The organism is Photobacterium sp. GSS17, assembly GCF_028621875.1.
GTDB classification, from domain to species: Bacteria; Pseudomonadota; Gammaproteobacteria; order Enterobacterales; family Vibrionaceae; genus Photobacterium; species Photobacterium ganghwense.
The window spans coordinates 403,428-461,098 of the sequence record NZ_CP117518.1; the positions used below are offsets into that span (position 1 = coordinate 403,428).

Consider the following 57,671-nt stretch of genomic DNA (forward strand, 5'->3'; position numbering starts at 1 on the left):
GTCTATCGGTCGAGAATTGATGAAAAGCCCGCGTCTTGCTGCTCGAGCACAAGCTGATTAAATCGTGCTGAAACATGACACAGCCATGAAACTGAAACCCCGGTGAGCTCTGCCGGGGTTATACCGAAATGACCTTGTGCTGAATTGTCTGCCGAACCAGGCTCGATGAGAAAGCAAAGGTCATTTCGGTATATGCGAATGGAAATAATATGGAACAGTCACTTTTACCGAATATATTTGATTACCTTTCCACTGTAGATCCTTTTGACCACCTCACCCCTGCAGCACGTGATGCTCTCGCGGCATCAGTCGATATTCTTTACCTTATGAAAGGCGATGAGCTGGCAGGGCAAAAAATCGTCGGGCAGGGGCTTTTTATTGTCCGTCTTGGGGCCGTAGAGCAATGTAACCCCGATCGGTCACTCAGAGCTCGGCTGGCCGATGGTGATCTCTTTGGTTTTAGCCAGTTACATAAAAGCGAGCACTGTGACTATACCCTGACCGCAATTGAAAATACTTTGCTGTACCGAATTCCAAAGCAAGTCTTGATGCAGCTGATTGAGGAAATACCAGCTGTTCGGGATCATTTTGCTTCGCAGGAATCAGTGCGGTTGGCAACGACCGCCACCATGGCGGAAGCTGCAGATGAAGCGTTGTATCTAAAGCCAGTCAGAGACGTTGCAAACACAAATATGGCCTTGGTTTCGGCGTCTACTTCCATTCATGAGGTGGCGAAAACCATGGTTGAAAAGCACCGTTCAAGTGCCTTAGTGATGGATGGCGATAAGCTGCTGGGTATAGTGACTGATCGGGATATGACCAAGCGAGTCATTGTTGAAAACATTCCTCTAACCTCACCGGTTGCTGTGGTGATGACATGTGATCCACAGGTAATCGATGGGGAATCGTCGATGATTGAAGCCATTGAATCTATGATGCAGCATAATGTTCGCAGCTTACCGGTGATGGATAAAGGGAACGTCATCGGGGTATTGACTGCGACTAGTCTTGTGGAAAAAAGTCAGGTTCAGGCTGTTTTTCTTATTAGCCGTATATACCGTCAGGAAAGCCTGGAAGACCTTAAAGCGTTGATCCCGCAACGACATGCTGTATTTGAAACCCTGGTGGATACGGGTATGCACTCCCGATCAGTACAGCAATTAATGACGTTGGTGGCGGATGCGTTTAATAAGCGGCTGTTGCAATTGGCCGAGCGTGAACTGGGGCATGCACCAATACCCTATGCCTGGTTTGTTGCAGGTTCTCAGGCTCGAAATGAAATCCACAACCTGTCTGATCAGGACAATGGCTTAATTCTTGCAAGACAGCCTGATTCGGAAGAAAAAGAGTATTTTCGTCGTCTGACTGAGTTCGTCTGTTATGGTTTGGCAGAGTGTGGCTATATTCTTTGTCCGGGACATATGATGGCGACCAATCCCAAGTGGTGCGTCTCTCTGGAGCAATGGTTGGAGTATTATCGAGACTGGATCATTCACCCGGATTCTCAGGGGCTGTTAAATATATCGGTATTTCTGGATGTTCGTTTTCTGTTTGGCCAACAGGAACTGGTAGAAGCGCTTCAGCACAAGCTAACAGCTTATATACGGGGGAATCAGCGTTTTTTGGCGATGTTGGTTGCCAACTCTTTGCGGGTACATCCTCCTCTGGGAATGTTTCGACAATTTGTGTTAGCAAAAGATGGCGAAAACCGCAGTGTCTTTAATATAAAGAAGCAGGCTGTAAATTTATTGGTTGAACTGACTCGAATTTATGCGTTGGCTGCGGAGAGTCAGGAAACAGAAATGTCGAAACGTCTTGAGGCAGCAGTTAAAGGGGGAATAATCAGCGCTGCCAGTCAGCAAGAGCTGATTGAGGCGTGTAATTTTATTAACCAAGTTCGTTTTCGCCATCAACGCTTAGCACATGAGCGTGGTGAGCCAGCCAGTAATAATATCGCTCCGTCCCTGCTTACGCAGTTCGAGAGAAACCACCTTAAAGATGCATTCAGAATTATTTCTCGTTATCAGGAAGCGGCACAACAGCGGTTTCATGCGAAAGGAGTGTTACGATGATAAAACGATTATTTCAGTCCTTTCATCCACTGGAGCAGTTGGAGAAGCAACGCATGTTTGAATGGTCGAAAGGAACCGTCCCAGATCACCTGAAGCCTCTGTATCAAACGCCGATCCCTCCCCCTGATATATCGTTTGAAGACCTGGAACTGGTGGTGTTGGATTTCGAAACGTCTGGTCTTGACCCTGATACTGACGCGATTTTGTCCGTAGGGATGGTAGAGATACGTCAGCAAATATTGTCGTTGTCGACAGGCAAACATTACTATTTGCTAGCCGCTGATGCGGTTAAACCGGAATCGGCGGTGATAAACCATATTGTACCGGAAACGTTAGCTGGGGGAATGACCGAGCAAGAATGTGTCAGTACTGTGGTGGCTAACTTAGCGGGTAAAGTGGTTGTTGCACATGGCGCTGCCATAGAGCAAGCCTTCTTACGACGAGCATTTCGATTACCGCAAGACGTGCCGCTTCCCCTTGTCTGGCTTGATACCCTTATGCTGGAAAAGTCACTCTCTGTTAACAGAGGGAAAAACAATCCAGACCTCAGGTTATGCCATATTCGTGAAGAAAAAGGGCTGCCGCCATATTTGGCCCATAATGCTCTGGCTGATGCTGTGGCGACCGGTGAATTATTGCTGGTACTGGTCAGGGAAGTCTTTGCCGGAAAAACCCCAGTGCTGGGGCCTTTGGTACAGCGTTCGCTGAAAGGTTATGCCTGAGCGGGCAGTTTGTCGTGATTGGCTTGTTGCTTGAATATCAGCGCAACGGCTAATGCCTGAACCAGGCATTGTGTGGCCGACAAAGAACGGAATGCATCAACCTGAGCCTCTTTGACCACAAAGCACACATCACTGAAGGAGGCCAATGGACTGATCTGGCTATCTGTCAGAACAATTTGTTGGGCCCCTTTCGTTGCTGCTATGGTGCTGGTGAGTATCGTTTCTTCCGCATAGGGAGAATAGCTAATTGCAATGACGGCATCATTGGCGTCAATCATACTAATCTGCTCTTTGAACATGCCACCGGTCCCGTCGACCAGTGATGCTTTTCGGTCGAGGTGGCGTAATGCGTAAGTGAGATAAGAAGCGATCCCAAACGAACGTCCTAATCCAACAACATAGATATGTTTTGCTTCACTCAGAATATCTACGGCTTTTTGTAGGTCTTTGGGGGGAATGTGGGTTGCGAGTCGTTCCATTGCTAAGGTATTGGCTCGGGTAAACTCATACAGAATATTTTCGGGACGCTCGTTAACCGTTTGATCTCCCTCAAGCTGACGGAAAAGACTGGCTCTTTCTGAGTAGCTTGACGTTTCTTCAATCAGGTTTAGCTGAAAAATTTGTTTTATTTCGTTAAAGCCACTGAAGCCAAATGCATTGGCAAAACGAATTAATGTTGAAGGAGGCACGTTAGCCTCTTTGGCGATAGCCGCTACGGTGTCAAAGGCCACACTATTCGGGTTATCAAGAACAAACCCTGCGACCTCTTGCAGCCGTTTGCTCAAGCTGGGGTAACGCTGCCTGATCGTATTTTGAAGCTGACTGAGGTTTGACACGTTACTCATACATGACTCACTTGAAACTTTTATTTCATTTATTATCGTTAAAGTGAAGGTTGGAAGCAATTGTTTGAAATGAAAATTCCATCAAGGTTCACGATTGTATGAATAATTTAAGTTGTATGTCGCCCAATTATTACAATAAGTCAGTATGTAGACGCAGTGAAGCGTTCAGAGCTCTCAGAAGCAATACCCAGTTGCTTGAGAATAAAAACGTTATTTGAATGACAAATAGCAACGTGTCTTGAACATAGAAACCTTTCTATCAGTATTTATAAGAAGTAAGGAAAAAATGTATCAAGCCGTCTATGGATAATTCCCCGCTTAGGTATGCCGGTGGTGCGGCAGTAAAGGGTTGAATGTTTACATTACTTGCGACCTATATCTGGAAAAATCATTTCATATAAGAATGAAAAGTTAATACAATGAGTCAGGTACGCCTATTGGGGAGCTTTATATGGATGCTGCTAACAGTCTGACTGAACTGCAAGAGCAAATTCGTGAAAAATATGACGATTTAAGTAAGCGGTTACAGCAAGTTGCTGGCTATGTTCTTGATAACACGAACAGTGTAGCCTTTGATACCGTTGCGGTTATTGCACAACATGCTGAAGTACCGCCCTCGACATTAATCCGTTTTGCGAATGCGTTTGGATTTAGCGGATTCAATGAAATGAAACAACTATTTCGCCAAAACTTGCTCGAGGAAACTGCAAATTACACAGATCGTATACGTCTTCTGAAAGAGCTGGATGATGATACCACCCCTCCAGAGCAACCTATTGATATCCTTCAGGCTTTTTCCAGGGCAAATGCTCAGGCGATGCAGCAACTCGCCGCACAGACGGAGCCTAAAAAGCTAGATTTGGCTGTAGATATTCTCAGTCATGCAGAGAATATCTACCTGATTGGTCTGGGCCGCTCGTTCAGTGTGGCTTCTTATTTGACGTATGCGCTGCGTCACCTGAATCGTCGCGCTTTTTTGATTGATGGCCTTGGCGGTATGTTTAAAGAGCAAATCAGCATGATTGGCTCTAATGATGCTGTCATTGCTGTCAGCTTCTCCCCATATGCCAAAGAAACGTTAATGCTTAGCGAGGTGGCGTCACAGCTGGGAACCAAGCAAATCATTATTACTGATAGTCAGATAAGTCCACTGGCCTCATTCAGTGATGTGTGCTTTGTGGTTAAAGAAGCACAGGTTGATGCTTTTCGATCGCAGGCTGCTTCTTTATGTCTGGCGCAAACATTGGCGGTGTCGCTGGCGTTCAGAGATGGGAACAGTGAATAAGTCTACTGACTGAGGTAATGCTTGCTGGTTGAACATTGCCAGGCTTCTGGGGGAGAGACGATCAGGTTTTTCACTCCAGTGGGTGGAATAATAGAAAAAAGCGCCTGACATAGTCAGGCGTTTCTGTATTCGGGTACTTTGCTAAGGCTGATTTAACATTCCCATGCAATGATCCACTCACTCAGAGAAAAACGAAAGGACTTTAAAGATAGAGCCAGCAAGGCCTGAATTGTATAGTCAGGCTTGCCTGAGGTTTGGATATACTGCCGCTTTCGGGGGAACCGGCGGTATCTCCGGATTGAGTCTTCATTGCAGCGTTGAGCGAAACTTAAAAGTTAACCCAAGCTGAGTGATTGTCTGCAGACTCAACACACTTCTCGCATAAGCGTACACCGTTAATGCCGGCATCAATCCCTGGTATCCAGACATTGTCGACTGTGGCCTGATCGTTACGCTCAGTGGCGTTAAACACAAGTGCGAACCGGTGATACAGGTTCGCCCAAGATTCAAAATATCCTTCTGCATGCCCACCACCAATATGGCTGGCCGCAACGCCTTCGTTATCTTGATACAGGTAGCCCATGCCACGATCCAGAATACGTGGTGCCTCTCCCTGAATTTCGTAACGCAACTGGTTAGGGTGCTCATCCCACCACTCAATAGATGCTTTTGAGCCAACAACGCGAATTTTTTGTTGATGCATTGATCCCGCATTAACCGCTGAGGCCCATAGCGTTCCAACTGCGCCGCCTTCAAACTCCATCATGACGTGTGCATTGTCTTCTAATGGTGCGCGAGACGGAATAAAACTTTGACGCATACAAGACAGGCGGTTGACCTGCATGCCGGTGATCATCTCGCAAAGATAAAAAGCATGCGTGCCAATGTCGCCAATCACATAAGTGGGGCCTGAAACTTCAGGGCTAACACGCCATTTAAGGCCCGGCTCTTTTTCTTCATAGGCTTCATTATGAAAACCGTGAGCAAATTGCATATTAACGACGCGAATGTCTCCTAAATCACCCCGGGCAACCATTTCTCTGGCCTGATGGATCATTGGAAATCCGGTGTAACCATACATTACGCCAATGACACGCTGCTTTTCTGCTGCTAATGTTTTTAACTCTTCAGCTTCAGCAGAGGTGAATGTTATAGGCTTTTCACAAACAACATGCAGCCCTGCCTTTAATGCAGCTTTACAGATCTCATAATGAGTAGAGTTCGGTGTTGCGATTGAGACTGCTTGAATACCGTCTTCACGTTGTGCCTCGGCTTCAAACATCGCTTGGTAGTTTGGGTAACAACGCTGTTCCTCAAGGCCAATATTGATCCCAAACTCCTGACAGCGGGCAGGATCTAAATCAAAGGCACCAGCCACTAATTTGAACAAGCCATCACGCTGAGCGGCATTGCGATGAGAATAACCAATCTGGCTGCCTCTGCCACCACCAACCATGCCCCAGCGGATAGGTTGCTCGAATCGACGTTCTTCATTAAACATATTGAAATCTCCGTGACTGTACCGTGTGTTCGAATGTGTTCACAACATTGCTTTTGGCATTTAAAGCTGGTTGTAACGGTATCGATAAGATGGTTGCAATATAGCCTTCCAACCCATCTTTGTGAAATAAATATTTCATCAAATGTGATTTTGGAATGGTTTTGTATTGGAGAGATGGGGAAAAGTTGGCTGGGAAAGGTGACTAAAGTGGATTCTCCCTTACTCGTGAGTTCTTGTTTTGTTGTTTGTTTATCAGTTGGTTATATCTATTTTAGTGTGATCATTAAACGATGCGGAGCCAAGTCACATTTGCGTGGGTGTTTACAGCTAAACAGTAAGGTATTTTTGTGGAATTTATCTTTCACAAAGTGACTTTCTGGTGGTTGCACAGTTTGATGTTCCTGTTGAGGGTTATCCCTCATAGTATCGTTGATTTCAGAACAGATGTTTCGTGTTTTGTGAAGTTAAATTGATTATTGGTTGCTCTATTCGTTTTGTTTTATGTTGATTATGAAATGAATATTTCGTATATTAATTTCAGGTTGTGGCCTGAGACGGTTTGTCTTTGTCGCAGAGTGAATGAAGTGAGTATTCAAACAGCTTACGGTTTGGTAACCACAATGGCTCAAGGTCATGCTGGGCTGCTTGGAAGCTAGAATAGTGAATTAGGAGCGAATAAATGGAAACAGTTCAGAACTTTATCAACGGTCGAATCAGCGAAAGCCATACCCAGCGTTTTTCTCCGGTATTCAATCCTGCGACCGGAGAGCAGACCCGCCAGGTTGTGCTAAGTTCTGCTGAAGAGACAGCGGAAGCCGTTACTGCTGCGGATAAAGCTTTTCTGACTTGGGCAAAAACCTCACCGCTTAAGCGCGCACGTATCATGTTTAAGTTTAAAGCGCTGCTGGAAACGAATATGGACAAGTTGGCTCGCTTGATCTCAAGTGAGCACGGTAAAGTCTATTCTGATGCGGTGGGCGAATTGACTCGTGGCCTGGAAGTTGTTGAGTTTGCTTGTGGTATTCCTCATCTGCAAAAGGGAGAGCATTCTGCCAATGTCGGTACTGGTGTTGATAGTCATTCATTAATGCAACCGCTGGGTGTGTGTGTGGGAATTACCCCCTTTAATTTCCCTGCAATGGTACCGATGTGGATGTTCCCAATTGCGCTGGCAACCGGGAATACCTTCGTTTTGAAACCTTCTGAGAAGGATCCATCTCTGGGTATTGTTCTGGGTGAGTTGCTGAAAGAAGCCGGCCTGCCAGATGGTGTTTTCAATGTGGTAAATGGCGACAAAGAAGCGGTCGATGTGCTTCTGACTGATTCCCGTGTACAGGCCGTCAGTTTTGTTGGCTCTACACCGATTGCGGAATACATCTACTCAACGGCTTCTGCGCACGGAAAACGGTGTCAGGCTCTGGGTGGCGCAAAAAACCACTGTATTCTGATGCCGGATGCAGATTTGGACATGGCTGCTAATGCGATCATGGGTGCAGCCTTCGGTGCGGCAGGTGAGCGTTGTATGGCATTGTCAGTAGCCGTCGCTGTTGGTGATGAAACCGGAGACAAGCTTATTGCGAAACTCCGCAAACATATTGATGCCATGCGTGTTGGGCCGGGAATCGTCGATGGTCCGGAAAATGATATGGGGCCGGTGATTTCAGCTCCGCATAAGGCGAAAATTTGTGATTACATTCAATCGGGTATCGAGCAAGGTGCCACTCTGCTGGTCGATGGTCGCAGCTTGTCTGTTCCCGGGTATGAGAACGGGTATTTTGTGGGGCCGACCCTGTTTGACAATGTTTCCCCAGCGATGACGATCTACAAAGAAGAGATCTTTGGACCAGTGTTGGCTGTTGTACGTGTACCTGACTACCAAACTGCGCTGGAGCTTATCAATCATCACGAATATGGTAATGGCACGGCCATTTTTACACGTGATGGTGAAACCGCACGTCAGTTTAGCGAAGATGTGTGGGCAGGCATGGTAGGTATTAACGTGCCAATTCCTGTACCAATGGCGTTTCATAGTTTTGGTGGCTGGAAACGCTCTGTATTTGGCCCGCTCAATGTTCACGGTAATGACGGTGTACGTTTCTACACGCGCATGAAAACCGTGACCAGTCGCTGGCCAGCAAGTGTTCGTTTGGAGCAGCACACCAGCTCATTTACCATGCCGACCATGGATTGAGCAGAGACAAATTCATCGCGTCTCGCATGGTCCTGTTACCCCAGTCAAATGACTGGGGTTTTTCTATGTGCAAGATAATATGCTGGGTATCCAAGAAAGCTCTTGGTTGCCTGTTTATCAGTTGCGAAGCCTCGGTTGCAACGTTCGAAAACCTAAATCACCTTCACAATGAACGGTTGCTGTAATAGCATGTCCAAGGATAAAAATGCCATTAGTTATCTGATTTATAAGATGAAGTAACAGATTATTCTGGTGGGTATATTATTTTCCAATAGGGAATAAATAAGGAGTGTTATTTCCCAATAAGGAATGGCATGGAATGTTATGACAGACATGAATAAAAAAGTATTAGCCGCCACTGCGGCTGCATTGGCGGTGACGGCTGGTGCAGCGCAGGCAGTAGAGTCAACAGATCCGTTTCTGTGGCTTGAAGATGTTGAAGGCAAGCAGGCACTGGCGTGGGTAAAAGCCCAGAACGACCAGACTATCGACTACCTGAAAAAAGTGCCTTCTTATAATGAGTTTTATCAGGATAGCCTGACGATACTGAATTCTCAGGATCGCCTTGCGTATCCAACCCGCCGCGGAAATTACTATTACAACTTCTGGCAGGATGGTACTCACGTTAAAGGGGTATATCGTCGAACCAGCCCGGAATCCTACCGTAAAGCCGACCCTGAATGGGAAACCGTGATTGATGTCGATGCCCTGGCAAAAGCAGAGAATCAGGATTGGGTCTTCAAAGGACTGGATTGCTACGCACCCGATTATAAACGTTGTATGGTGGCGTTGTCGCGGGGTGGGGCTGATGCAACGGTTCAGCGCGAATTCGACCTTGATACTAAACAATTTGTCACTGGTGGATTTGAACTGCCGGAAGCGAAAAGTGGTGTCACCTGGCTGGATGAAAACCACCTGCTGGTTGGCTCCGATTTTGGGGAAGGTAGCCTGACCGATTCCGGTTATCCTCGAGTACTGAAGCTATGGAAGCGCGATACGCCACTGTCAGAGGCGAAAACACTGTATGAGGGCGAACAATCGTCTGTTTCTGTGGGCGCATACATCCTGCGAGACAAGCATCAACGTATTACGTTAGTGCGTGAAGGACTCACTTTTTACACCAATAAAACCTTCCTGTTGGAGAACGGGACGTTAAAACCCCTATCGTTGCCTGAAGACAGCGATATTGGGGGGTATTTTAATGGTGATCTGTTTATTCATCTAAAAACCGATTTGCAACAACAAGGCCAGGTGCTAAAGCAGGGGAGTATTATTTATGCGCCCGTTGCTGCGTTGGTTAAGGGTAATCCAGTCTTTCAGGTGCTGGCGACGCCAACTGAACACGCCAGCATCGAGTGGCTTAACTTTACCGCCAATCATGTGGTTGTGAGCTGGCTCAAGGACGTTGTCAGTCAGGTGGAAGTGTTCTCGTTGACACCAGAGAAAACCTGGCAATCTAAAGTGATTGAGATTGAAGACAACGGCAGTTTGTCGGTATTCAACACGTCGGCTGAACATGATGACTTTTTTGTCGATTTTTCAGGTTTCCTGACACCGCCGTCTATTTATCAGGTGGATGCGGCGACCCATAAGGTGACGGCGCTGAAATCGACGCCAGCGAAGTTTGATACCCGAGATATGTTGGTGGAGCAGCATTTTGCGACATCGACTGACGGGACGAAAGTGCCGTACTTTGTTGTGCGCAAAAAATCACTGGCTCTCAATGGTAAAAACCCGACCTTGTTGTATGGCTACGGCGGATTTGAAGTTAGTCTGAACCCTTATTACAGCGCACTTACCGGGAAAAACTGGTTGGAAAAAGGCGGTGTGTATGTGCTGGCGAATATCCGTGGGGGCGGTGAGTATGGCCCTGGCTGGCATTTGGCCGCATTAAAACAAAATCGCCATAAAGCTTATGAAGATTTTGAAGCGGTTGCGGAAGATCTGATTGCCCGGAAAATCACCTCTTCAGCGCATTTGGGTATTCAGGGCGGCAGTAATGGTGGTCTTCTGGTTGGTGCTGCTGTGACTCGTCGCCCGGCGCTTTACAACGCGGTGGTATGTCAGGTTCCGTTGCTAGATATGAAACGTTTTAACAAACTGCTGGCTGGTGCAAGTTGGATGGCAGAATACGGGAACCCGGATATTGATAATGAGTGGGAATATATCCGAACATATTCGCCATATCACAATGTGAAGAAAGACGTGTCATACCCGAAAGTCTTCTTTACGACTTCAACCCGTGATGATCGGGTGCATCCGGCGCATGCCCGTAAGATGGTTGCACTGATGCAATCTCAGGGACATGACGTGATCTACTTTGAAAACATGGAAGGCGGTCATGCCGGGGCGTCCAATAATAACAGCCGTGCCGATATGTATGCACAAATCTACAGTTATCTGGCCGATCGTCTGATGTAATGTAGCGCGTGTTTAAAAATCGGGTGCGGCTACCGCAAAAAGAGAATACGCTGAACGGTGATACGTCCAGCATGAGAAGGCCTGTCAATACAGGCCTTTTTTATTGCATTTGACCCGCCAAGAACAGAAGGCCGTTTTACATCGTTCTTGCTGCACCAGAGTGCCAGTTTGATGCCTGACTTGGTTCTGCCGCTATTGGTAACAACCGCGGTTCACTGAGGCTTAGGTGCAGACAAACCACGAATTGGCAGATGCTGTGATATAGGCCTTGTCATACCAGGGAACATTTTCCATTGCCGGTGCACTGCGAATGTCCCCCTTCAGTTTTTGCTGTACCAGCACTTTTATCATCCCGTCTTTTACACTGTAAACCTGACCCCGATAGGTGAAACCGCTCAGTTCAGATGGCTGCTGACTATAGAGGCAGACAGTTGTGCCTACATTGGACGAAATGTACTGACTCTCTTCTCCTGAGGCGTGAGAAGCATTCATTACTCTGGGGGTTTGTTGTAATGGTGTGGCGACTTCGGTACGGGGCACCAGTAAACGGACTGCACTGTATGGTTCATAACCCAGCACCTGGGCTGACTCATACCATTCCTGTGTTGGTGCGGTGGTGTTTTCAATCAGTTTCAGCGTCACGAATGGGCCATCCAGACACAAATCTGCCCATAACTCAGTGCTGGAGATCCGCGCGTAAAAAATGGGTCTTTCATCGTGTGTATTGGGTCTGGCCACGCACCAGGTACCGGTGTCCTGATGAATGAGCTGTCCGTTGTTGACGTCGCACACCCGTTTGGCGAGCGTTTGATATTCAGCGATATCCTTGGCTGCACTGGCTTCACCAGATGAACAGTATCGGTAGGAAAAAGAGTAGGTGTTTTTGGGATAAAACAACCCTTTATCCACCACTGCACCGTTACGTCGGGTGTCTGTCAGGGCAATAAAGCTCTGGGTTGAATCGTAAATACTGTATTCCCCGGTCTTCCTGGCAGTATCTGACATTGTGCTGCAACCTGCCAGCGTAGTGACCAGGAAAATCAGGACGGGTTTCATGGGCATTGGTCGCATATTCAATCTGATATTCACACTTCGAATAACCATAAGTATATAAGCCGGCTTTGGTATAAACGGAAAGTTCGCTGCCAGTAGCAGAGTTGAAACAATCGCGCTTTGTCTCAGGAGACAGTGAGGTTATAGTGTCGGCTTACAGTGCATCCAGATCAGCCAGCAGATGTTCAGCATGGCGCAAAATGGCTTGCCGCTCATCTTCACTGCGATTGTCCCAACTGCGGTAAATCATGCCGACCCTTGGGTTTCGGGTGAGCCTGCTTTGGTGCCGCTCCAGAAAGTGCCAGTATAAACTGTTGAGTGGGCAGGCGTTTTTATCGGTTTTGGTTTTTACATCGTAGTGACAGTTTTTGCAGTGATCGCTCATTTTATTGATGTAATTGCCGCTGGCAGCGTACGGTTTTGTGGCCACAATACCGTTGTCAGCAAATTGCGTCATACCTCGGGTATTTGGCATTTCGACCCATTCAATGGCATCCACATATATGCCCAGATACCAGTTGTCGACCTCATCCGGTTCAATGCCAGCCAGTAGGCAGAAGTTTCCGGTCACCATCAGGCGCTGTATATGATGGGCGTAAGCAAAATCCAGGGATTGTCGGATAGCGGCGCGCAGGCAAGCCATGCGGGTATTACCCGTCCAGAAGAAATCCGGTAGTTTTCGCTGGGCATTCAGGGCATTTTGGGTTTTGTAACCCGGCATATTGCCCCAGTAAATTCCCCGTACAAATTCTCGCCAGCCGAGGATCTGGCGCACAAAGCCCTCTGCCTGAGCGATATCAATGGCGTTATTTGCCTCGAAGGCCTCCAGCGCGGCCCGAATGACCTGCATCGGGTGTAACATTTTGGTATTCATGGCAAAAGAGAGCCGAGAGTGATACAGGCTCCACGCGTGGGGTGACTGTTCTGTCATCGCATCCTGAAAACGGCCGAAAAAGGGCAGCCCGGCCTCACAAAAGTGGGTCAGCAGTTGTTTGGCCTGACGGCGATTTACCGGCCAGAGCAGTGTATCGCCGCAGGTGCCGATTGTTCGCACCTGATGTCGTTGTAGGCGTTCGAGTATCTCCGTGACCGGGTTGTGAAAGACCATCGGGGTCGGTATCGCTTCGATGTCACCGGGTTTCAGGGATTGGCGGTTCTGTTGATCATAATTCCATTTGCCACCAATTGGTCTGTCGCCATCCATCAGAATATTGAAGCGTTTGCGCATCCGACGATAGAAGTGTTCCATCAGAACGGATTTGCCCTGAGGAAAAGCATCAGCAATGTCCGAAAATGGCAGCAGGAAATGCTCTGAGTCGTATTCCCGGCAGGTGATACCCAGTTGACTGAGTTCCCCGGCAAACGTATGTAGCTGATCATAGAGGCGATATTCATCAGGTCGCTGAAATTCAAACGTGGAAATGTTGTGCTGCCTGATGAGTCGCAATAACAGATCCGGCAGATCGTTATCCTCCTTTGTTTCATCCAACGTAAGATGACAAACCTGATGCCCGGCACGTTGTAAGGCTCCGGCAAATGCTTGCATTGCTGCAAAGAATGCACAGACTTTCTGGACATGATGGGTAACATACCCGGTTTCCTGATGCAGCTCGGCAATCAGATAGAGAACCGTCTCGTCTTTGGTCTGGAACCAACTGTGGCGGGCATTGAGCTGATCGCCCAAAATCAGACGAAGTGTTTGGTAATGCGGTGTTGTCATGTCAATCCTTAAGCGGGCGAGCTTTCAGCTATTCAGCCATTCAGTTATCCAGCCTTTGAACCTTTCAGTGAATGGCCCTATAGCGCGGTGAGGCTAAATGACCGGCCAGTCAGCAGCATCAACAGAGTCAATATTGCCATCGTGATTGTTGCCGCCCCACTTACGGATGAAGATCCCGTCGGGATCAAACAACTCGGTTTGTTTTTCAATATTGAAATGGCGGGGTCCCTTAGGATCGGCCCCGACGCCCGCCAGATACTGCCAGTTCCCCCAGTTTGAGGCGATGTCATAATCAAGCAGGTGCTCTTCAAAATAGCCGGCTCCGTAGCGCCAGTCGAGGCTCAGTTCATTCACCAGACAGCTGGCGACTATCTGGCGTCCCCGATTGGACATATAACCGGTTTGTCGGAGTTGATTCATGAGGGCATTCACCAGAGGAAACGGCGTGTTGCCTTCGCACCAGCGACGAAATCTTTCGGGATAAAAAGCGGTTTTCGGGCCATGAGGCTTAATGCCTTTGAACTGGAACAACTTCACGCCATGACAATGGGCGTACCACTGGAAATATTCCCGCCATAATAGCTCAAACAAAATCCACTCGGTTGACATGTTTTTTTCGATGGTTTGTTCATAGTATTTAAGCTGGGCCACAATCTTTTTCGGCGATAAGCAACCCAGAGCCAGCCAGGGCGAGAATTTGGTCGACGAATCCCAGCCGTCCAGGCTGTCGCGGGTCTCTTTGTAAGAGCCTGGCGCCCGTGACAGAAAATATCCTTTCAGGTGAGACAGCCCTTCAGTTTCCCCGCCGCGAAACAGGGATGCCATCCGTCGGTTGATTAAAGGTTTGAGCACATCAAACCGCGCGACCATGCCGGGTTGCGGAGGCAGGTAACTGATGGTATCAACCGGCGGGTTGATCTCGGTGTCGCTCACCAGTTTACGAAACTGTGAAAACGTTGAAGGAAGCTCCGTCACCGGGAAGGGCAGCTCAGTTTTATCAAACAGAGTATGCGTGGCCACTTCGGTGAAACGAATGTAGGGGTAGCGACCTTTGAGGGTTTGCCAGATTCTTCGCTCGTAAACACCGGTATGCTCACTGCGATACACATTACTGATGTTGTATCGGGTGATCAGTGTGGGAAGCACATTCAGTGGGTGCTCAAGTAAAACGTGCAGATGTTGTTTGTGCCGTTCAAGTTGTTGCGACAGATCTTCCAGCGATTGCAACAGGAACTGCGTGCGGTAGTAACCGGGGCGGTGAATGGTGTAAGGGTATTGATTGGCGCGATCAGGCGGCAGGCAATATACACAAATAAGACGATCAACGTCTTCGGCAGCCAGTTTGAGCGCTGCGTTGTCATGCAATCGAAGATCGTTCTGAAACAGAAACAGGCCGACGGTCATTACAAGCCCCAATCAATAATTGTCTTTGATTAACTATAGGTAATCTGTGGGGAAATCAAAAAGTTCAGTCGTCAGCCTGTGATGTCAGAGCCAATAATCGTTACGCGCTGGTGGGCTTTTCTCCCGGAAGGAGTGCTCGTATGACTTTGGCTGGCGAGCCACCGACCAGCGTGTCAGGCGGGACATCGCGTGTGACGGTTGAATTCGCTGCGACAACGGAACGCGCTCCTATGGTCACTCCCTGGCAAATAACCACCTGACCGCCGATCCAGACATCATCTTCCACCGTGATGGGCCGGCTGAAGGTTTCCCATTTTCGGCGGCTGCGGTAATCCAGTGAGTGACTTGGCGTGTAGAACTGGGCGTTGGGGCCAATCAAAACGTTGTCACCGATTCGGATTTCAGCATTATCCAGCATAGTGACGCCCATGTTGAGGAAGGTGTGATGGCCGATGTGAATGGTTTTGCCAAACTCACACAAAAATGGTGGTGTGATAAAGCTGTCTTCGCCAATGCTGCCTAATAACTCGGACAGGTATTCCCTAGGCGCTTCTCCGGGGTACTGATTTATTAGCTGTTTGAGTCGGTAGGCATTGTCCCGAATACTGACAATATCCGGCGAGCTGGGATCAAAGTCTTGTCCGTTGCACATTTTTTCGAATTCTGTCACGGCGAGCCGTCCTCTGTGTTGGAATGACAGGCCATTGTAAGATAAATCGTAAGACAAAGCGTAAGACAAATCGCCTGAAGTGACAGCGAACAATAAATCACACCGGATAAATACCGGTGTGATTTATTTGGGTTTACTTGAGTAGCAGGCTCAATGAAAACTGTCTCAGTGATTTAATTTACCCTGATTCCTGCCACTATTTAACCGTGACAATCTGGAAGGCTTGTATATCACTGATACTGTCCGTTGCTACCAGGCTGATCTGAAAGCGGTCACCGGATTGGGCGGTATGCCCTCGCTGGGCGAGCAGCGTACCGAGACTCGGTAGCTGGATATTACCCTCCGTGACGCCTTGCGCAGGCACTGACTGCCAGAGTGACAGCGAATCAGCCGGTGATAAATCATCTCTTGCGTATACCCATCCCCAGGATGCTCCGGAGACTTGACCTTCAGGATAAATGGCGATCCATTGGGACGGGTGAGTCGTACCGTTTTGCCACTGTAGGGTGATCGGCATGCCCGAATCAAGGTGGTCGGCATCGGCAATGGCTAACTGAGTAGAAGGTGCAGCGTCAGGGATGTTGATAACGTGCTCGATTTCCTCAATAGAAATTGTTTTAACGGCAAACTGTTTCCACCAGCCGTGGATTCTGGCAACCGTGCGAAGTTGAAGACCGTGATGAAGAGGGGCTTCCTGTTTTAATTTCGCCAGTAATTCAGGGGGAACGGTCACTGTCATTCGGGTGTTGTCAGGCTGGCTGGAAAGAGGTTGATTTTGCCAACCAAGAGTACGTGAGCTGGTGGAATCACCGGCAATCACCAGTTGATAGTCAAGTGCCTCGTCCCACAGTGGCCAGTTGCCCAGAGTGAAACTGATTACCAGATTGTCGCCATCGGCGGCCAGAGTGACATCACTGAATGCCGGGTTGAGATCTAAACTGGTGGAGGTCGGTGCTTCAGACGTCGTCTTCAGGCGGTAAGTGGTCTTGTACCACAGATGATCGGAGACAAAATCACGTTCTCCGTATGTCGGTTCGCCCAACTCATTCACCATCAGGCCAGAGTGTGGATCGCCCCAAGTGTAAGTGTTGTCTTCGCCATGTGGGCTGTCGAAGTAGGTTGTCGGGCGGGGCCCGATAACAGATGCGTTTAGGAGTTCAACACCATCGACCGGAGCATGATAGATGAAGTCAATACGATCCCTGTCATCCAGCCCGCGCCCGCATTCAGTTTGGTAAGAAGTTCCCCGAGTCCATGAATCGTCAGCATGAAACGGCCAGGTAATTCCCGGGTGAGTAACCGGGTTAGGGTATAAAACGCGGTATGAATCAACATACCCGGCATTTCGAATTAAACGGTGGGTCAGAAAATCATGAATGGTACCGCGGTGATCAAACATATTGGCGGTGTCGGCCGTCCAGTCTAACCCTGATGCTTCGTTGAAGTCACCACCGATAAATGTGGCCGTCTGCTGGGTCTGATATGGCGTCAGCTGGCTCAGCATGAACTGTGCCTGAGCCGGGCGCTGACTTTGTTGGTTAAGCGCTTCAAGTTCGGAGCTGTCACTGAGAGGTTGGCAGTTATTCCTGGCTTGCCAGGTGACACCATCACCGCCTCGCGCATCGTAGACGTGGTAATGGGTGTAGTCGAGATGGTTAACCCACAGGACCACATCACGGCCATTGATGTCAACAACGACACCGATGCCACCGGTGTTATTGTTCTCAGCCTCTGTGTTTTTTTCTGCATTCAGAACGGATTTAATCGGATAGCGCGACACAATCCCAGTGGTAGTATTGGCATCGTAACCTTGCCAGTAATACATGTTCAGTGCTTCCGCGATCCGGGCGGTAATGCCTGACGCCTCGGATAACAATAAAATATCTGCATTGGCGTGTTTGAACTCTTCAATTGCGCGATGAAAGTCGCTGCCGCCACTTAAATTCTGCGACAGGCTCAGCCAGAGGTTGGCCGAAATAATGGTGACATCAGTTGTGCGGGTTTCCGGTGTTTCCGGTATCTGTGGTTGCTCTGGTTGCTTGGGGATGTCGACTGTTGCATCGTCGTCGTTACAGCCAAACAACAAACCTGATGCAAGCAGGGTAATGGCAGTCCTTTTTAACATGATATTTCCTTAATTGTCTGGGAAAGTCGATGGCCGATATCATGCTTAAAAAATGTGTCTCTTTGATTCGTCTTGACCAAACATTAACTTATGGCGGTGTTTAGAAAATCTTTGTCCACCTTCATCACTTTCTCTACCTCTACCTCCCTCTTTTACTTCCCTATCTTCTTTTTCGTGGTTAACCGATTAAACGTTATGGCAATGAGATTGGGGTGAGAAGGGAAAGATAGCCAGTACGCAAATCAACCACTGCGCACCAATAAATTCACATCTGCATAACAATGCAGACACATTTCATTATCCGTGATTTAACGCTGGTTCTTAAAAACTGTCTTAGATCATTAAGGTGGTTATTAGTGCTGCTGTTTTGCTTTTATGTTGAGTAAATTAACCATGCTACCCATTAAGAGGTGGATTTTTATTTTGTCGGGTTTCCCGCAAATGTGCGCGTATGTAGAGGAATTACTATGCTGGAGTTACTCATTGGTCTTGCCGTGACACTTGTCGTCGGCTACTTCATTATTAAAGGATATAAAGCAGCCGGAGTGCTGCTGACTGCAGGGTTATTACTGCTGCTTCTGACCGGCATTATCGGTCATCAAGTGTTACCCGACAGTATTAAGTCAACCGGCAATTTTGTCACTGACTCAATGGAATATATCAAATTTATGCTGCAAAACCGTGGCGGTGGTCTGGGTATGCAAATCATGCTTTTGTGCGGGTTTGCTTCGTATATGACCCATATCGGCGCTAACAATGTTGTGGTGAAGCAGTTTTCCAAACCCCTTTCTGTCGTTAAATCCCCGTATATTTTATTGGTTGCTGCTTACATTGTTGCTTGTCTGATGTCGTTGGCGGTGAGTTCAGCGACGGGCCTTGGGGTATTGCTGATGGCAACCCTGTTCCCGATGATGACGGCGATGGGTATTTCCCGCCCGGCCGCAGTTGCTGTCTGTGCGTCTCCGGCGGCGATTATTCTCTCCCCGACGTCAGGCGATGTCATTGTTGCCGCTGAAAAATCCGGGCTGCCACTGCATGTATTTGCGGTCGAGACTGTTTTGCCGGTATCTATTTGTGCCATTTTAGTGATGGCTGCTGCCGCTTTTTTCTGGAACAAGTATTTGGATCAGAAAGAAAACATTGCCATGGAAAAAGTTGATCTTTCCGAAATCGACGTGAAAGCACCCGCTTATTACGCTTTTCTGCCTTTTCTACCGATTGTCGGGGTGTTCGTGTTTAACGGCGAAACCATCCCGGGGTTAACGTTGGATATTTATACCATTGTGGTGATGTCAATTGTGGCTGGTGCTGCGGTTGATTTCGCAACCAAAGGGTTCAAGGGCAAGGAAACGCTAGAAGATTTAGAGTCATGTTATCAGGGGATGGCAGATGCCTTTAAAGGGGTTGTCATGCTGCTGGTCGCTGCCGGGGTTTTTGCTCAGGGTCTGATGTCAATTGGCGCGATTGATAACCTGATCGGTTTGGCTGAATCTGCCGGGGCTGGTGGCTTTGCTCTGATGATGTTGCTGACAGGTCTGACGGTTGCTGCAGCGGTTGCCACCGGTTCTGGTAACGCGCCATTTTACGCTTTTGTTGAGCTGGCACCTATGCTGGCCGGTAAGATGGGTATCAGTCCGGCATTCCTGATCATCCCTATGCTGCAGGCGTCTAACCTTGGACGCACCATTTCTCCGGTATCCGGCGTTATTGTGGCGACATCCGGTATGGGGCAGGTGAGTCCGTTTGAAGTCGTGAAACGGACCTCCGTCCCTGTATTTTGCGGTCTGATAACTGTGATCTTAGGCACCGTCGTTCTGGTGCCTATGTACAGCTAATGGCGATTTTTTAAAACCGCATAAAACTGGCACCGCTTTGAGCCGACGGTGCCAGACCCATTTCTGACCAAACCACCATTTAAGCGATAAATCGCCGGCTCAATAAGAAAGTGTGACTTTACCGACAACCGAAGAGAGCCAGGTTGGTTGTCAGTACATGAGGTTTTCAATCGAATGCGAAGGAATGATTCATGGAAATAATGCTGTTTAGCAATGGTAAGGTAGCAGGCAACACGGAGCTACTGGAATACGGGTACGAATGGATTGAGTCGGCGATGGAGCGGACCAAAGCCAAAAAGCTGCTGTTCATACCGTATGCAATGATTCGGAGCAGTTATGATGAGCGAGCCAGTCAGTTGCGCGAAGCGTTTGCCCGTTTTGGATGTGACGTCACCAGCATTGACACTGTGAGTGATCCGGTACGAGCCATCGAAGAGGCAGACGGTTTTCTGGTGAGCGGTGGTAATACCTGGGTACTCAATAAAATGCTGCATGATCTTGGCTTGGTACGCCCCCTGCGAAAAGCAATTCTGATGCACAATAAACTGTATATCGGTTGGAGTGCAGGAACGAATATTGCCGCGCCGACAATTCGAACTACGAATGACATGCCGATTGTCACTGCGGCTATCCTGCCTTCGCTTAACCTGGTTCCTTTCCAGATAAATCCTCACTATATTGAGGCGACAATTGAAGGACACATGGGTGAAACCCGTGATGAGCGAATCGAGGAGTTTCTCGTCGTGAACCCGCACGAAGTGGTTGCAGGTATCCCTGAAGGCACTATGTTGCAGGTCAGCGGTCGTACACTGCGTTACTTCTCGGCGAACGGTAAACCGATGAAGCTGTTCCGTGCCGCGCAAGAACCTTGTTATTACCGGCAAGATGAATCGATCCAGTTTTTGATGGAGCACGGTTGCTGATGCGCTAACTAATCAGGCTTTTTTATCCTGTCAGCGTCACCGCATGTCAATAAACTGGCATCGAGTGATTCTTTGACCGGTCACAGGGCGCTACGTGTCTATCGTAGCGCCTTTTTTGTGAATTGTAGTGCCGCATATCTTTGGGGTATGTGGCTTTGGAAAACATAGCCTGTTAAATATGGCTTTGTGATGTGAAGCTTTTCCTAATCCGTTTTTGTCAATGCCAGCGTTGGCATACTGGGGAAATGTAAAACCACACTGATTTAAGAATGCGCTGGCGAGGTTTCCTTGCCTTGATTCAGCCAGCGAGGGACAAAGGTGTTGATCAGTGTCGCCAGAACTATCAGGCTAATGCCCCATATTTTATGAGCAGCCAGCGACTCATCAAAAAGCCACACCTGCCAGATGACCGCAAAGAGTAGGTTCGTGAAGATGAGCGGTGCTAATTCCGAACCGGTTTTTGCTAAACGGTATGCCTTTGAGCGAAACATTTGGGTTGATACCGTGCTGCAAGCCAAGGTGAGCAGCAGTACCAGTGTGGTTTGTGGTACGTTCAGGTTTGCGAAAGTCAGCGCTTGTGCTGCCGTATCATCAGGAAGAAAACCGTATTGCATCATGTTTAGCGCTGCCACAGGCATCAGGATAACGGCGGCCAGCATAAAGCACCAACCGTTGAATGCCGCAGATGGGAGGTCTGATTTAGCTCCCCGAAACATCGTAACCTGCGAAGCGGCATTAAACAGACCCGCAGCCAGGCCAAAAAGCAGCTCAGGGCGAAGATCAATACCCGTTGGGCTGCCAGCCTGTAACACGACTCCCACAAAGGTTAATCCCAGATTAAAGACCGTCAGCGAATTAAAAGGGGTTTTATCTATCAACTTTTCTAACACCGGAATGAATAAAGGTCCGGTGCTGAACAGCACAATGCTTTCAACCAGTGACAGTTTGCTTAATGAAGTAAGAAAGCAGATTTGACTGCCAACTATACATAATGCCCGAATAATAACAGGTCTCAGAGTTCGACCGGTTGGAAACACCCAGCCGGTGAATGTGAGCATGCCAAGCATGATAGTTGCAGGAAGCAAAAAGCGTAAAAAGGCCAGCATTTCAATGCTCAGAACGTCGCTTAATACTTTGGCTAACATTCCGCTGGCGGATAAGCTAAATGTTGAGACAAGCATAAATAGAACAGGTCTGAGGTCGCTGGGCATAGAAAGGCTCCTAAATTGCGGTAGAAAAAGTATGTTCTGATGGCAATGTACAGAACTAGAGGATGATTGTTTGTTTCCTGACAAGGTTGAGTCTAGGGAGTTTGCTACTGAGAAAAAAGCGAATAATATTAACTAAACTTGTAAGAAAAACTTACCAATGAGAAAGCTCGTACCCCTAAAATCAATTTATGCGTTTGTTGCCGTGGCGGAGACCGGCAGCATGACCGAAGCGGCTGAAGTACTGAATGTCAGCCATTCAGCAGTGAGCCAGGCCATAAAGTCTCTGGAATCACAACTGAATGTGGCTTTATTCCGGCGGGTGGGCAGACGTGTGGAGCTGAATCAGGACGGTCGGCGGTATTACCGTAAAGTCGCGCCTGCCCTGATGCAGATTGTGGAAGCCAGCGAGTCAATTGCGCGTTCGCCGCTCAGCAACCGGTTGACGCTGAACATGGTGAATTCCCTGGCATTGCATTGGTGGATCCCTCGTGTCACTGAATTTCAGGCGTATGCACCGCATATTGATATTCGTATCTCCAACATTGCTCATATCTTTGATTTTGAACAAGAAGGTGTTGACGTGGCGTTGTTGCATGGGAAGGCTGACGAGTGGCCCGATTATTATTGTGAAAAGCTGGGGGATGATGAGCTGATCATGGTGTGTAGCCCTCAGTTACTCGAAAATCTGAATGCGGTTGACGCTGTATCTAGGATTAACGACGGGAAAATTAACAGCGTCAGTACGATGATTGAAGATGAGAGTGGGGTGATAGCGGCCCGTTTGCTGAAAGCGTACCCGGCGATTTTTGTCAGTAATCCCCGCCGCCAAGCCGACTGGCAGGTTTGGTGTGACGAGAAAGGAATGGCGGTTCCTCGGCAACAGAAAAACTTAACGTTTGCAGCTTCTGTGCATGCCGTGCAGGCGGCCATACGGCGGTTGGGAGTGCTAATCAGTCATAAACAGTTTGTGAGGGATGACATTAAGCATGGCATGTTGGTGCAGGTGGGTCAGCCAGTGCTGAATCCTCATCAAGCATTTTACTTTGTCTCTTCACCAGACAAGCTGAAACATGAGAGTGTGATGACGTTGCGGAATTGGCTGAAAACGCAATTTTCTGAACTTTAGACCTTACCGGCACCAAGAGAAAACTGTGCGATGCCAATGTCTACAGCCTGCGATAAGCTGAGGCGGTTGTTCACCAGTTCATATAGCGTCGCTTCACTCAGCAGTAGCACCTGGCTGCCTGTTGGCGCTGGGTCACTATGAATCTGCGGGTGACGAAGATCGGGTGAGACTCGGGACCAAAGGTTGCTATCAACGAGATAGACATAGATGTCTGCTGAATAGTGTTCGCTCAGCTCTCTGGCCAATAAATTTAACCACCAACTTGCCCGACGTAGCCCTGGTTGTCCGCGGAGTGATTCAGGAGGAGTCAGTGTACCGTTTTCAATCGCCGTACGGGTGGCGAGCGCTATGTTCAGCGAGCCCGGATAACTTTGAGTAAACGGATTATTCATCTGCCCGTCGTAGGAGCAAGCCAGAGTCTGGCCTGCTCCTGACAGTAAGGCGATAGTAAGCACTGCGGTCAGTGTTTTCATTGTCGCGCTTCTGTTGCCAATAGAGATGGGTTGGTCATTGAATTTCTCACGGTGTCACAATGTTGAACCAGAAATCGAACTTATCCAACATGCCCACAAAGTCCTGGAATACCTGGCTGTCACCGTCCACTTTAACATCCCCATCTGCGATGGCTTTTTCGAGGGTGATATTGCCTAGCTGAATATCATCCAGGGTCGACTTCGACAGGGTGAGGCTGGCATCGGCTTTATCTGCGACTTTGCTGGTATAGTTCAGCACTGAGTTTTCCATACTGAGTGTATATTTCTCTTTCAAATCGGTGAAATCGATATTGATGGAGAATGTTTTACCGGCGGCTTTTTCCGGATTGATTCGCACAGACAGGTAATCAAACAGCATGGTAGGTGGCATGTTTTTGATAACGTCTGGTGAAGCGGTAACGACCCCACCGGTGCTAGGAACACCGTTGCGAAGCTCAAAGGCCCCTTGTAGGTATTCGGAGCGCCATGGGCCGGATTCAGCCTGATAACCAAGCTGTTCATAGGTGTCAGCCAATAAGGCTTTGCCTTTCTCACTGTCGGGGTTGGCGAACACGACCTGTTTAAGCGCTTCGGCTACCCAGCGGTATTCACCTTTATCAAAGTCACTTTGGGCTTTTTGTAAGACCGCGTCTTCTCCTCCCATGTATTCAACGTATTTTTTGGCCGCATCGGCAGGAGGCAGGTTATTCAAATCAGAGGGATTACCGTTATACCAGCCCATGTACCGTTGATACACGGCGCGACTGTTGTGGCGAAGCGTGCCGTAATAACCCCGGGTACTCCAATTTTTGTCTAATGATTCCGGGAAGGCGATCATTTCCGAAATTTCAGAACCGATATACCCCATGTTCATCAGTCGTACGGTCTGATCATGGGTATATTTGTACATGTCGCGCTGTTTTTTGAAGTAGTTAACAATGTCTTCCTTACCCCACATAGGCCAGTGGTGGCTCTGGAATTTGACTTCAACCTGATCGCCCCACTTTTCGATGGTTTCGTTCAGGAATGAGGACCAAATCAGGGCATCACGAACTTGCGCGCCACGCAGCGTCAGAATGTTATGCATCGTATTAGTGGTATTCTCTGCCATCCAGAGTGCTTTTTTATCTGGGAACCAGGTATTCATTTCGGTGGGAGCTTCAGTTCCCGGGGTGTACTGGAATACCATTTTGATGCCATCAATTGTGCGTTCATCTCCGGTTTTGGTGATGGTATCAGTGGGCTTTATCAGAGTGGCGAGGCCGGTTGAGGTGGTTTGCCCTAGACCGCCGTTGACACCACCGAATTCGTTACGGGGTAACAATGCGCCGTACATGTAAATCGCCCGTCGCCCCATGGCATTACCCGCGATAACGTTCTCTGATACCGCATGTTCAGTGAAATGGTCGGGGGCAAGAATCTGCACTTTACCGGCTGCGACATCTTCTTCGTTCACGATACCCCGCACGCCGCCAAAGTGGTCGATATGACTGTGACTGTAAATGACGGCAACGACCGGACGCTCGCCGAGCTGCTCATTGACGAAATCGAGTGCGGCTTTGGCGGTTTCCTGAGAAATCAGGGGATCAAACACAATCCACCCGGTTTCGCCTTTAATGAAGGTGATGTTTGATAAGTCGTAGCCACGAACCTGATAAATGCCATCGGTGACTTCGAACAGGCCATTCATCATGTTGAGCTGGGCATTACGCCACAAACTGGGGTTGACGCTGTCCGGGGCAGGTTTATCCAGACTGATGTATTTTTTGTAGGCTTCTAAATCCCAGACTACATCACCTTTGTCATTTTTAATTGTGACTGTATCTTGCTTGGCGATTAAGCCTTTTTGGGCATTCTCAAAATCCTTTTTATCACTGAACGGAAGTGACTCAAGTAACGACTGATTAACCTGTTTTGTGGTGTCTGTTGCAGGCTTGGGGTCGGCGGCGTAAAGGCTTGTTGATATAGCCGTTACCAAGGTCGCCACTAGGAATCGTTTCATTATCAAAACTCCTTTAAAAGAGGGAGAGCTTTAACGCTGTTTATTAAACCTAGTCGAAAATTGAAATTGTGTACCCAGAACGTATTATTTGTTTCTGATAAGTGTCTGGAATAATTACGTTGATACTTCGTGCTTCTGCCTGTGTTGTGGCAGGTTTAAACAAGCTGAAACTTCCCGAGAAAACGTTTGTGGGGATGTTCTGTTGGTGAGGATGCGTTTTGATGAGTGTGCGCTTTGAGGTCGCCTTAACCCTCGTTTACTTTACTGCCGTTCACGCTCTGGAGTTCATTTTATTACAGCCCAAAGCGCTATCTGTTAGGAATCTGATTGTTAGGAACCTGATTGGCTCAGATATTGCCAGCTCAGAGCTCAGTTGACATAGAGCTTTGTCATCTTAGGGCTTTGTCATTTTAGAACTTTGTCGGCTCAAAACGTAGTCAGTTCAGAACGTAGTCGGATCAGAGCAGGAACGGCCAACATTATCCTTTTGTCGGAGCGAACTTTTGCCTGTACTGCTCCGGTGTGCATTGGGCATGTTTCTTAAAAAGCGTAATGAAAGGGGAGGCCTGATGATAGCCCAGCGTCAGTGCAATTTCTTTTACCGACAACCCTTTGCGTAATAGCTGTAGCGAATAAAGAAACTTGCGCCGCTGACGCCACTCAGTAAAACTCATTCCCAATTTATCCTGGCAATGGCGAGCCAGAGTGCGTTCGGTCGTATGAAGATCATCTGCCCAGTCTTTCAGGTTTTTATCCGTGGTCGGGTGACGTTCCAGTTCGTTCAAAATGGGTTGGAGTAATTTATCGTCACTGGTAGGTAAAAACTGCTCGTGTTCTTTCGCCTGATAAACCTGATCTAACAGCACACTCACCAAGCGCTTGTCTTGTTCTGTTTCCGGCACTCGGATACGTCGGTTGCTCAAATCGGTAATAATGGCTTCCATAATCGGGCTGACTTCCAGCAGGCAGGTATATGACGGCATGGGAGCTGACAGAGCTTCACAAATATTCATCGAGCAGTAATTCAGGCTGCGTCGCATGTAGCTTTCATGCGGAATACCCGCAGGCACCCAAACGGCATACTGAGAAGGTGAAAGAAAGCGTTTGCTCTCAGCTTTTAGTTCTAGAATGCCGCCGTTGATGATCTGCAATTGTCCCCACGGATGGCTGTGGTTTGGCGTTGATGTGTTAGGTAAAAACACCTCATGGCCGAAGAAGACTTCTCCGGGCGGGCAATGATTATCGTAAAGTGGCTGGTAAACGTTGCTCATAATGAACCAAAGATGAGAGGAAACACTGGTACGTTACTGCTCGAATATGAGGTTGGCAAGTGCATTTTATTATGCGCTTTTGGTCTTTGCGGCTGGTTGAATAAGCGGTGAGCCAGTTGTTTTCTTCAATGTGCATTTTTTGCCAGAGACATCACTTATTGTGTCATTTGTTTGTTAATTCAATCTGGCGTATTTGAAAACGGAAACAGAGAGCCTTTAGACTTTCATCATAAAAGGAGATTGATTGATGAATATCTACAAAACAGTACCTGTGTTTGCAACGGCCCTTCTGCTTTCAGCGTGTGGCAGTGATGGTGGCGATGGCCAATCAACAGCTAAAGTGTCATTTAGCGTCTCGGATGCTCCGGTTGACTCGCTATGGGATGTGACTATCGCGTTTGACCAGCTAGAACTCAAACATGAAAATGGCCAGTCCTATTTCATTGATGTTGACACGGACAGCGATGGCAACGATTACCAGCAGTTGAATCTTTTGGATTACCAGGGGACAAACTCTAAGCTGATTATTACCTCTCAGGAACTGCCGGTTGGTACTTACAAAGAGCTGATTATTCATACCAAACCAGGAAATATGAACTGGGTTGATGGTGAAGATGGCCACTATGATTTAAAAATTCCGAGTAATAAGCTTCGTCTGGGTGGGTTTGAAGTTGATGCCGAAGCTGTTCAGAGCTTCACGATTGAATTTGATCTGCGCAAATCTCTGGTGTTACGTGGCAATGAGTCAAACAACAGCGGCTTTAACCTGAAACCACATGGCGTGACTATTATTGATAATCAGGCGGCGGCTTCCTTGTGGGGTAAAGTCGATGTTAACCTGTTTTCTATGGGTGAATGTCTGGCGGAGTCCGGTAACTACGTTTACCTGTACGAAGGGCATGGTCATACTGATAGCATGCTGAGCGACAATATGGATCCTAACGATGAGTATTTCGATTCAGCCCGTCCGTTGCCTGACAACGCTGTAATGCCATATGCGTCGGCCAGCGTTGATGTGGATGGTTCTTATGCCTTCGGTTATCTGCCGGGCGGTAACTACACCGTCGCATTCACTTGTAATGCCGAAGATGATGATCCGGTGAATTATGACGAAAACATCATCATTGAGAATCCGCAAGGGCAACGTAAAGAAATCACGCTGGATCCGATGAAGGAAACCGAGCTGAACTTTGTGGAATCGGACAGCCTACTGTAACGGATGCATGGTCACGCAGTGAATCTTGGACTCGTTTGACGGTAGCCGGTAAAACGTCGGTAGACAATTCAAACGGCTTGAAACATGTAAAAAAGCGCCTTCGGGCGCTTTTTTGCTTTGTGGGGTAGAGGAGTAAAAACGTTTTTCTTGCGGGCCTTAACAATAACTCGTTACACCTTTAACCAGCTGAAAGAGTGTTTTAAAAACGCGGTGGCATTACCTCGGATGATCTCGCCGTGGGCCAGGACAATACGTTTCGGCTGCCAGGCCAGAATGTGCAGCATATGAGCACGGGCTTCCTGTTTTCGACACATAAAACTCAGCCGCCAGTCGATGGGCATTTTACCGTTTGGGGCCAAAATACCCGTGCCTTTCGCCAGTATTCGCTGCCAGGCATTAAACGCGTCTGGCGAGAAGTTTTCAATGAGGTCGGTAACGATAAGGGTTTGACTGGGGGAGTGAAAAAACACGCACTCTTGCATGACAGGGGAGCCGGTAAACAGCACTTGGTGGATTTCCTGTGACCACGGGTACGTTTCCTTGGTGACCAGTTCTCCGGTGAAAGAAAGATCCTGCCGTTTTGCTATCACTTCCTGTGTGCCATAGGTGTCTGCTTGAGGAAAAGCCGTTTGCCACTCCTCCAGGAAAAGGTGATGTAAATGGTTGGGCGCAATCAGATATCGAACGTCTCCCAGCTCATTCAGAGCCTGATACAGGTCTGCGGACAGCTTGATGGGGCTGTGAATCCAGAGACTGCCGTCGTCGAGCTTCACTACTGTCATGCGAGTGGAGTAGGGAAGCGTAAAAAACGGCACTGTTCCGCCGTCTGCGATCCATATTCGTTCGTCGAGCGCTTCCATGTATTCTCTCCTGATACCGGATGTTACCCTTCCGGCTGTCACATCCTGTTTGTCTCACCGAGTCTGATACTGACGCGTTGCTTTCATCAGGTTTTATGCTTCCATCGGACTTTATGTTTCCATCAGACTTTATGCTTCCATCAGACTTTATGTTTCCATCAGACAATAATGAGCCCATCTGTACAATGCCGGTCTCATGAAAGGGAGCGGTTAGTCCAGGGCGGCTCGCAGCTGATGTGTTTCCAGCCAGAATGTTTCCTGACAACGGTTATAAAAAGTTTTGCGTTTAGGCGAAACCAGGTTTAGGTTGTCGAGCACTTCATAGGTGACCCAGCATTCATCACAGGATTGCTCCGTTAATTCTGTGCTGTTTTCAATGGTGTAGCGAATGACAACCCCGTTCTCGAAGGTGTAAACAGTCTCCTGCTCTTCGACTTCAATGTCTGCCTCTTTTTCCATTCGGGTATGAGAAACAGCGTTGGTGATCGCGAAGCGCGCGTCTGGCTGATGAATGGCAAGGATGTAACTTGATAAGTTTTCCATAAAGGGACCCTTCTATTGTCATTAATATGTGAAGCGTCAGTTTCTGGTGTCTTCTGTGGTCAGGGACAGGCACTACGCTAGGTGGTTACTTATTGTTGCTTGTATCAGTCTGTTTCAGGGTATAGCTGACGTTGCCATTGTCATAAATAGTAAACGTCCAGATATCATTATTGATAAAATACTGAAAGCTGTTACCGTTGTTGCTCGTTTGCGGTGACGCGTCTGATGCCGCTTGATCCGCGACCGGTGTTAACCGGCTGATGAATTCAGTTAAAGCCTGTTCAGGAAGATGAAAATACCCTTCCGCAGTATTCTTATCGAGCTGATTGGACGCATGTATCTCTGTCGCACTGTCAGGCAAAATGCCGGGTAACCAACCCCGTTCAAATAAGCCAGCCTGAACCGCGTCGGTGTAGTTGTCATAGTGCTCGTTAACAACGTCGCTGCAGCCAATAATAAGAGCCATGCACAACCAGCATAAAGTGCGTATTGCCACGCCCACTATTTTTCTATCGTCTCGCTGACTAAAAAGTTGTTTTCTCACCGATAACTCTTAAATTTTCAATGGTATGCCTGTCTTCACACGTAGCCTCTTCCATTGTGAGCGTCAACGCGAAACACTAGATTCAGCTAGTTGGTACCTAGTCATCAGCAAGTCGGCATCGAAATCGACTGCTAGCTCACTTCATGGCGGAGTCCTGAGCCTCTTTTCATGAATATGTCGTAAACACCGTGTTTTCGCTATACCGTTACAACTACATTTCGTTTTTCTGTCAAAAAATTGACAAATGGCATCTGACGCCGCTCGTTTGTGCTGCGGCTACCTTCATGTAGCCAGCGATTTTTAGGTTGGTCAGGACACCTATATGTCGCGTGAGATCTCCGCTTTTCCTGGCCGCTTTAATCAGTTGCTTTTTTAGTTACTTCAATCAACCGCATCAACTAAGGAAATCTGGTATTTACCCAATTTTGTTGGTGACTCATCGTATCCGGTGAAGCGGGCTCCTGCATGCAGGGCAACGGCAATGCTGGCCTTGTTTTCATCATGGCAGCGCAGCTCTACGATTTTTGCCGTTGTCTGTTGAGTCAGATACGCAATAGCCTCTTTCAAAATCTGGCGGACAATGCCTTTCCCTCTGGCTTCGATAGTCAACCAATAACCTATTTCAGCGACCTTTTTCACCGGGTGAATCCCTTTAATACCGAAAACTCCGCAAAATGTCTGACCATCATAAATAGCAAACCAAAGTGCACCCGCGGTATTCGAATGTGTTCTGGCCAGAATGTAGGCTTGAGCCTGATAGGGGGCTTTGACGGTATTTACCCAAGGCAGAAACTTGCCAAGATCTTCTCGACTGGCGTTGACCGCAGCCAGCAAGGGTTGAGCATGGCGGAGATTTAATGGCTGTAATGTCAGTGTCTGAGAAATCGAGAGTTTCATGTCGTCCTGTCAGGTATGGCGGCATCCAGCCGGTTCCCATCATTTGTGTGCTGATTTCCAGTTGACGTCCGTTACGGCGTCATCGTTGTTAGTGCCTTGGCTGTGCATGCCTAAATGCTGGTTAGCTGGTGTGTGTCTGATGGCTCAGTGCGCCACTGTCGGAGATCAATGGTCAGTTTCATCGGTATATCCACCATGCCGTGACGATGGCGAATGCCCTCGGTGCGAGCAAAGCCCAACTTGCGATATAGCCCTTCAGCGTGCAGGGCAGAGTTCACGGTGAATTCACCGTTATGCTCAGAAGTCAGCGTTTCATGGAGTATGGCTTGCCAGAGTTGACGGGCAATACCCTGTTTACCGAAATTTTCGTGAACAAAAAGGTGATATAGGTGCGAGCGATCTCTGAGTCCCGCAGTGGCAATAAGCTGTTGATCAGGGCCGTCTATTACCAGGTATAAAAAACCGTCTTGGAGATTCTGTTGGATGGCCTGTTCAGACATGGAGGCTAAAAGGTGAGCGTGCACTTGCGGTTCACACGTTGGAAGGATGAACTTTTTAGCTAAGGATTGGAGTAACTCACTGATCCTGCTGGCATCTTCGGGTATCGCTTTTCTTATATCCATCTTTCCGTGAACCGATTGCGGATAAAGCCGCTATTGATAAATCAGACCAAAAAACATCCACTTTTTGGCATTTTTTATTGTTACCTTACTGATTACAAAATAAAAAATAAGGTAATTGTCACTATAAAAAACCAGTCCGAAGACCTGCAATGACTAAGTTATGACACCGGCAGCATAGTTTGGCAAGCGCAATTGTTGATTGTGACCATTAATTTAATTGAAGGGGAAAAATCCATACAAAAAGTTACTCGACTTTTGGCATAAGGGTAAGATAATGCTCTTATTTGAACGGTGTTTAAAATTTTGTGGTCACAAGTTTGTCACCACCATGTCTTCAAGGAGCCTCATGAAATTTTCACCAAGGCGAGGAGCTTGCCTCCTCCTCATCGTTTCTTCACTGTTTGGCGGAATCACTCAGGCCGCTGCTGAGTCTCAATCGCCGCTTTGGTATACCCAGACTGATTTGAAGCTGGACAAAAAAGTACAAAGTTATGTGTTGTCCAATGGCATGCGTATTGTGCTGGTGCCAAACCGCAAGCCCAAGCAGTCAGTTGTGATGCGTTTATGGGTCAATGCCGGTTCATTACAGGAAAACGGGAATGTACCGGGCGTGGCTCATTTCCTTGAACATATGGCGTTCAATGGCTCAACCAATGTGCCGGAAGGTCAGATGATCGAAATGCTGGAGCGACACGGGTTGGCATTTGGTGCCGATACCAACGCAACCACTGATTTGTTTTACACCGTTTATAAATTAGATCTGCCGAAAAATGACCAAGAAAGCCTTAATACAGCGTTGTTTTTACTGCGTGAAACCGCGTCCGAACTGACCCTGAGTCCTGAAGCCATTGAACGTGAGAAGCCGGTTATTCTGGCCGAACACCGGGAAAGCAACACGGCTGGTCTGGCGAATTTGGTGGAGTGGGGACAGTATATTTATCAGGACGCGGGATTATACGATCGCCTGCCGATTGGCACGGAGGCAGGCATTCGCAGTACCACTCAGAAAAACCTGCGTGACTTTTACGCGCAAAATTATCACCCGAAAAATATGACGCTGGTTATTGCCGGTGATTTCGACGAAAAGGCCCTGCAAGCGCGTATTCGCCATTATTTTTCGGGTTGGGTGCCTGAACAGCCGTTCCAGCATAGCAGTTCACTGCAAGCCGCTATGCTGCCTGAAAACGTTGAAGCATTGGCATTTCTGGATTCGGCTGTCACACCGCGAATCGGTATCAACCTGATACAGCCGGGCACGGCTGACTCAGCACGCTCCGTTACCGATGACACCGAGCGTCGGGTCAATGAATTTGTTCGTTTTATCGGGATGAATGCACTGATGTACCGGTTGGAAACTCAAACATTGACCAGTCAGGGGCGTCTGATGGACCCGGATGTCAGCAACATGACAGAGCTGACCATGAATGATGTGTTTTCCGTCTCGGTCGGCACGCGTCCCGGCGAATGGGCCGCCGGTCTGCAATTGCTGGAGCAGACAATCCGCCAGGTGGTACAGCATGGTTTTACGCAACAGGAAATCGCCCGACAGATCACCAGCCTACAGCAGGACTTGAAAAACAACGTCAGTCAGTCAGACGATTTTTCCAGCCTGAGTTATGCGGAACAAATTGTTAACGGTTTGAATAATCGCCGGGTGATTATCAGTACTGAGGATGAACTGGCACTGTTTGAGCAGCATCAGGATCGTATCACGACGGAAGCCGTGAACCAGATGATGCGCCAGATGCTGACGGCATCACCGGCCCGTCTTCACCTTGCTGATTCCGTCGCGGGAGAAATACAGGAAGGTCAGGACCCGAGAGACGCGTTGGAAAAGGCAATGCTTGCCGCTTATGAGCACAGTCAGGCTCAGCCAGTCACCTCGTTCAGCGAAAAGCAGACCACTGAATTTGCCTACCAGTATTTCGGTAAGCCCGGTAAAGCCAAGCAGGTAAAACAGTCGGCATTCGGAGACATCGTGTCGTATCGTTTCGACAATGGTGTGGTGCTGAATGTGAAGCCAACGGATCTGGAAAAGAACGTGGTTTACCTGAATGTTCGGGTTGGCCGAGGGTGGCAGGAATTGCCACCGGAGCAAGCTGCATTGATCACCTTGTTCAATACCGGTTTTGTTACCGGGGGCTTACAGGCACATGATATGAATGAGTTAAGGGGAATACTGACGGGTAAGTCGTTAGGCATGAACCTGAATCTCAATGAGGATGCGATTGTCGGTAGCTACCGTTCAACGCGAGAAGCGATTAGTGAGCAACTGAAACTCTACGCGGCTTTCTTTACTCACCCGGCGTATCGCCAGGAGGGGATGGATTTTGCGGAGCAGCATGTTAGTGCTTACTGGCAGGGACTGTATCAGTCCCCTGAGTCTCTGGAGATGGCGGCGATCAGCCAGCTGATGCGCCAGAATGATCCGAGAATTGGCGTGGCGACGCCGCAAGAACTTGAAGGTAAGCAACTCTCTGATCTGCAAGAGTTTGTCAGTCGTTCGCTAACTGAAGGGCCGATTGAAATCGCGCTGGTCGGTGATATTACTCCAGCCCGTGCGGTGAAGCTGGTTGGGGAAACATTTGGTGCGCTCAAGGTGAAGGCGCAGGAACCTAAACATCAGGTGAATCAAACGCTTCGTCCTTATCTGGTCGATGAGCAGCGATTGTACCATCAGGGAGAAAGCCATACTGCGCTGGCTTCGGCTTACTGGCCAATTCCGGATGCAATGGATTTCCAGCAATTGTTGGTGTTCCAGGCTCTGCAGGAAGTGGCGCAGCTAAAACTCAATAAAACCGTCCGAGAGCAGGCGGGGGCGTCTTACTCACCGTGGGTCGAACGCTTTCAGTCTGGCTCCATTAAAAACTTTGGTTACCTGGCATTGCACAGCAATACTGAGCTAAGCCGGGTTGATGATATTCTCTCTGCGTATCCGACGATTTTGCAGGACATTCGTCAGGGTAAGGTGTCGGAAGATGAGCTGACCCGTGCTCTGGGTCCATTGCTGGAGAAGTTTGCTCTGATGCAGCAGGATAATGGCTACTGGCTAAGTGTTGCCTCAACGGCTTACAGTGCGCCTGACGAAGTGGAAAATGAGAAGCTGGTGATGCCTGCACTGAAAGCATTGACGGTGAAGGATATTCAGGCGGCAGCACAGATCATTCCGCTGGAGGCAATGATGAAAGTAAAAGTTCTGCCTGAAGGATAATATCTGAGCATTAGGGGCGGTCACCTTTGGCGAAAACGCCCCTAAATGCTATCCTTCGTGCCAGTTTTTGTGTGATGTCCGGAAGTAAGATGAATTTTAACCGTATTGTCTGTTTTGACCTCGAAATGTGTTGTTGGAATGATGGCCGCGAGTCGAGAACAGGAGAGATCATAGAGATCGGTGTTGCCGAGCTGGATCTGTCGAGCGGTGAGATTGTCCGGCGAGCTCAACATTTCGTTTTACCGGAACATGATGAAATTTCGCCATTCTGCACCGAGCTGACAGGTATTAAACCGGAAGTCGTTGCAAAAAATGGCAAGCCACTGGCAACAATTCTGAAGTCGGTTGAGCAGAAGTTTGGTGGCCGACATAAGATTTATGCTGCCTGGGGACGGGATGATTTGATCTTGCGTCAGGAGTGCGAGGAAAAAGGGCTAAATGTTCCATTCCATGAGTACATCAATCTGGCCACTATGTTCAGGTTACAGCGCCATGTCACCAATCGCCGTTGTGGTCAGCGCGCTGCGATGAAAATGGCTGGCCTGGAGTGGGAAGGGCGTCAGCATTCGGGTTATGACGATGCCTATAACCTGGCAAGGCTGGCAAGAACCATGTTCCTGCCCGAGCTGAACCAATCTGCGAACAAATAATACCTCAACCGTGATGGTAAGGACTCACTTCTGCCAAGCAATGTGATACCTGTTTTTTGTTTGCCCATCGAGGAATTCCTGCGAAACAGGCACTTGTGACAGCCAGATGACAAATTCGGAAAATTAGGTTTAACAATTGACATTATTTATCAAGTGCATAACACTTCTAACAAAATAAAAATATGCATTTGGTTGGCTATGGAATTTACCACAAACCGTATTCCGGTGAAGAATAAGGAAACCGAACCCGAATTTCCCTGTCACGACAGGTTGAATGAACAACGTTCAAAAGAAGAACTTAAACGCTGGTGGAACGTACCCTACATAGACGAACTTTATTATGAAGAAACCGGTGCCATCGGCGTGTTCGTGCTTGATGGCTCCACCTGGGATAATCCGCGTAAAATCTCTGAGCATGACTCGTTTGATGAGGCGGTATCGGCCGCTGGATTTTATGTCAAACACTCTCCGCTTTGGCGCAAGTTTGACGAGCCCTATGAGCCGACAGCCCGCATTGAACATTTGATGGATATGAGTCCGCTGATTCATGGCAAACTGAAAAAGCCGTCAAAAGAAGAACTGTTTTCTCACATGTTTTCATGGTTGCCGGAGTCTGACGCGAAAGACAAAGTCAAAATCGTCGGCTAAATAGTAGGTCTACCGACGAACCCCACTCGACTTTAATGCGTGTTATACAGATTCGCACCATGTAAAAGTCTGTTTTCTGCCGGGGTGCTAAACCCCGGGCAGTAACTCTTCCTGAAAGATACGTTTCTCGTGTTAATGTCTGACGTTCATCGTAATTTCAGCGCGAAAAACCATTTCTCCGTTTTGGTCTCTGACTTCGACTGGCACAATTTTATCACCCTCAGTCTCCCAGTTAATATGTTCGCCCTGAGCGTGAGCTGTCAGATCGGTTTTGGCTTTATTCAGGTATTCCACCGTCATACCGACCGGAATCCAGCGGCTTTTTATCGGGACGGAAACATCCGTCATCATCCCTCCGGCTAGTTCCGCCATATTGCACATCGCAATCGCATGAACCGTGTTGATGTGGTTGGTCACTCGGCGGCGTTTTTTGATTTGTACCTCTGCGAATCCGGGACGCAGCGACGTGATTTGAGGGCGAATGCTGGCAAAATAAGGCGCGACACGACAGACGATGAATGAAAACAATTGTTTCCCCATGGGGAGCAGGGAAAGTCGTTGATAAGTTTTCAGGTTTTTACGCATTGAAATATCCTTTTTCAGTGAGGTACAGCTCATGGCCGGTAGGGAGATGCGTTAATGTGTACTCTGGTCAGACCAGGTTGAAAGTTAGAAGGATATAAGGGACGGGTCAATTGCGGGATGCTGAAAGTGTGATCCTGTAATCTTTGTCAAATTTCCCGTTAGAAGGCGCACTCTTTCTTTTGCGGAATGAATGTGTTCAATGGTCTGCCAGTGCTCTGCATAAATTCTTTACTCCACTATAAATCAGACGGTTATGACTGTTCACAAACTCCTCTCGGTTTTTCCTAAGAGGATGTGCTGGGCACTGTTATGTGGCAATGTCCGACCATCAATTCAAGATGTCTTTTTACCGATATTTATTTCTAAACTGACGTGTAACAATAAGTGTCAGTTGATGATTTCATCACACAATTCTCCATAATAAGGCAAACCATGTTTTACATTTTTCCGCTTGTTACTGTCTTTATATGGTCAGGGAATGCCATCGTAAACAAATTATCTTCCAGTGTGATTGATCCGGGAGCGATCTCTTTTTATCGCTGGTTTTTTGCCATGCTGGCGTTGACTCCGTTTGTTCTACCATCAGTATGGCGGATGCGTCATGTGATTAAACCTCATTTGAGCAAGCTGGCATTTCTGGCTTTACTGGGCATGGTGTTGAACCAGTCTCTGGGCTATTTTGCCGCATCGACAACCACAGCCACGAACATGGCGTTGATTGTTTCACTGGTACCGCTGATGAGTATGTTTCTGAGTGTACCCTTGCTCGCACAACGCTTGCTGCCAATGGCGATTGTCGGCGCCGTGCTGTCGCTGGCTGGGCTGGTGTTCATGCTAAGTCATGGCGAGATAAGTAATCTTGCAGATCAGGGAATCAGCCAGGGTGACGGATTGCTTCTGCTCGCAGCCTTTGTCTATGCGCTATACAGTGTGTTGCTAAAACGCTGGCGAATGCCGATTAATAACTGGCAATCTGTCTATGTTCAGGGATTGTTTGCGGTCATGATGCTGACGCCGATGCTGCTCAGTAGTGAGCGAATCGCTATTACGGGCGAGAGTTTGCCACTGATCATGTACGCAGCTCTGCCTGCTTCGGTGCTGGCACCATGGGGATGGTTAAAAGGGATTGAGCTGCTTGGCGCGGATCGCTGTGCAATGTTCATGAACCTGATGCCGGTCTTAACGGCGTTGATCGCAAGTGTCATGCTCAGCGAACAACTCCAGGCGTATCATTATGTCGGTGGGCTTATGGTGCTGGCCGGTGTGGCACTCGCTCAGCGTAAACCTAAACCTCTCACAACCGAATCGGTCGCTACCGCATGAGTGCGACAGCCTGAGGCTTTGTAACGTATCCTTAGATGATATCGATTCTAAGCGTATGGACTAAATGAATGTTGGCACTGTATTACAGCCAGTGAAGCCGTAAAGCGGAAGACAGGAGTGACTGTCTTTCGCTTTTTTTATCCTCTATTTTTCCCTGTATTGCGATTTTCCTATCTCATTCATAGCTACTTTTCCATTTCCATTTCCATTTCCATTTCCATCTTAGTCTTCCTATTTCGCCTTTTGGATACGTTCAATGTATTCATTGTTTCAGTCATCATTCTCGAACCTTTGGGCTTTGCAGTAAGGCTAAGGGCAGTTTTACTGCGCGCCGCCTACTTATCGCCTGTCATCTTATGTCCTTTCTTTTGTTCGGCAATGAAACGAATCTAATCTGGTTGCATTTCAACCTACTTATTAGATCACATTGTCGACAATACAGACTAAGGTCTAGTGCCAATTGTAAACAATGTGCTTGTTTGTGGTCGTGGTTTGGACTAAATTTGAGATTAAGTTAACCAATTGTTGACAATTATGATGAGCCTACTTAGTCAAAAACTACAAAGTGTCGACAACCTGGCGACTGAGAAAGAAGGCACCAAGTCTGCCAGTCTGACCGAACAGCTAATCGACTTGATCGTTAAAGGGGAGTATCCGGCTGGCTGTAAAATTTCTGAAGCCGATGTCGCAAAGCGTTTTGGCGTAAGCCGCGGTCCGCTGCGTGAGGCCATGATGCGGGTTGAAGCTCTGGGTTTGGTTGAGCGTATTCCTCATGTAGGGGCACGCGTTGTCGAACTCAGTCAGGAAAAGCTGATTGATATCTATGCAGTGCGTGAAGCGCTGGAAGGAATGGCAGCGCGGCTTGCGTGCCTGCACATTTCAGATGAAGAAATTCTGGCATTAGAGAAGCTGCTGGAAACGCACCAGCAACATATCGAAGAGGTCGATGGGGAATCCTATTTTCACCAGCAGGGAGATTTTGATTTCCACTACCGCATCATTAAGGCAAGCCGAAACAGTAAGCTCATCAGCCTGCTGTGTGGTGAACTGTACCACTTACTACGAATGTATCGCTATCAGTCACAACGTTCACATTCCCGCCCGCAACAGGCACTGCAAGAGCATTTCCATTTGCTCAACGCCCTGAAAGAGCGGGACGGAGAGTTGGCTGAATTACTTATGCGGCGCCACATTATGCGCAGCCGCCAATTGATTGAACAAAAACTCACTCAGGATAAGGAGAAAGTCTCATGAGCCCAGGGAAACGCTTTCGCGAGGCCGTTGCCAAAAATCATCCGCTACAGATCGTCGGAACGATCAACCCATATTGCGCCATGATGGCTGAGCAGGTTGGCCATCAGGCCATTTACCTGTCTGGTGGCGGTATCGCTAATGCTTCGTATGGGTTACCGGATCTGGGTATCACGACCTTGAATGACGTCATCGAAGATGTACGCCGCATTACAGCCGCTTCGTCACTACCATTGCTGGTTGATATTGATACTGGTTTCGGTGGGGCTTTCAACATTGCCCGTACCATTAAAGAGATGGAACGCAGCGGTGCAGCAGCGGTACACATGGAAGATCAGGTGGCACAAAAGCGTTGTGGACACCGTCCAAACAAAGCCATTGTCAGTCAGCAGGAAATGGTGGATCGCATTAAAGCCGCTGTGGATGCGCGAATTGATGAGAACTTCGTCATTATGGCTCGTACCGATGCGCTGGCTGTTGAAGGCATGGATGCAGCAATCGAACGTGCCATCGCCTGTGTTGAAGCCGGGGCTGACATGATTTTTCCAGAGGCGATCAACACCCTGGAGCAATATAAGCAATTCTCGGAAGCCGTGAAGGTGCCAATTCTCGCCAACATTACGGAGTTCGGCAAAACACCGTTATTCAGTGGTGAAGAGCTGGCTGAATGCGGTGTTGATATGGTGTTGTACCCATTGTCGGCGTTCCGCGCGATGAACAAAGCCGCATTGAATGTGTATGAGCATCTGCTCAAAGATGGCCATCAGCGTAATGTTGTGGATCAAATGCAGACTCGTGAAGATCTGTATCACTATTTGGGCTACCACGATTACGAGCAAAAACTGGATCAGCTGTTTAAACAAGAACAATAACCCAGTGCATCTTGCACATTTTAACTGTCATACCGGCGGCAATGAGGCGGGCGGATTCTGAATAAACCATCGCCTCATTGGTGAGCGAACTGGTGAACGAACTGGTGAACGAACTGGTGTACGAACCGGAATACGAACTGATGGACAAAAAATCGTCGAACAAGATACCGGGCATTAAACAGCAGAGCAGTAAACAGACCAGCAAAAACAGGCGTTAACTAAGAAACGACACAGAATAGTAGAAACGCAGAACGAACACCGAAACGCAAAAGTATTTCCCCTAAGCAGAGGTCTTTCCGCTGAAGCAAAGGGCAGCCCAGGAAAATTATTACTATAAAGATAACGGGTTGGAGATGGTCGGCAGGACTCGTCCTGCAGGTGCCAGAAGTTGTTCCAATCTGAATCATTCAATAACGTGAAACTCAAAATAAGGAGTCTGCTATGACTGCGATAGCCGTAGCTGATGTTAAGAAGGATCAGAAGAACAAAACCCTAAGCGGCGCTGGACTGCGCGGACAAAGCGCCGGCAGCACCGCGTTGTGTACAGTAGGTAAAACCGGTACCGGCCTAACGTACCGTGGTTATGATATTACTGACTTGGCGAACCACGCTGAGTTTGAAGAAGTGGCTTACCTGCTGCTGAAAGGCAAATTGCCGACCCAAGCTGAACTTGATGGCTATAAAGCAACACTGAAACAGGCACGTGGATTGCCACAGGCGCTGCGTCTGGTACTGGAAGCCATTCCGGCGGATGCACATCCGATGGATGTGATGCGTACCGGTTGTTCAATGCTGGGTAATCTGGACCAAGAGCGTGATTTCTCACAACAGGCCGAGAAAACCGATACCTTGCTGGCCATGCTGCCCGCGATTATCTGTTACTGGTATCGCTATTCTCACGATGGTGTACGTATTGATACCGCCAGCAGTGAAGAGGACAGCATTGGCGGCTATTTCCTGGAAATGCTGACCGATAAAGCACCGTCTGAACTGCATAAGAAAGTGATGCACTGCTCGCTGATTCTTTACGCAGAACATGAATTCAATGCCTCAACCTTTACTGCTCGCGTGTGTGCGTCGACCCTGTCTGATCTGCATTCTTGTGTTACCGCGGCTATCGGCAGCCTGCGTGGTCCGCTGCACGGCGGGGCAAACGAAGCCGCGATGGAAATGATCGAGCAATGGCAGTCTCCGGACGAAGCGGAAGCCGGCATCATGAAAATGCTGGAGAACAAAGAGAAGATCATGGGGTTTGGCCACGCCATCTACCGTGAGTCGGATCCACGTAATGCCCTGATCAAAGCCTGGTCGAAGAAGCTGTCTGAGGATGTTGGTGATACTCATCTGTATGCGGTGTCAGAACGTGTCGAAGCGGTGATGAAGCGGGAAAAAGATCTGTTTTGTAATGCCGATTTCTTCCATGCCTCGGCGTATCACTTTATGGACATCCCGACCAAGCTGTTTACGCCAATTTTTGTGATGAGTCGCGTAACAGGCTGGGCTGCACACGTATTTGAGCAGCGTGCGAATAACCGAATCATTCGTCCGAGTGCGGATTACACCGGTCCTGAGCATCAGGAATGGGTGCCGATCGAACAGCGCGATTAAGCGTTAATAACAGCAGACTCCGAACCAAAGGAGTCCCTCCTTTCACTCCCCCCTGTTTATGGGGGGAGATTTAATTGCCGAATAGGGTCTGTGAGCGGAAGTTTCACGGAGGGAAGCAATGAGCATAAACACACTATACCGCAAGCCTCTGGCTGGAAGCGGACTTGATTATTTTGATACCCAAGAAGCCGTTAATGATATTTCACCTGGTGCGTATGAAACGCTCCCTTACACCTCTCGTGTACTCGCAGAGCAGTTGGTCAGACGCTGTGACCCAGACGCATTAACTGATTGTTTACGACAGATCATCGAACGCAAGCGGGATCTGGACTTTCCGTGGTACCCGGCGCGGGTTGTGTGTCACGACATTCTGGGCCAAACCGCGCTGGTTGATTTGGCCGGTTTGCGGGATGCTATCGCAGATCAAGGCGGTGACCCGGCGAAAGTGAACCCAGTGGTGGAAACTCAACTGATTGTTGACCATTCATTGGCGGTGGAACACGGGGGCTTTGACCCGGATGCCTTTGATAAAAACCGAGCCATTGAAGAACGTCGTAACGAAGACCGGTTTCACTTTATTAACTGGTGCAAAACTGCTTTTGAGAACGTGAGCGTGATTCCCGCGGGGAATGGCATCATGCACCAGATTAACCTGGAAAAAATGTCGCCTGTGGTTCAGGCCAAAGACGGTATTGCTTACCCTGATACTTGTGTCGGTACCGACAGCCACACGCCGCATGTTGATGCTCTGGGCGTTATCGCTATTGGCGTGGGTGGGCTGGAAGCGGAAACAGTCATGTTGGGACGGCCGTCGATGATGCGCCTGCCGGATATTGTCGGGGTGAAACTCACCGGCCAACGCCAGCCGGGCATTACCGCTACTGATATTGTGCTGGCATTGACTGAGTTCCTGCGCAATGAGCGCGTGGTGTCGTCCTATCTGGAATTCTTTGGCGAAGGGACCAAAGATCTGACGATTGGCGACCGCGCCACTATCTCTAACATGACGCCGGAATATGGCGCGACGGCGGGGATGTTCTACATCGATGAGCAGACTATCAACTATCTGAAGTTGACTGGCCGTGATGATGCTCAGGTTAAGTTGGTTGAACAATATGCCAAACAGACCGGCTTGTGGGCAGATGCTCTGGATAATGCGGTGTACGAGCGAGTACTGGAGTTTGATATCTCCCAAGTGTCGCGCAATATGGCGGGCCCTTCGAATCCGCATCGTCGCTTACCAACGTCAGAACTGGCTTCTCGTGGTATCTCTGGCAAGTGGGAAGAGAAAGCGGGCGAACTGCCGGATGGCGCGGTAATCATTGCTGCTATCACCTCTTGTACTAATACCAGTAACCCTCGCAACGTGGTGGCTGCCGGCTTGTTTGCCAAGAAAGCCAATGAATTGGGCCTGGTTCGCAAACCTTGGGTGAAATCGTCGTTTGCTCCGGGATCCAAAGTCGCCAGATTGTATCTGGAAGAGGCCGGCTTGTTGCCTGAACTGGAAAAGCTGGGCTTCGGCATTGTGGGTTACGCCTGTACTACCTGTAACGGGATGAGTGGGGCGCTTGATCATGCAATCCAGCAAGAAATCATCGACCGTGATCTCTACACAACCGCTGTACTGTCCGGCAACCGTAACTTCGATGGTCGTATTCACCCATACGCCAAACAGGCTTTCCTGGCGTCACCGCCGCTGGTGGTTGCCTATGCCATTGCAGGAACCATCCGCTTTGATATTGAACGTGACGTACTGGGCACGGACAGTCAGGGCAATCCGGTTTACCTCAATGATTTGTGGCCAAGTGACGAAGAAATTGATGCGGTTGTCGGCAAGTATGTGAAGCCGGAGCAGTTCAATCAGGTTTACATTCAGATGTTCAAACTGAATGACGAAGCCCGAAACAGCAATCCGCTTTACGACTGGCGTCCGATGAGTACTTACATTCGCCGTCCTCCTTATTGGGAAGGGGCGTTAGCCGGTGAGCGAACGTTATCGGGAATGCGCCCGTTGGCAATCCTTGGTGACAACATAACTACTGACCATTTATCGCCATCTAATGCGATTCTGGCCTCCAGTGCTGCCGGGGAGTATCTGGCGAAGATGGGCGTACCGGAAGAGGATTTCAACTCTTACGCGACTCACCGCGGTGACCACCTGACTGCGCAACGTGCGACTCTCGCGAACCCGAAACTGTTCAATGAGATGGTGAAAGAGAATGGCGACGTGGTGCAGGGCTCTCTGGCACGAGTCGAGCCAGAAGGTAAGGTCACTCGTATGTGGGAAGCCATTGAGACCTATATGGATCGCAAACAGCCGCTGATTGTGGTGGCCGGGGCCGATTATGGGCAGGGTTCTTCCCGCGACTGGGCTGCCAAAGGCGTCCGGCTGGCAGGGGTTGAAGCTATTGTGGCGGAAGGCTTCGAGCGTATCCACCGTACCAATCTGGTAGGGATGGGCGTATTGCCGTTGCAGTTCAAAAATGGCGTGAATCGCAATACTTTAGGGCTGGATGGGACTGAGCTGTACGACGTCGTCGGTGAAATCAAACCGGGGGCCGAATTAGCTCTGGTGATTACCCGAGCCAATGGTGAAAAAGTCGATGTACCGGTGACATGTCGTCTAGATACCGCAGATGAAGTGCATGTGTACGCCGCAGGCGGTGTCCTGCAGCGATTTGCGCAAGACTTTCTGGCTCAGTAAGGGGAGGAACCATGACAGGGATAATGTCTCAGTCGCAGATGAAAGTGCCGGCCACGTATATGCGTGGCGGCACCAGTAAAGGCGTATTTTTTAATCTGGCTGATTTGCCACCTCAGGCTCAGATTCCCGGTAAAGATAGGGACAGCCTGCTGTTGCGGGTCATTGGCAGTCCGGATCCTTATGGCAAGCAGATCGACGGGATGGGGGGAGCCACATCGAGCACCAGCAAAACGGTGATCGTCTCTAAAAGCCAGAAAGCCGATCATGATGTCGACTACCTGTTTGGTCAGGTGTCGATTGATAAACCGTTTGTGGATTGGAGTGGGAATTGCGGCAACCTCTCTGCGGCAGTGGGGCCCTTTGCAATTCATGCCGGTCTGATACCCCAGGAACGGTTGTCGGAAAATGGCGTTGTTACCGTCCGGGTCTGGCAGGTCAATATCGGGAAAACCATTCTTATTCATGTTCCTGTCGTAAATGGCTTTGTACAGGAAACCGGTGAATTTGAGCTGGATGGCGTGACGTTTTCGGCCGCGGAGATTCAGGTGGATTTCATGGATCCCGCTGATGGCGAAGGCGCTATGTTTCCGACCGGTAACCTGATTGATGATCTTGACGTACCGGGTGTTGGCACCTTCAAAGCCACTTTGATCAATGCCGGTATCCCGACCATTTTTGTTGAGGCTGAAGCCATTGGCTTTACCGGTACTGAGCGTCAGGATGATATCAATAATGATGAAAACGTCCTGGCCATGTTCGAAAAGATCCGTGCTTATGGTGCCCTGAAAATGGGGCTGATTCAGCATCTGGAAGAGGCAGAAACACGTCAGCACACACCGAAAGTCGCCTTTGTTTCCAAACCTAAAACTTATCAGTCTTCCAGTAACAAAATCATTGCTGAGAACGAAGTGGATCTGCTGGTTCGTGCGCTGTCAATGGGTAAGCTGCACCATGCCATGATGGGGACGGCTGCGGTGGCAATCGCCTCTGCTGCTTGCGTGCCGGGGACACTGGTCAATCTGGCGGCCGGAGGCGGGGAAAAAGAGTCAGTGACGTTCGGCCATCCTTCAGGGACGTTAAAAGTCGGAGCCCAGGCTAAACAGACCGGACAGGACTGGGTGATAGAGAAAGCAATCATGAGCCGCAGTGCTCGTATCTTGATGGAGGGCTTTGTCCGTGTTCCCTCCACTGTCTTTGCGTAGCGCTTTTAAATAAGCAATGTCAGGACATACTGGAGGAAGCAATATGTCTTCATATCAGGAAGCATTTACCACTTCGGTGGAACAACCGGAGCTTTTCTGGAAACAACAAGCCGAAAAACTCGCTTGGTACCAATTTCCGCACACCATTCTGAGTAAAGATGAACACGGTATTGATCGTTGGTTTGCTGATGGAGAACTCAATACCTGTTATCTGGCGTTGGATCATCATGTTGAGCAGGGGCGAGGTGATCAGACCGCGTTGATCTATGACTCGCCGGTTACGGGTCAGAAAGCCCGCTATACCTATCTGGTGTTACGTGATCAAGTCGCGAAAACCGCTGGCATGTTGGCATCGCTGGGGGTTGTAAAAGGGGATCGGGTGGTGATCTACATGCCAATGATCCCTGAAGCGGCGATGGCGATGTTAGCCTGTGCGCGTTTAGGGGCTATTCACTCGGTGGTGTTTGGTGGCTTTGCACCCAACGAACTGGCCGTTCGCATTGAAGATGCGGAGCCCAAAGTGGTACTGACGGCCAGTTGCGGCGTCGAAGTCAATAAAGTCATCCCCTACAAGCCGATGGTGGATCAGGCTGTAATGGACAGCCGCTGGAAACCCGATTATGTGGTGGTTTATCAGCGCAAGCAATGTCTGGCTGATTTGCACCATGAGCGGGACAGAGACTGGAGTTCAATGCTGAAATCGGCTCAACCTCATGTGTGCGTGCCGGTTCAAGCAACGGATCCACTGTATATATTGTACACGTCGGGTACAACCGGAAAGCCCAAAGGGGTAGTACGGGATAACGGTGGTCATGCCGTAGCAATGCGCTATAGCATGGAAGCCATTTATGACGTCAGCCCGGGAGATGTGTATTGGGCGGCATCAGATGTGGGTTGGGTGGTCGGACATTCTTACATCGTGTATGCGCCTTTAATCCATGGCTGTACGACGATCATGTACGAAGGCAAACCTGTGAGAACGCCGGATCCGGGTGCTTTCTGGCGAGTGTGTGATGAGTACAAGGTGAAAATTTTGTTCTCTGCCCCAACCGCGTTTCGTGCCATCAAAAAAGAGGATCCTCAGGGGAGCCATCTGAAGGATTATCCGATGGCATCGCTGAAAACGATCTTCATGGCCGGAGAGCGACTGGATCCGCCCACTCTGGAATGGGTGGAAGAGAAAACCGGTCGCCCGGTCGTGGATCACTGGTGGCAGACTGAAACCGGTTGGGCGATTGCCGGTAATCCACTTGGCATCGAAACCTTTAAGGTGAAACCCGGCTCATCAACAAAACCGATTCCCGGCTATCAGGTTGAAGTGCTCAACGAAGTGGGATTACCCCTTGGGGCGAATCAACAAGGGTTTATAGCCATTAAACGGCCTTTACCTCCTGGCTGTCTGCCTACTGTGTGGCGTAACCACGATCGGTTTGAAACCGGCTATCTGAGCCAGTTCCCGGGTTATTACGTTTCAGGGGACGGGGGATATCTGGATGAAGACGGTTATCTGTTTGTCATGGGGCGTATCGACGACGTCATTAATGTGGCTGGGCATCGTTTATCGACGGGTGAAATGGAAGAAGTGGTCGGTGCCCATGAAGCCGTTGCGGAATGTGCTGTGATCGGTATTCATGATGAACTGAAAGGGCAGTTGCCACTCGGGCTGGTTGTTCTTAAAGATGGCTACTTCTCCGAAAACGGGGAGATTGAAGCCCAGCTGCTGCAAAAAGTGCGTCAGGAAATCGGTGCTGTGGCCTGTTTTAACAAGGCACTGATCGTAGATCGATTACCGAAAACCCGATCAGGTAAGATCTTGCGCCGTGTGATCCGTCAGATTGCGGATGGCGAACAATACGTAGTGCCATCCACTATTGATGATCCATCCAGTCTGCAGGAAATCGAACGTGTGCTTCGTTAAGTTCGGGTACTGAGGCTAAGTACCACGTTTAAGTACGACGGATTGGGTGAATCGTGACGCGGACGACCTACAAACTGAAAATAAAAATTAACATTAAAGGAGGCTTAGCCTCCTTTTTTATTTTGTGATCTTGCTCAAAACCAGGACATGCACTATCAATGAAAGCGCGTAGAGGCAAAAAAGGAGGATGCCATGCGATTGAATGTATTGGTGGTCACGCTGGCGGTACTGGCGCTGGTGTTCGATAAATTCAACCTGATAGGAAATGATACGCATGCCTACGTGAATGCGCCGGTTTGGTCGTCAGAGAGAGCAGGTGTAACCGTCGTGTCTGATTCAATCTCACAGGGAGCAGAGGCTAATATTACGCAAAGAAACGAGACTGATAAGCCTGTCTTAGTCGCCACCTTGCCGGGAGAAACAAATAGTAGCGACTTATTCGAGCAGCGGATGTTTCCAAACATGAACAGGGTTGTGCTGGGCGGCGTTGTGATTGAAAACGAATCACCCTAATGTCAGGGCGAAGTTGTGGGGTGTTCCGCGAAGGTGCGTGTTCAAACAATTGTTTTGACGTTTCGTCACTGAGTGGCGCTTGAGTGGCGCTTGAGTGGCGCAGGGGGTCTTTGGATGACACGTATGTCTTTCTTTAGACGATAATTCATGTTACTCAACAGTGAACCCACATAAAACGTAAAAGCCGCATCATGCGGCTTTATTATACGTTTTAAGGAAAGCAACCTTTGTCCGAAGCAGTACTGTACGGCTTTCTGCTTTGAGCTTATACCTAACCTGTTTAGTGTCTTTACTCATTGTAACGACCCTGTGCTCCATTCTTATTGTTCTTGATGGATAATTGTATGACTATTTAGTGTGATTCTACTCCCAGAATTCACCTTTTTAATATATCGTATTGACAAAAGAGTTCATACGAGTGACCGGATTTTTTTTATAAAACCAATCTCTTATGTGAAATGTGTCACAAAGGGAATATATGCTCCCTGACAAATTGAGAAATTATTAATCAATCGCCGGGCGCGAAAAGCCTCTGTGAAACCTCTGTTTAGGACTGGTGTTTTTAAACGTTACTTCGAGCAGCTACTTCAGATCATGATTTCGGTATTAGTGCTAGTCAGGTCTTGCCGGGAGTGGATCGAGCTCGACGGGAGTAATCAGGCTGCTCAGACTGTTTTCCAAATCGATCAATGGCTGCTGGCTAATCACGATAATGCTGCGATTAGGTCGATCCAGCTCCACGATCAACGTCAGTACCAGAGAAAAGGCTAAAGCAAACGGGATGGCGGCAACCATTGCCCGGCCTCTGTGTTGAGCACCAACCTGAATCCCATTCAGTGAAATAGTCAGGAATGTCAGTAATCCTAACGTGAACCAGATACTGGCGGGTATACGCCCTCGCATCCCTTTGTTAACACGCTCTGAGTGAATATCTATCATGTCATTGAGTGAGTTGATGTAGAGCAGCAGCAGTTCGGGTGCCGTCGTTTTATGCGCCGCGACGGCTTGTTGCCATAACGCGACTTGCAGCTGTTCGCTGCGTTGAATTGCCTTTGGCACGTAGGCCTGGCCTTCTTTTGTATTTTTGACGATACGCAATGAAACGTATTCACGTAATAATTCGCGGCTGCGAGTGCGGTAAGGTTCAGCAAGGAGCGATGTGCGCAGAACGGTAGTACCTATGGTATTCGCTTCCGTCAAAATGATTTGTTTTCGGTCGGCAGATTTGCCTGCCGCCATACTGAATGTAATGGCCAATATAAAAGCTAGCAGGCTGGCTAACCCTGTCGCCATAGGGCCAATCGACTCATGAAAAGTCTTGTCGGAGAGTTTCCCCGCTACGCGATAGCCGATTTCAAAGATCAGACAGATCACAAAAAAGATCAGGAGCAGAACGAGGAATATAGACAACGAGTCAAGTCGGGAAGACAGAGACATATACCCTCCGGGGACATTATTTTCTATAAGTATGGAACTGAATTCTATTGTTTGATCGACCTTTTCAAGACTATCTGCTGCAACGGAAATCATCGTAAAAATCCGCCATTGATTTCGAACTCATCTATATTGATTAGACATAAATTGATTCCCATAAACAGCCTGATGACCTGACGAGGAGTAAACATGAAATACAAACACGTCATGTTAGCGGTCAATTTTGATCGGAATGCCGAATACCTGGTGACCAAGGCGGCGGAGCAGGCCAAAATCAATCATGCATTGTTCAGTGTGATTCATGTAGATCCGGATTTTTCAGAACTGTATGAGGGGGTTCGAGAGTTTGAGCCGGAAGACTTTGATGAAGAAAATCAAAGTCCGTCGATAAAAACCATGCTGAGTTTACTGCAAGGTGCCAATTATCCGATCTACAAGCATGTGTTCTATGCCGGTTATGTGGAAGACCAGATCATCAGGGCCATAAACGAGTTTGATGTGGATCTACTGATTATTGGTCACCACGAATCCAGCGTTTTTCGTCAACTGGCTTTATCAGCCAGTGAACCGCTACTGAGAAAAATGCCCTGTGACATCTTGTTTATGCGAGTTGAACGTGATCCTAAACCGCGTGAGTCGTGAAGAGTTACAAGCCTCTTTAGTTATCGCGTCATGGCATATTGCTGGTTGTCATCGAACTGCGTTCAAACATCGCCAAGCATAGTGAGGTGTGCCACTACCTAAACCGTGTCCTGCTCGGGCATGCTACTTCTTAAAACAGCCGCTTGATAAAACGCGTTAACGTATCGAGTAGGGATGCGTTGTGCTTATCGTCATGAATTTTCTCGGCAGATTGAGACTTTCTCGCTTCAAGGGCCACATAATAGGCTTGCATGAGCTGCTGACGGAGAGCATGCTGCTCGGGAGTTAGCCCTGTTGACTGTGAGTCAGTATCGCTTTCGTTGCTGGTGATTTCGGTATGGGATTTTTGGTTGCAGACGGCTAGTCCTGAAACTGTTGATGCTTGCTCGTTCGCGTAGCTGAAATCAATGCCATGGTAACCCTGAGCTAATAACCATAATTTAGTGATCACAATCAGCCCCAACTCATCATTACTTTTAAATTTCTCAGCATGTTGACTCCCAACGTGGGCAGAAAAAAGCGACTTCATTTCAGCAGTTTTGGTTTGCGTTGAGATAAAGACTTCCAGCCATTGCTGGTAAGATTGGGTCAGTAAACCCAGCGCAATGTCTTCCTGCGGTTTTTGTCTCTGTGTACACGCTTGAGAGAAGAATGCCGATCGTTGGTTAATGAACTGCTGGGCAAAGTCTCTTTCTTCTTCTGACAGTGGAAGTTGAGGCAGACCGAACAGGTTAAGCATTGAATGTAGTGATGTCATGGTAACTGGTGTCTTAAAGAGTTTTTGAGAGTGTACGTGAATTAGAAGCAGGTTTCTAAAAGAATGGCTTACACTAATGGCAGGTCAGAGTCTGGTGTAAAATGAGTGCTTAGTGAACGACGCCGGACAGAACAGAGTAAATGGAGAAAGACATGGCTGCTTTTTACGAATTGTCTGCCAGGAAAATTAATGGCGAAGATGTATCAATGGCTGATTTTGCCGGTAAGGTGGTCTTGGTGGTGAATACCGCCAGTGAGTGTGGTTTTACCCCGCAGTACAAAGGGTTGCAGGAACTGTACGAAAAATATCACGATCAAGGATTGGTCATTCTGGGCTTTCCCTGCAATCAGTTTGGTGGTCAGGAACCGGGCGAGAATGCGGAAATAGCCGAAAGTTGTCAGCTAAACTTTGGGGTGTCATTCCCGATGTTTGAAAAAGTGGACGTCAAAGGGCCGGAAAGCCATGACGTTTTTCGTTTTCTTACCAGAGCGTTGCCCGGATTATTAGGTAACCAGGTGAAGTGGAATTTCACGAAATTTCTGATTGGCCGGGACGGAAAGCCGATAAAACGGTTTGCGCCGACAAAAAAACCGCAAGTGTTGGAACGAGACATTATTCGGGCGTTGAGAGCCTGACATACATCAGAAAAAGACAAACCCTGAATAAGCGAGTAACCGCTTGAACGATATTGACCCGGTGGATCTCAGCATCACTTCCGGCTTTTTACTTCATTGTTAAGGTAAGACTCAGGTAAATGGCCGGATGGGATTGTTCTCTTGTAGACTGTTCCACGGTGGGGCAGTCTGAGGGCAATGAGTGAATCGGTGTTCGTTTTGTTCACACATTGCCCCAAGAAGGTCATGCTCTTCGGAATTGCCTGACCAGCTTACCCTGAGAATTCAGATTGCTGACAAGCCCATTGCATTCAGTCAGTACATCATTTGCCAGATGGTTCGTTTCAATACAGGCTTCAGTGATTGACTGAACATTCATGTTCATGCTTTCGGAAACCCTTGCCATTTCCTCGACGGCTACGGCAATTTCTCCGTTACGATCGGAAATGTCGTTAATCTGATGCAGCAAGGCATTGAGTTTATCGCCGGATAACTCGGCACTGCTGACACAATGTTCCGACAATTTTGTGCCCTCCTTCATCGAATGCACAGCATGGGTGGTGCTGGTCTGGATTTGCTCAATCGCGGCCTGAATCTCCAGCGTTGCAGTCTGACTGCGTTGTGCCAGTGCGCGCACCTCGTCGGCGACCACAGCAAAGCCTCGACCTTGCTCACCGGCTCGTGCAGCCTCAATCGCCGCATTGAGTGCCAGTAAATTGGTTTGGTCGGCAACACTTTGAATGATAGCGAGGATTTCACCGATGGTTTTACCGTGTCCTTCAAGCTGAGAGATGATATTTGCGGCATCATTAAGTTGAGTGGCCAGCATCTGAATCGATTCGACCGTACTGTTAACTGACTGCATGCCTTCGATCGCCGCTTGTTTAGCCTGGTCGGTTACCCCTGAGGTATTCTGGGCATTATGCGCAATTTGATTGGCAGTAGAATGCATTTCATTGATAGCTGCGGCCAACTGCTCGGTCTCTGCCGTTTGTCGCTCTAGATTGCCGGATGTTGCGTGACTGTTTTCAGAAATCGAACGGGCAGTACGCGCAATCTCATCATTTGAGTCCTGAATGCGGCCTACAACGGCATTGAGCTCTGACTGGCGCATTTTCATTGCCAGTTTAATCTCGGACAGGTCGTCCACATGCTTGTTATAAACCCGCTCCATCAGGGGATTATCAAAGATCTCGCGGGCATCTTTGGACAATGATTCCAGTCGCCGAGTCAGACCATATACTGACGCTACCGTGCCAGCCAAAAAGAACCAGACGCCAGCTCCTGGCAGCCAAAACCCGTCAATGACACTAGAGAGTGCGGCGATCGGCAACAACGCAAATGTGATGCGCTGCCATAACCGACTGCGAACACCGGTCAGGCTGCGCAGGGACTTTCCAGCACGAATCTGAGCATAGATTTTGTCGGCGTGTTCGACATGCTGACGTTCAGGGAGAAATCTGACCGACTGGTACTCAGTGATGGTGCCGTTTTCAATAATAGGGGAAGCAAACGCATCGACCCAGTAATAGTCACCGTTTTTACACTGATTTTTGACAAGTCCCATCCAGGATTTGCCCTTTTTAATATGCGTCCATAAATCTTTAAATGCCTCAGGAGGCATGTCCGGATGACGAATTACATTGTGTGGTTGGTCAATCAGTTCTTCTTTTGTATAACCGGCAACCTCACAAAATTCGTTACTTACATAAGTGATATGACTACTGAGTTCGGTAACGGAAAGGAGGTTATATGTATTCGGATAAGTAACTTCTTTTGCGGTTGAAGGCGAATCTTTACGCATGAATACCTCAAATGTAATTCTTGTAATAAATTTTTCTTATAGCTGTTCGGGAGATGAAATTCAGGCGTCATCCCTTATAGCTTTTGTTAAGTTGTTGTTGTCGCAGAGTGTAAAGCAAACAACCGACAGCGCATATTTCCCTTTATAATAATTGTGCAGGGTATAACACGTTGCTATGTGCAATATTACATTTTCAAATGAAATCAGATCATGATCAGGAATAACTTTGAAGAATTAATTGAAATAATTTTCAAGTTAATCTGACACATAGTGTCAACATGAGGAAGGAATGGGAAATACTGGCTTTTAATGTGTAATAAGTCAGTAATAGAGGATAACTCTAAAGTGGTATTTTCTTCTGGGCTAACGGTGATATCGATCTCATCATCATGCTGTTGGCTAACTGGCTGTCGTTAGTGCGTGAGTCAATGTTAGTAAGTTGGTCGGTGTGTGCAGTACTGAATGCGTGAATATCAAGATAGTTAAAATGTTGAATTGAGAATCTGGGAGAGTGGAGCCGGAGCGGTTTAAGTACACACTGACGATAGCTAAGACGTGTAAAACACAGGCTGTGTTTAATTAAAGCTGTGTGAATAAAGCTACGTGTAAATAAAGATACGTTTAAATAAAACCGAGTGCAAACAAAGCCCAGTGCAAACAAATCCCAGAGCAAAAAAGCCATGTACAGCTAGGTTGGCTGTTGATGTAAGCATCAGTTATTTGATACAAGGAAAAAAAGATTATCTCGGCAACCATTGTGACTAAAGGATCATTTCAACCGTAAAATAGTTTTGACAAAAACACACGCGATGGTGAGTTAGGATTTGAAATTGACACCCTAACCATTGCGTACCAAATAAGTCGTTCTCCAGAAGTAACGTGTATGACGAAATATGCGAAGCGACAGCTGAATGAACTGAAATTTACTTCTTGTGTTTTTCGTACAGCTGGTAGAAAAGGTCGAGATTTTTGGATTTACGAAAAATATTAATCTGTTCAATGGTTTCCTTTTTATCATGCTGGTGTTTGCTTTCCGTTTCCCGGATTAGTTCTTCGATGGCCTTGTGCTGAAATGCCGGTGATTTCTGGCTGCGGTTGTAATGCTGTAAAAAAGCCAGCTGTACTGAGGAATCATTGAAATTGCCTAACGTATCCTGCAGTGATTTTAAATGGGTAATTTGTTGTTTCGCGGCCTTCTTTGGCAGAACTGGAGCAAAATACTCCAGCAAATAGCGCAGCTTTTTACATTCAATGCGTAAAGCATGAATGTTGGTATCCGGTGACTTTGGCGTTATCTCCAGGCAATAACTTTCGACCTGCTTAAAGTGCTGCCACAGAGAGTCGTGGGCAATGGTGTGGGTTTCGACTTTTCCGGCGTCACGCGGCTGCTCTTTCATTTCTTTCAGCAGTCCAATAATTAGCTGACATTGTTGTTCATAATTTTCTGACTGCAACCATACTTTGAGCTCTGTCAGGCTGTTCAGACGTTTATCCTGTAGGCCGTCAAAAAAGCTAATCAAACCTTTATGATACTTATGATCTAACAGGAAAAAATAGTTTTCCATGTTAAGCAGGAAAACATCCAGGTCGCGGATCAAGTTGGTGCGCAGCATCAGCGTTTTCAGTTCGTTTTTCAGCATATCGCGTTGCGGCTTGTAAAACAGTGGTTTCAGTAAGCTGATCAGAGCCCGGCAGCGGCGCAAAGCAATCCGGTACTGATGGATAAACTCCTCATCACTGTCTTCCAGAATGCCTTTTTCGTGGCGACGGGCGTGCTGAAATTCATTCAATAAAAAGTGATAGGTAGGCAGGTAAATTTCCGCCGAAGGGGTAAGAGGAGTGGCGGGCTTTTTCTGTTTGGGAAGCCGAAGTTGATCGCGCTTTTTGACTGACATTGCTGACCTCGTATGTTCGCCTGTCGGATACTGAAAAAGAACAGGTACCTATAAATTTAGATGGTTTTGTTAACAAGTGGAAAGGCAAACTGTGAGAGAGAATGAACAGGATGATTGTTTTGTGATCAGGCAGTTATTTACAACGCCGTACGTGGAATAGTGCTGAGTCCAGATTATTTGGCAAGGTGGGTTTACGAAAGGTGTTTACAAATAATTAACATCATTTGCGGGCTCAGATTTCTCTTCCAATTGGGTTGCTGCTAATCCTATAGGAGAAGAAGGGCAGTTAAAGCCCGTAGCATTAACTCTGAAAAGGATGAATGAGATGATCGAGAACCCACTAGGAACGGACGGCTTTGAGTTTGTGGAATACACAGCACCAACTCCTGAAGGAATTGCAAACCTTAAACATCTGTTTTCGCAAATGGGGTTCGCTGAAGTCGCCAAGCACAAACATAAATCGGTATGGCTTTACCGCCAGGGAGACATCAACTTCATCATCAATGGTGAAGAGCAGTCTCAGGCGTCAGGTTTTGCTGGTGTGCATGGTGCAAGCGTCAACGCAATGGCTTTCCGGGTTGCTGATTCTCAGGCTGCGCTTGAATACGCAGTTGTTCAGGGTGCAACGCCTTGTGCAGCACAAGCAGGTCCGATGGAACTGAACATCCCTGCGATTTACGGTATTGGTGAATCGTTGATCTATCTGGTTGATCGTTATGGTCAACATGATATCTATGAAATTGACTTTGATTATTATCCGGATTACCAAGAACGTTTACAGGCGGTTGGTGCAGGGCTTCAGACAATTGATCACCTGACCCATAACGTGAAACGCGGCAACATGGATTTGTGGGCAAGCTTTTACGAGCGCATTGCTAACTTCCGTGAAATTCGCCACTTTGACATTAAAGGTAAGGTGACGGGCTTGCTGTCGCGTGCTATGACGGCACCATGTGGAAAAATTCGTATTCCAATCAACGAATCAAGTGACGACAAATCGCAGATTGCAGAGTATCTGGATCAATACAATGGTGAAGGCATTCAGCATATTGCACTGAGCACTGACGATATTTTTGCGACAGTATCCAAGCTGAAAGAGGGCGGAATGCTCTTTATGGATACACCTGATACTTACTATGAGGCTGTGAATAAGCGCATCCCTGGTCATCATGAAGATCTGGCTAAACTGAAAAACCTGAAAATCCTGATTGATGGTGATGAAACCGGTATCTTGTTGCAAATCTTCACTGATACCGTTATCGGCCCTGTCTTCTTTGAGATTATCCAGCGTAAAGGTAACGAAGGCTTTGGTGAAGGTAACTTCCAGGCACTGTTTGAATCGATCGAACTGGATCAGATTCGTCGTGGTGTACTGGATGTGGAAAGTAAATAAGTCGCTTATCCATAGCCACAAGATAAGCGGTAAAGCCAACGCTTAATGTCATCAGATAAGAACTCATCTAACAAAGCAGGTGTTATTGAAATGCCTGCTTTTTTGTTTGGGCTGTTTCTGTATTTTATGGGGTCTGCACTATTTTCGTTGTTCGCGCTGGCAGAGGAGGAGGAGGGGCTTCGCAGGCATTGCGAGCCTGTAAATAATTGCGTGTAATGCACTTCGATTCATAAATCATATTCTATGCTTCGTAATCTAGTCTGAATTTCTTCCTGAATCATGTCCCGTCCTTTCATGTAATAAATTTACATATCGTCACTTTCTGATAAGAGTATCAATTACTTCGAGCCGTGAAATAATTATTGATAGTGATAACGATCACTTTATTGGTTTCTGTAAGGGTGTTGAAATTCAGTTAATGTGATTTACATCACTAAGTGATTAATGTGTGTACTTTCATTATGTGTGATCTATGTTTTTAATTTAATGTTGACATTTTTTATTGGTTTTAAATGTATGAAATTTTCATTTCGGATTTGTAAGTGTGGTCGCTAAAAAATGGCTTGGAGAGGGTGAAAGTGAGGCGGGTGTCACGAAAAACCCGTTATCAGTTCCGCTTTGAAATTCTGTGGTAGATTGGTTGTGTTCGAAGCAACCGACGGTTTTGGCGAACCGTTTCCTACAACAGAAGACAAAACAGAACATCAAACGGGGGTTCACTATGATATCACCAGATGCCAAGATCAAAATACAAAATTTTGGTCGATTCCTATCTAACATGGTCATGCCCAATATCGGGGCATTCATTGCATGGGGCTTTATCACCGCCCTATTTATTCCTACCGGCTGGCTGCCGAATGAAACGTTAGCCAAACTTGTCGGTCCGATGATTACCTATTTACTGCCCCTGCTGATCGGCTATACCGGTGGTAAACTCGTGGGTGGCGAACGGGGCGCTGTTGTCGGTGCCGTAACCACCATGGGGGTGATTGTCGGAACAGACATCCCTATGTTCATGGGAGCCATGATTGTCGGCCCGATGGGCGGTTGGGCCATCAAACGATTTGACCGAGCTATTGAAGGGAAGGTCAGAAGCGGTTTCGAAATGCTGGTG

The 57,671-nt window shown here is 48.1% G+C and carries 47 protein-coding genes (2 of these 47 cut by a window edge); 26 read left to right on the forward strand and 21 right to left on the reverse strand.

Annotated elements, in window-relative coordinates:
* The 3 genes from PGW97_RS18255 to PGW97_RS18265 form a co-directional block, all read left to right on the forward strand.
* Positions 1–61, forward strand: partial view of a solute:sodium symporter family transporter gene (locus tag PGW97_RS18255; RefSeq protein ID WP_047884644.1) — the 3' portion only. The gene continues 1,637 nt to the left of window position 1, outside the view; the window shows 61 of its 1,698 coding nt (coding positions 1,638–1,698); its start codon lies off the left edge, out of view; its stop codon occupies positions 59–61.
* 148 nt (positions 62–209) lie between these two features.
* Positions 210–2,072 (forward strand): DUF294 nucleotidyltransferase-like domain-containing protein, encoded by a 1,863-nt coding sequence (locus tag PGW97_RS18260; protein WP_273860369.1) that lies wholly within the window; start codon positions 210–212, stop codon positions 2,070–2,072.
* Positions 2,069–2,794: an exonuclease domain-containing protein gene (locus PGW97_RS18265; protein ID WP_273860370.1), complete on the forward strand. Its 726-nt coding sequence runs from the start codon at positions 2,069–2,071 to the stop codon at positions 2,792–2,794. Before PGW97_RS18260 ends, PGW97_RS18265 begins: the two co-directional genes overlap by 4 nt.
* Here PGW97_RS18265 and PGW97_RS18270 read toward each other — a convergent pair.
* Positions 2,785–3,639 carry a MurR/RpiR family transcriptional regulator gene (locus PGW97_RS18270; protein WP_047884641.1) on the reverse strand — a complete coding sequence of 285 codons (855 nt, stop codon included), beginning with the start codon at positions 3,637–3,639 and terminating at the stop codon, positions 2,785–2,787. The genes PGW97_RS18265 and PGW97_RS18270 overlap by 10 nt on opposite strands.
* A 451-nt stretch (positions 3,640–4,090) precedes the next feature.
* Here PGW97_RS18270 and PGW97_RS18275 point away from each other — a divergent pair, with 451 nt between their 5' ends.
* Positions 4,091–4,924 carry a MurR/RpiR family transcriptional regulator gene (locus tag PGW97_RS18275; RefSeq protein WP_047884640.1) on the forward strand — a complete coding sequence of 278 codons (834 nt, stop codon included), beginning with the start codon at positions 4,091–4,093 and terminating at the stop codon, positions 4,922–4,924.
* A gap of 328 nt (positions 4,925–5,252) precedes the next feature.
* Here the strand turns inward: PGW97_RS18275 and PGW97_RS18280 are convergent, their stop codons facing one another.
* Positions 5,253–6,425 (reverse strand): Gfo/Idh/MocA family protein, encoded by a 1,173-nt coding sequence (locus tag PGW97_RS18280; protein ID WP_273860371.1) that lies wholly within the window; start codon positions 6,423–6,425, stop codon positions 5,253–5,255.
* A gap of 679 nt (positions 6,426–7,104) precedes the next feature.
* Between PGW97_RS18280 and PGW97_RS18285 the strand changes: the two genes are divergently transcribed.
* The gene (locus PGW97_RS18285) at positions 7,105–8,616 is read left to right on the forward strand and encodes a CoA-acylating methylmalonate-semialdehyde dehydrogenase (protein ID WP_273860372.1); all 1,512 of its coding nucleotides are present in this window, start codon (positions 7,105–7,107) and stop codon (positions 8,614–8,616) included.
* A 324-nt stretch (positions 8,617–8,940) separates the two neighbouring features.
* A complete protein-coding gene (locus PGW97_RS18290; protein ID WP_273860373.1) occupies positions 8,941–11,037 on the forward strand; it encodes a prolyl oligopeptidase family serine peptidase in 2,097 nt (698 codons plus the stop codon).
* A gap of 222 nt (positions 11,038–11,259) precedes the next feature.
* Here the strand turns inward: PGW97_RS18290 and PGW97_RS18295 are convergent, their stop codons facing one another.
* From PGW97_RS18295 to PGW97_RS18315, 5 genes are all read right to left on the reverse strand, one after another.
* On the reverse strand, positions 11,260–12,042 hold the full coding sequence (locus PGW97_RS18295; protein ID WP_249037523.1) for a hypothetical protein: 783 nt from the start codon (positions 12,040–12,042) through the stop codon (positions 11,260–11,262).
* A gap of 202 nt (positions 12,043–12,244) precedes the next feature.
* A complete protein-coding gene (locus PGW97_RS18300; RefSeq protein WP_273860374.1) occupies positions 12,245–13,810 on the reverse strand; it encodes a cryptochrome/photolyase family protein in 1,566 nt (521 codons plus the stop codon).
* A gap of 93 nt (positions 13,811–13,903) precedes the next feature.
* Entirely contained in the window at positions 13,904–15,214 is a 1,311-nt protein-coding gene (locus PGW97_RS18305; protein ID WP_273860375.1) for a DASH family cryptochrome, read from the reverse strand.
* A gap of 100 nt (positions 15,215–15,314) precedes the next feature.
* A complete protein-coding gene (locus PGW97_RS18310) occupies positions 15,315–15,884 on the reverse strand; it encodes a sugar O-acetyltransferase (RefSeq protein WP_273860376.1) in 570 nt (189 codons plus the stop codon).
* 196 nt (positions 15,885–16,080) lie between these two features.
* Positions 16,081–18,009 (reverse strand): endonuclease/exonuclease/phosphatase family protein, encoded by a 1,929-nt coding sequence (locus PGW97_RS18315; RefSeq protein ID WP_273860377.1) that lies wholly within the window; start codon positions 18,007–18,009, stop codon positions 16,081–16,083.
* Between the two features lie 467 nt (positions 18,010–18,476).
* Here PGW97_RS18315 and dcuC point away from each other — a divergent pair, with 467 nt between their 5' ends.
* Both dcuC and pepE read left to right on the forward strand, forming a co-directional pair.
* The gene (dcuC, locus tag PGW97_RS18320; protein ID WP_047884632.1) at positions 18,477–19,844 is read left to right on the forward strand and encodes an anaerobic C4-dicarboxylate transporter DcuC; all 1,368 of its coding nucleotides are present in this window, start codon (positions 18,477–18,479) and stop codon (positions 19,842–19,844) included.
* 191 nt (positions 19,845–20,035) lie between these two features.
* On the forward strand, positions 20,036–20,767 hold the full coding sequence (gene pepE / locus PGW97_RS18325; RefSeq protein ID WP_047884631.1) for a dipeptidase PepE: 732 nt from the start codon (positions 20,036–20,038) through the stop codon (positions 20,765–20,767).
* A 263-nt stretch (positions 20,768–21,030) separates the two neighbouring features.
* On the opposite strand, the gene PGW97_RS18330 is transcribed toward pepE, so the two are convergent.
* Positions 21,031–21,978, reverse strand: coding sequence for a DMT family transporter (locus PGW97_RS18330; protein WP_047884630.1), 948 nt, complete (start codon positions 21,976–21,978; stop codon positions 21,031–21,033).
* 157 nt (positions 21,979–22,135) lie between these two features.
* Between PGW97_RS18330 and PGW97_RS18335 the strand changes: the two genes are divergently transcribed.
* Positions 22,136–23,104: a LysR substrate-binding domain-containing protein gene (locus PGW97_RS18335; protein WP_273860378.1), complete on the forward strand. Its 969-nt coding sequence runs from the start codon at positions 22,136–22,138 to the stop codon at positions 23,102–23,104.
* Here PGW97_RS18335 and PGW97_RS18340 read toward each other — a convergent pair.
* The 3 genes from PGW97_RS18340 to PGW97_RS18350 all read right to left on the reverse strand — a co-directional run bounded on the left by PGW97_RS18340 (position 23,101) and on the right by PGW97_RS18350 (position 26,850).
* On the reverse strand, positions 23,101–23,577 hold the full coding sequence (locus PGW97_RS18340) for a hypothetical protein (protein WP_273860379.1): 477 nt from the start codon (positions 23,575–23,577) through the stop codon (positions 23,101–23,103). The two genes, PGW97_RS18335 and PGW97_RS18340, sit on opposite strands and share 4 nt — an antisense overlap.
* Positions 23,578–23,623: 46 nt before the next feature.
* Complete coding sequence (locus PGW97_RS18345; protein ID WP_273860380.1) at positions 23,624–25,579, reverse strand: alkyl/aryl-sulfatase; 1,956 nt, start codon at positions 25,577–25,579, stop codon at positions 23,624–23,626.
* Positions 25,580–26,058: 479 nt separating this feature from the next.
* A complete protein-coding gene (locus tag PGW97_RS18350; RefSeq protein WP_273860381.1) occupies positions 26,059–26,850 on the reverse strand; it encodes an AraC family transcriptional regulator in 792 nt (263 codons plus the stop codon).
* Positions 26,851–27,097: 247 nt separating this feature from the next.
* On the opposite strand from PGW97_RS18350, the gene PGW97_RS18355 reads away from it, so the two are divergent.
* Positions 27,098–28,066 carry a DUF4382 domain-containing protein gene (locus tag PGW97_RS18355; RefSeq protein WP_273860382.1) on the forward strand — a complete coding sequence of 323 codons (969 nt, stop codon included), beginning with the start codon at positions 27,098–27,100 and terminating at the stop codon, positions 28,064–28,066.
* A gap of 170 nt (positions 28,067–28,236) precedes the next feature.
* Here the strand turns inward: PGW97_RS18355 and PGW97_RS18360 are convergent, their stop codons facing one another.
* From PGW97_RS18360 to PGW97_RS18380, 5 genes are all read right to left on the reverse strand, one after another.
* Positions 28,237–28,926: a DUF4336 domain-containing protein gene (locus tag PGW97_RS18360; protein ID WP_273860383.1), complete on the reverse strand. Its 690-nt coding sequence runs from the start codon at positions 28,924–28,926 to the stop codon at positions 28,237–28,239.
* Positions 28,927–29,136: 210 nt separating this feature from the next.
* On the reverse strand, positions 29,137–29,469 hold the full coding sequence (locus tag PGW97_RS18365; RefSeq protein WP_047884623.1) for a hypothetical protein: 333 nt from the start codon (positions 29,467–29,469) through the stop codon (positions 29,137–29,139).
* A gap of 85 nt (positions 29,470–29,554) precedes the next feature.
* Positions 29,555–29,935: a hypothetical protein gene (locus tag PGW97_RS18370; RefSeq protein WP_273860384.1), complete on the reverse strand. Its 381-nt coding sequence runs from the start codon at positions 29,933–29,935 to the stop codon at positions 29,555–29,557.
* Positions 29,936–30,394: 459 nt separating this feature from the next.
* On the reverse strand, positions 30,395–30,910 hold the full coding sequence (locus PGW97_RS18375; RefSeq protein ID WP_053061772.1) for a GNAT family N-acetyltransferase: 516 nt from the start codon (positions 30,908–30,910) through the stop codon (positions 30,395–30,397).
* A gap of 110 nt (positions 30,911–31,020) precedes the next feature.
* Complete coding sequence (locus PGW97_RS18380) at positions 31,021–31,410, reverse strand: GNAT family N-acetyltransferase (RefSeq protein ID WP_053061788.1); 390 nt, start codon at positions 31,408–31,410, stop codon at positions 31,021–31,023.
* Positions 31,411–31,879: 469 nt separating this feature from the next.
* Between PGW97_RS18380 and PGW97_RS18385 the strand changes: the two genes are divergently transcribed.
* The 3 genes from PGW97_RS18385 to PGW97_RS18395 all read left to right on the forward strand — a co-directional run bounded on the left by PGW97_RS18385 (position 31,880) and on the right by PGW97_RS18395 (position 36,042).
* The gene (locus PGW97_RS18385) at positions 31,880–34,744 is read left to right on the forward strand and encodes a M16 family metallopeptidase (protein WP_273860385.1); all 2,865 of its coding nucleotides are present in this window, start codon (positions 31,880–31,882) and stop codon (positions 34,742–34,744) included.
* Positions 34,745–34,833: 89 nt separating this feature from the next.
* On the forward strand, positions 34,834–35,394 hold the full coding sequence (locus PGW97_RS18390) for a 3'-5' exonuclease (protein WP_273860386.1): 561 nt from the start codon (positions 34,834–34,836) through the stop codon (positions 35,392–35,394).
* 198 nt (positions 35,395–35,592) lie between these two features.
* A complete protein-coding gene (locus tag PGW97_RS18395; RefSeq protein WP_047884618.1) occupies positions 35,593–36,042 on the forward strand; it encodes a hypothetical protein in 450 nt (149 codons plus the stop codon).
* Between the two features lie 132 nt (positions 36,043–36,174).
* Here the strand turns inward: PGW97_RS18395 and PGW97_RS18400 are convergent, their stop codons facing one another.
* Positions 36,175–36,627, reverse strand: a complete 453-nt coding sequence (locus tag PGW97_RS18400; protein ID WP_273860387.1) for a hotdog fold domain-containing protein — start codon at positions 36,625–36,627, stop codon at positions 36,175–36,177.
* Between the two features lie 432 nt (positions 36,628–37,059).
* Between PGW97_RS18400 and PGW97_RS18405 the strand changes: the two genes are divergently transcribed.
* From PGW97_RS18405 to PGW97_RS18445, 9 genes are all read left to right on the forward strand, one after another.
* Positions 37,060–37,950 (forward strand): DMT family transporter, encoded by an 891-nt coding sequence (locus PGW97_RS18405; RefSeq protein WP_047884617.1) that lies wholly within the window; start codon positions 37,060–37,062, stop codon positions 37,948–37,950.
* A gap of 537 nt (positions 37,951–38,487) precedes the next feature.
* Positions 38,488–39,204: a GntR family transcriptional regulator gene (locus tag PGW97_RS18410; RefSeq protein ID WP_047884853.1), complete on the forward strand. Its 717-nt coding sequence runs from the start codon at positions 38,488–38,490 to the stop codon at positions 39,202–39,204.
* The gene (gene prpB / locus PGW97_RS18415; RefSeq protein WP_273860388.1) at positions 39,201–40,073 is read left to right on the forward strand and encodes a methylisocitrate lyase; all 873 of its coding nucleotides are present in this window, start codon (positions 39,201–39,203) and stop codon (positions 40,071–40,073) included. The genes PGW97_RS18410 and prpB overlap by 4 nt, the downstream gene beginning before the upstream one ends.
* Before the next feature lie 92 nt (positions 40,074–40,165).
* Positions 40,166–40,291, forward strand: coding sequence for a hypothetical protein (locus PGW97_RS18420; protein ID WP_273860389.1), 126 nt, complete (start codon positions 40,166–40,168; stop codon positions 40,289–40,291).
* Between the two features lie 223 nt (positions 40,292–40,514).
* The gene (gene prpC, locus PGW97_RS18425) at positions 40,515–41,681 is read left to right on the forward strand and encodes a bifunctional 2-methylcitrate synthase/citrate synthase (protein WP_207104056.1); all 1,167 of its coding nucleotides are present in this window, start codon (positions 40,515–40,517) and stop codon (positions 41,679–41,681) included.
* A gap of 118 nt (positions 41,682–41,799) precedes the next feature.
* Positions 41,800–44,385: a Fe/S-dependent 2-methylisocitrate dehydratase AcnD gene (gene acnD, locus PGW97_RS18430; protein ID WP_273860390.1), complete on the forward strand. Its 2,586-nt coding sequence runs from the start codon at positions 41,800–41,802 to the stop codon at positions 44,383–44,385.
* A gap of 11 nt (positions 44,386–44,396) precedes the next feature.
* Positions 44,397–45,587, forward strand: a complete 1,191-nt coding sequence (gene prpF, locus PGW97_RS18435; RefSeq protein ID WP_273860391.1) for a 2-methylaconitate cis-trans isomerase PrpF — start codon at positions 44,397–44,399, stop codon at positions 45,585–45,587.
* Positions 45,588–45,630: 43 nt separating this feature from the next.
* Entirely contained in the window at positions 45,631–47,505 is a 1,875-nt protein-coding gene (locus PGW97_RS18440; RefSeq protein ID WP_273860392.1) for a propionyl-CoA synthetase, read from the forward strand.
* Between the two features lie 192 nt (positions 47,506–47,697).
* The gene (locus PGW97_RS18445) at positions 47,698–48,018 is read left to right on the forward strand and encodes a hypothetical protein (protein WP_047884611.1); all 321 of its coding nucleotides are present in this window, start codon (positions 47,698–47,700) and stop codon (positions 48,016–48,018) included.
* 612 nt (positions 48,019–48,630) lie between these two features.
* Here the strand turns inward: PGW97_RS18445 and PGW97_RS18450 are convergent.
* Entirely contained in the window at positions 48,631–49,455 is an 825-nt protein-coding gene (locus PGW97_RS18450) for a bestrophin-like domain (protein WP_273860393.1), read from the reverse strand.
* 186 nt (positions 49,456–49,641) lie between these two features.
* On the opposite strand from PGW97_RS18450, the gene PGW97_RS18455 reads away from it, so the two are divergent.
* On the forward strand, positions 49,642–50,094 hold the full coding sequence (locus PGW97_RS18455) for a universal stress protein (protein WP_047884609.1): 453 nt from the start codon (positions 49,642–49,644) through the stop codon (positions 50,092–50,094).
* A gap of 130 nt (positions 50,095–50,224) precedes the next feature.
* Here PGW97_RS18455 and PGW97_RS18460 read toward each other — a convergent pair whose 3' ends face one another.
* Positions 50,225–50,833: a hypothetical protein gene (locus tag PGW97_RS18460; protein WP_273860394.1), complete on the reverse strand. Its 609-nt coding sequence runs from the start codon at positions 50,831–50,833 to the stop codon at positions 50,225–50,227.
* 170 nt (positions 50,834–51,003) lie between these two features.
* Here PGW97_RS18460 and PGW97_RS18465 point away from each other — a divergent pair, with 170 nt between their 5' ends.
* A complete protein-coding gene (locus tag PGW97_RS18465; protein WP_207104058.1) occupies positions 51,004–51,486 on the forward strand; it encodes a glutathione peroxidase in 483 nt (160 codons plus the stop codon).
* Between the two features lie 223 nt (positions 51,487–51,709).
* Here PGW97_RS18465 and PGW97_RS18470 read toward each other — a convergent pair whose 3' ends face one another.
* Positions 51,710–53,269, reverse strand: a complete 1,560-nt coding sequence (locus tag PGW97_RS18470; RefSeq protein ID WP_273860395.1) for a methyl-accepting chemotaxis protein — start codon at positions 53,267–53,269, stop codon at positions 51,710–51,712.
* Between the two features lie 923 nt (positions 53,270–54,192).
* Positions 54,193–55,164, reverse strand: a complete 972-nt coding sequence (locus PGW97_RS18475; RefSeq protein ID WP_273860396.1) for a CHAD domain-containing protein — start codon at positions 55,162–55,164, stop codon at positions 54,193–54,195.
* Between the two features lie 316 nt (positions 55,165–55,480).
* Here PGW97_RS18475 and hppD point away from each other — a divergent pair, with 316 nt between their 5' ends.
* Complete coding sequence (hppD, locus tag PGW97_RS18480) at positions 55,481–56,557, forward strand: 4-hydroxyphenylpyruvate dioxygenase (protein ID WP_217392509.1); 1,077 nt, start codon at positions 55,481–55,483, stop codon at positions 56,555–56,557.
* Between the two features lie 721 nt (positions 56,558–57,278).
* A protein-coding gene (locus PGW97_RS18485) for a PTS mannitol transporter subunit IICBA (RefSeq protein WP_273860397.1) crosses the window boundary here: on the forward strand, positions 57,279–57,671 show its beginning. It continues 1,611 nt past the right edge of the window; the window shows 393 of its 2,004 coding nt (coding positions 1–393); it begins with the start codon at positions 57,279–57,281; its stop codon lies off the right edge, out of view.

Coding starts and splice junctions, on each gene's coding strand:
- PGW97_RS18260 (WP_273860369.1), top strand. CDS start 210: ATGGAACAGTCACTTTTACCGAATATATTTGATTACCTTTCCACTGTA.
- PGW97_RS18265 (WP_273860370.1), top strand. CDS start 2,069: ATGATAAAACGATTATTTCAGTCCTTTCATCCACTGGAGCAGTTGGAG.
- PGW97_RS18270 (WP_047884641.1), bottom strand. CDS start 3,639: ATGAGTAACGTGTCAAACCTCAGTCAGCTTCAAAATACGATCAGGCAG.
- PGW97_RS18275 (WP_047884640.1), top strand. CDS start 4,091: ATGGATGCTGCTAACAGTCTGACTGAACTGCAAGAGCAAATTCGTGAA.
- PGW97_RS18280 (WP_273860371.1), bottom strand. CDS start 6,425: ATGTTTAATGAAGAACGTCGATTCGAGCAACCTATCCGCTGGGGCATG.
- PGW97_RS18285 (WP_273860372.1), top strand. CDS start 7,105: ATGGAAACAGTTCAGAACTTTATCAACGGTCGAATCAGCGAAAGCCAT.
- PGW97_RS18290 (WP_273860373.1), top strand. CDS start 8,941: ATGACAGACATGAATAAAAAAGTATTAGCCGCCACTGCGGCTGCATTG.
- PGW97_RS18295 (WP_249037523.1), bottom strand. CDS start 12,042: ATGTCAGATACTGCCAGGAAGACCGGGGAATACAGTATTTACGATTCA.
- PGW97_RS18300 (WP_273860374.1), bottom strand. CDS start 13,810: ATGACAACACCGCATTACCAAACACTTCGTCTGATTTTGGGCGATCAG.
- PGW97_RS18305 (WP_273860375.1), bottom strand. CDS start 15,214: ATGACCGTCGGCCTGTTTCTGTTTCAGAACGATCTTCGATTGCATGAC.
- PGW97_RS18315 (WP_273860377.1), bottom strand. CDS start 18,009: ATGTTAAAAAGGACTGCCATTACCCTGCTTGCATCAGGTTTGTTGTTT.
- dcuC (WP_047884632.1), top strand. CDS start 18,477: ATGCTGGAGTTACTCATTGGTCTTGCCGTGACACTTGTCGTCGGCTAC.
- pepE (WP_047884631.1), top strand. CDS start 20,036: ATGGAAATAATGCTGTTTAGCAATGGTAAGGTAGCAGGCAACACGGAG.
- PGW97_RS18330 (WP_047884630.1), bottom strand. CDS start 21,978: ATGCCCAGCGACCTCAGACCTGTTCTATTTATGCTTGTCTCAACATTT.
- PGW97_RS18335 (WP_273860378.1), top strand. CDS start 22,136: ATGAGAAAGCTCGTACCCCTAAAATCAATTTATGCGTTTGTTGCCGTG.
- PGW97_RS18340 (WP_273860379.1), bottom strand. CDS start 23,577: ATGAAAACACTGACCGCAGTGCTTACTATCGCCTTACTGTCAGGAGCA.
- PGW97_RS18345 (WP_273860380.1), bottom strand. CDS start 25,579: ATGAAACGATTCCTAGTGGCGACCTTGGTAACGGCTATATCAACAAGC.
- PGW97_RS18350 (WP_273860381.1), bottom strand. CDS start 26,850: ATGAGCAACGTTTACCAGCCACTTTACGATAATCATTGCCCGCCCGGA.
- PGW97_RS18355 (WP_273860382.1), top strand. CDS start 27,098: ATGAATATCTACAAAACAGTACCTGTGTTTGCAACGGCCCTTCTGCTT.
- PGW97_RS18360 (WP_273860383.1), bottom strand. CDS start 28,926: ATGGAAGCGCTCGACGAACGAATATGGATCGCAGACGGCGGAACAGTG.
- PGW97_RS18365 (WP_047884623.1), bottom strand. CDS start 29,469: ATGGAAAACTTATCAAGTTACATCCTTGCCATTCATCAGCCAGACGCG.
- PGW97_RS18370 (WP_273860384.1), bottom strand. CDS start 29,935: ATGGCTCTTATTATTGGCTGCAGCGACGTTGTTAACGAGCACTATGAC.
- PGW97_RS18375 (WP_053061772.1), bottom strand. CDS start 30,910: ATGAAACTCTCGATTTCTCAGACACTGACATTACAGCCATTAAATCTC.
- PGW97_RS18380 (WP_053061788.1), bottom strand. CDS start 31,410: ATGTCTGAACAGGCCATCCAACAGAATCTCCAAGACGGTTTTTTATAC.
- PGW97_RS18385 (WP_273860385.1), top strand. CDS start 31,880: ATGAAATTTTCACCAAGGCGAGGAGCTTGCCTCCTCCTCATCGTTTCT.
- PGW97_RS18390 (WP_273860386.1), top strand. CDS start 34,834: ATGAATTTTAACCGTATTGTCTGTTTTGACCTCGAAATGTGTTGTTGG.
- PGW97_RS18395 (WP_047884618.1), top strand. CDS start 35,593: ATGGAATTTACCACAAACCGTATTCCGGTGAAGAATAAGGAAACCGAA.
- PGW97_RS18400 (WP_273860387.1), bottom strand. CDS start 36,627: ATGCGTAAAAACCTGAAAACTTATCAACGACTTTCCCTGCTCCCCATG.
- PGW97_RS18405 (WP_047884617.1), top strand. CDS start 37,060: ATGTTTTACATTTTTCCGCTTGTTACTGTCTTTATATGGTCAGGGAAT.
- PGW97_RS18410 (WP_047884853.1), top strand. CDS start 38,488: ATGAGCCTACTTAGTCAAAAACTACAAAGTGTCGACAACCTGGCGACT.
- prpB (WP_273860388.1), top strand. CDS start 39,201: ATGAGCCCAGGGAAACGCTTTCGCGAGGCCGTTGCCAAAAATCATCCG.
- prpC (WP_207104056.1), top strand. CDS start 40,515: ATGACTGCGATAGCCGTAGCTGATGTTAAGAAGGATCAGAAGAACAAA.
- acnD (WP_273860390.1), top strand. CDS start 41,800: ATGAGCATAAACACACTATACCGCAAGCCTCTGGCTGGAAGCGGACTT.
- prpF (WP_273860391.1), top strand. CDS start 44,397: ATGACAGGGATAATGTCTCAGTCGCAGATGAAAGTGCCGGCCACGTAT.
- PGW97_RS18440 (WP_273860392.1), top strand. CDS start 45,631: ATGTCTTCATATCAGGAAGCATTTACCACTTCGGTGGAACAACCGGAG.
- PGW97_RS18445 (WP_047884611.1), top strand. CDS start 47,698: ATGCGATTGAATGTATTGGTGGTCACGCTGGCGGTACTGGCGCTGGTG.
- PGW97_RS18450 (WP_273860393.1), bottom strand. CDS start 49,455: ATGTCTCTGTCTTCCCGACTTGACTCGTTGTCTATATTCCTCGTTCTG.
- PGW97_RS18455 (WP_047884609.1), top strand. CDS start 49,642: ATGAAATACAAACACGTCATGTTAGCGGTCAATTTTGATCGGAATGCC.
- PGW97_RS18460 (WP_273860394.1), bottom strand. CDS start 50,833: ATGCTTAACCTGTTCGGTCTGCCTCAACTTCCACTGTCAGAAGAAGAA.
- PGW97_RS18465 (WP_207104058.1), top strand. CDS start 51,004: ATGGCTGCTTTTTACGAATTGTCTGCCAGGAAAATTAATGGCGAAGAT.
- PGW97_RS18470 (WP_273860395.1), bottom strand. CDS start 53,269: ATGCGTAAAGATTCGCCTTCAACCGCAAAAGAAGTTACTTATCCGAAT.
- PGW97_RS18475 (WP_273860396.1), bottom strand. CDS start 55,164: ATGTCAGTCAAAAAGCGCGATCAACTTCGGCTTCCCAAACAGAAAAAG.
- hppD (WP_217392509.1), top strand. CDS start 55,481: ATGAATGAGATGATCGAGAACCCACTAGGAACGGACGGCTTTGAGTTT.